We start from the raw sequence: 56,592 nt of genomic DNA, 5'->3' as shown, positions 1-56,592 counted from the left end.
GCGCCGCGCAGCCCGGCGGCGTCCGGAAGACCCGGGACCTCCCGCCAGCCGCCGCGCGGGGGCAGGACACCCGCCCAGGGCGGGCCCGTGACGGGGGCGGGCACCATGGCCTTGCCCGCCGACTCCTCGATGCCGTCGAGGAGCTGCCCCGCGGAGACGGTGACGTCCAGCGGCACGTCGTCCAGGAGCGCGGCCGTCCGGATGGCCAGCACCTCGAAGGACGCCGGCCGTCCGAACACGGCCAGGGTGCCGCCACCCGCCTGGAGGCGGACGGCGGCGGCCCGGTCGTAGTGGATCAGCCGGGCCAGGAAGGCCGCGAGGTCGGCCGCCTCCCTGGCGTCGGCGAAGTGCAGCGGCGGCGTCATGCGGCCGCGGGCTCCCCGCGCATGCCGTCGTCGACATACTCCTCGAGGAACGAGCGCTCCTCCTCCGTGATGCGGCGAGGACGCTGGGCCTGGAGGTCGTACGGCACGACGATCGTCGAAGCGCGCACGTACACCTGGTCCGGGTCCTTGATCTCGTACGCGATCGTCAGCGACGCCGCACCGATCTTGGTGACCCACGACTCGATGGTCACCGGCTCGTGCCGGTGGACCAACGGCCGTACGTAGTCGATCTCGTGCCGGGCCACGACCGACCCGCCGGAGAACGAGGGGGAACCGTCCCCCGGCGCCAGCCGGAACATGAAGTCGATCCGCGCCTCCTCCAGATAGCGGAGGAAGACGACGTTGTTGACGTGCCCGAAGGCGTCCATGTCCGACCAGCGCAGGGGGCAGCTGTAGATGTGACGAGCCACAGTCGCTGCCTCAGCCCCGGGTCAGCTTCTTGTACGTGGCGCGGTGCGGCCGTGCCGCGTCCGGGCCGAGGCGCTCGATCTTGTTCTTCTCGTACGACTCGAAGTTGCCCTCGAACCAGAACCACTTGGAGTCGCCCTCGTACGCCAGGATGTGCGTCGCGACCCGGTCCAGGAACCAGCGGTCGTGGGAGACGACCACGGCCGCGCCCGGGAACTCCAGCAGCGCGTTCTCCAGCGACGACAGGGTCTCGACGTCCAGGTCGTTCGTCGGCTCGTCGAGGAGCAGCAGGTTGCCGCCCTGCTTGAGGGTCAGCGCCAGGTTGAGGCGGTTGCGCTCACCACCGGACAGGACACCGGCCGGCTTCTGCTGGTCCGGGCCCTTGAAGCCGAAGGCGGACACGTACGCCCGCGACGGCATCTCGACCTGACCGACGTTGATGTAGTCGAGCTCGTCGGAGACGACCGCCCACAGCGTCTTCTTCGGGTCGATGTTGGCGCGGCTCTGGTCGACGTAGGAGATCTTGACGGTCTCGCCGACGCGGATCGAGCCGGAGTCCGGCTCCTCCAGGCCCTGGATCATCTTGAACAGCGTGGTCTTGCCCGCGCCGTTCGGGCCGATGACGCCGACGATGCCGTTGCGCGGGAGGCTGAAGCTCAGGTCGTCGATGAGGACCTTGTCACCGAAGGCCTTGTTGAGGTTCTCGACCTCGACGACGACGCTGCCCAGACGCGGGCCCGGCGGGATCTGGATCTCCTCGAAGTCCAGCTTCCGCATCTTGTCCGCCTCGGCGGCCATCTCCTCGTAGCGGGCGAGACGGGCCTTGGACTTGGCCTGGCGTCCCTTGGCGTTGGAGCGGACCCACTCCAGCTCTTCCTTGAGCCGCTTCTGGCGCTTGGCGTCCTTCTGGCCCTCGACCTTCAGGCGCGCGGCCTTGTTCTCCAGGTAGGTGGAGTAGTTGCCCTCGTAGGGGTGGGCGCGGCCGCGGTCGAGCTCCAGGATCCACTCGGCGACGTTGTCGAGGAAGTACCGGTCGTGGGTGATGGCGACGACGGTGCCGGCGTACTTGGCGAGGTGCTGCTCCAGCCACTGGACGGACTCGGCGTCCAGGTGGTTGGTGGGCTCGTCGAGCAGCAGCAGGTCGGGGGCCTCCAGCAGCAGCTTGCAGAGCGCGACGCGGCGCTTCTCACCACCGGAGAGGTTGGTCACGGCCCAGTCGCCGGGCGGGCAGCCCAGGGCGTCCATGGCCTGCTCGAGCTGGGCGTCGAGGTCCCACGCGTTGGCGTGGTCCAGCTCCTCCTGGAGCTTGCCCATTTCCTCCATGAGCGCGTCGGTGTAGTTCGTGGCCATCTCCTCGGCGATGGCGTTGAACCGGTCCAGCTTGCCCTTGATCTCGGCGACGCCGTCCTGGACGTTCTCCAGGACGGTCTTCGACTCGTCCAGCGGCGGCTCCTGCAGCAGGATGCCGACGGTGTACCCGGGCGACAGGAACGCGTCACCGTTGGACGGCTGCTCCAGACCGGCCATGATCTTGAGCACGGTCGACTTACCGGCGCCGTTCGGGCCGACCACACCGATCTTCGCACCGGGCAGGAAGCTCAGCGTCACGTCATCGAGAATGACCTTGTCGCCGTGCGCCTTGCGCGTCTTGCGCATCGTGTAGATGTACTCAGCCAAGAGAAACCGTCCGGCAGTCCGAGAGTGGGCAGATACACCCCATCTTGCCTGACGTCCACCCCGCGAAGGAAACCAGTAGTCCCTCGGGACCCCGACCCCGCCGCCCCGAGCGGCACCCCGGTAGTGAACCGGTCACGTTCCGCGGCCGCTCCGCGGGCGCCTCGCGGTCGCTGTCGGCCGTTCCTCTGTCGCCTCGCGGTCGCTGTGCGGGCGCCTCGCAGGCGCCTCGTTGTCGCCGTCGTTCCGCGGGCGCCTCGCGATCGCTGTGCGGGCGTCTCGCTCGTCGCCGTCGTTCCTCTGTCGCCTCGCGGCGGTTCCACTGGCGCCTCGCGGGCGTTCCGCCGGCGCATGACGGGCCGGGTCCTGTGCCGTGTCCCCGCCGCCTCCCGGCGTGCGATCGGCCGTCGCACGGCGCCAGGGACCGGACCCGGCGACCCGGGGGCCGGGACCCGGTGGCCCGGGCGCCCGGGGCGCCCCGGGCGACAGCAGCTAGACGGGGCCATGCCGCCTCATGGTCCGCACAGTTCGGCCCGACCCGCCGGCGCGCGGGCACGTCCAACGGCGGGGCCCCACCCCGTGCCGCCCCCGTGCCGCCGGGCGGGGGGCGGTCAGTCCTCGGCGCCGGGACCCTTCTTACGGAGGAGGAAGACGGCGGCCCCGCCGATCACCAGCATCGCCAGGGCGATGCCCGCGATCATCGGCGTGGCGCCGGAGGCTCCCGTTTCGGCGAGATCCGGGCCGTCGTCCGTCGCGGCCGGGCCGGCCGAGGTGCCGCCGGCCGAGAGGGGGCTGGGCGCGACGCCGCCCTGCTGGCCGGTCATCGCGACGGCCGTGCTGCCCGTGGTCCGGCAGTCGAGGATGCCCGTGAACGTCTTCCGGAGTCCGCCGGGCCCGGTGATGGTGAAGTCGTAGGTCTGGTCCTCCGCGACCGGGACGGTCACCGTCCGGGACTCACCGGCCTGGACGGTGTGCGTGAGCCCCATGAGCTCGAAGGCGAACGCGGTGTCGCCCTTGTTCGTGGCGGTGACGTCCACGCCGCCCTTGGCGCAGTTCTTCCTGGCCGAGAGCGCCGGGATGGCGCCCGACGTGGCCCATGTGGCGGTGGCGGTGGCGGACACGGTCGACTCGCTGGAGCCGGCCAGGATCTGCGTCTGGCTCTTGGTGACTCCGGCGAAGACCCGGCCGACCGGAACGGACGTGGTGGCCTGCACGGTCAGGTCGGCGGAGCCGTCGGCGGCCTTGGCGGGCACGTCGACGTACAGCAGGCTGCCGTCCGTCGCCGTGGTGACCGGCTTGCCGCCGTGGTCGGTGATCCTGATGCCGCTGGCGGCCGCGTCGGCGGGCGGGGCCACCGTGACCCGGCCGGCGTCGGTGCGCACGGTCACCGGGCCGAGTCTGGTGCCGGCCGGACCGGACACGGCGCTGGGCTCCAGGCTGAGCGACGCCTTGGGCTCCGCGACGTTCTCGGCCTCCTTCTCCAGCCAGTCGGCGAGCTTCTCGGCTGCCGGGTCGAGCGCCTGGACCTGTGCGTTGTCCGAGTACCGCCAGATGGCGACCTGGGTGCCGGCGGCCGCGGTCTGGGCGGTCAGCGGTCCCGTGCCGGCGTCGGCCGCCAGCCCCACCAGGTCGTCGACCTGCGGGTAGGAGTGCTGGAGGATCCACCGGATCCTGCCCGCGTCCTTGTTCCCGCCGAGGGAGGTCTGGTCCCAGGAGGTCTCCAGGTACCGGGCCTTCTCCTGGGTGGGGTTGTGGAGGTCGACGCAGTACGTCTTCAGGGTCCCGCCCCCGTCGACGGTCATCTCGAACAGGCCGGCCGGGATCTCCTGCTTCTCGCCGTCGACGCGGAGCACCGCCTGGTCGAAGGTGGTCAGCCCGTTGAGCGTGGCGGCGGCACCGCCCTCGTGCTGAGGCGCCTCGTCGGCCGCGGCGGAGGACGCCCCGGCTATGAATCCTCCGGCGACCAGACCGGAAGTCACGACCGCGGCGAGGAGACGGGCGGGACGCCTCCTCCACCTCCGTACAGAAAGCCCAGCAAACACAGAATTCCCCTCCGGGCGAGACCTTTGCGCCTGTGGCGCGTGGGGGGAGTGCCTCGCCTGCCGACTCAAGTGCCCCGTGGGTACCCGGGAATCCTAGAGAGGCGGCCATGCACAGTCCCCTGTCATACCGTCAGACAACCATTCCGAATCGGAATCGTTATCCCGAACGCCGTTTCAGCGGGCCCGCGCTCGCCGAATCTCCACATCACCGCGTCACTCGGTGCCCCACTATTGACACACCGTCACGACACCAGCTCCACTTGCCGCTCCACCGCACCACCTCCTCCCCCGTGACCAGTTGCGCCGTGACCGGCTCCACCGTCACCCGTTCCACCGTCACCCGCTCCCCCGTCGGCCGCCGCGCCGTCGCCGGCCCCGCCGTCGGCCGCCTCCCGCACCCCGTCCACCCGGTCCGCCGGGCGGGGCTCCCCCTTCATCACCCTCCTGAACGCGGCCGTCCCGCGCGTCAGGTCGTGGCCCACCGCCGACGCGTCGATGTCGACGAACGTCCTGCGCTGACCGTCCCAGTCCTCCTCCCGCACCCTCAGCCGCCCGTGGACGACCAACGGATCGCCGACCGAGACCGACGCGGCCAGATTCGCGCCCAGCGCCCGCCACGCGCTCACCGTGTAGAAACTCGTGTGGCCGTCGACCCAGCCGGCCTTCTCCCGGTCCCAGCGGCGCGCGGTCGCGGCGAACCGGAATTTCGCCACACCCCCCATCGCGGTGTCGCGGTAGTCGACACTCGTCGCCACATTGCCCACCACGGTCACCATCGTGTCGTTCATGACACCCACCCCTCGCGGTCGTCCTGCTGACTGAGCCCCATGCTGGCCCGCCCGCCGAAAGCCCGCTCGGCCCTGTGGACAAGCCCCCGCCTGTGCACAACTCCACCACCCGCATGGAGGACACCCACCCGGCTGCACCACGCGCCCCCACCGCCCCTGTCGCCCCCGTCGCCCCTGTCGTCCCCACCGGGCGTCACACCCTCCGCAGCTCCACATACCCCGGCTGCCCCGTCGGGCCCGACCGCCCGACATTCGTCCGCACGACCGCTCCGCCAGGGCCCCCGCCCTCCCCGCGCCCGCGCGCCACATGGGCGTACCGCTCACGCACCTCGCGGTACCGCATCAGCTCCGCGGCGATCGGGTCGAGGACCATCGCCCGCCCGCACCCCGCCGCGGCCTCCCGCAGCCGCCGCTCGGTCTCCTGCCCGTACCGCCGGGCGGGCCCCCGGGCCGCCGCCGCGCACGCCCACTCCACCAGCGGCCCTCCGAGGATGCCGGCCAGCATGATCAGGACCGGCGGGACCAGTCCCGGTTCCAGGACGCCGACGATCTGGCCCACCAGCCACAGGGCGCCGTAGAACTGCAACAGCGTCATGGCCGCCTGGGCCAGTACCGCCGCCGGCCACCAGGCCGGCCGGGGCGGCCGCCCGCCGGCCGGCGGGGAGCCCACCGACACGGCCAGCTCGTCGAGCGCCTCCGGCAGCCCACGCGCCCCGCGCACCGCCGCCTCGCGCACCGCCTGCGCCCAGGGCACCGGCAGCCCGTGCGCCGCCTCCTCCGCGACGATCCGCACGGCCTGCTCGACGCGCTGGCGTGCCGTCAGTTCGTCCTCCTCCGCCGCCGTGGCCTTGGCCTCGGCGCCCTCCTCCGCGCCCGCCGCGCTCCCCTGCGTACGGAGCCGCTCGTACCAGCGCCACAGCCGCAGCCACGGTGTCCCGCACGCCCGTCCCGCGTTGCGCCGCCAGTCGCGTTCCGCGGCCTCCCCGGCCGCCCGCGCGCCGACGGCGACGGCGAGCCGGGCCCCGAAGTCCTCGCGGGAACGCTCACCGAGCCCGGGGCGCCCGTCCGCCACGTACACCGGACGCAACCGGGCCGCGGCCGCGTCCACGTCGGCCGACAGACGCCGCTCGGCGGCACCGCGGCCCTGCACGAACGCCCCCAGCAGTTCCCGCAGCTCTCCCACGCCCTCTCCGGTGAGCGCGGACACCGCGAGGACCGTGGCCCCCGGTTCACCGTGCTCACCGAGAGCCATGCCGTCCTCGTCGAGCAGCCGCCGCAGGTCGTCGAGCACCTGGTGGGCGGCATCGCCCGGCAGCCGGTCGACCTGGTTGAGGACCACGAACGTCACCTCGGCGTGCCCCGCGAGCGGCCTCAAGTACCGCTCGTGGAGCGCCGCGTCCGCGTACTTCTCCGGGTCGACGACCCAGATGACCGCGTCCACCAGCGCCAGCACCCGGTCGACCTGCCTGCGGTGGGCGGTGACCGCCGAGTCGTGGTCGGGCAGGTCGATCAGGACCAGGCCCTGCAACGCCTCGTCGCCGATCCCGCCCGCCAGAGGCCGGCGCCGAAGCCGCCCGGGGATGGCGAGCCGGTCCAGGAGTCCGGCCGCGCCCTCGGACCAGGTACAGGCGATGGGGTTGGCCGTGGTGGGCCGGCGGAGGCCGGTCTCCGAGACCGGTACGCCCGCCAGCGCGTTGATCAGCGTCGACTTTCCGCTCCCCGTGGGGCCGGCGATCGCGACGACGGTGTGCTTCGACGACAACCGCTGCCGTGCGGCGGCCTCGTCCAGCACCCGGCCGGCCTCGGCGAGCGTGTCACCGTCCAGCCGGGTCCTGGACAGGCCCACGAGCTCCCGCAGGGCATCCAGTCGCATCCGGAGGGTCCCGGCGTACGCCTCACCGATCGGCATGTGCGGCTCGTCCGGCAGGGGTCCGCCGTCGTCGGCGGCCTGTTCCTGCACCCGGCGGGCGATCAGCCCGTCGTCCCAGCGTTCGTCAACGGCGCTCACCGCCGTCACCTCTCCTTCTGCAGTCGGGACAGCGCGGCGATGAGCTCGGCCTGTGGTTCCGGGGTCACGTCGAGGGCCCGGAGCGGCTGGAGCCGCCTGGTCCGCTCCTCGTCCAGGACGCGGTCGATGTACGTGGTGACCAGTTCGCCGCCCCGGTCGCGCAGCCGCAGGGCGCCCTGGGCGCCCAGCAGCTCGGCGAGCCGCTCCCCGGCGCTGCGTGCCCTGCGCCCGCCGAGCAGCGCGGCCGCGAGGAGCGCCGCCGCCGTCTCGGCGTCCGGGGCGGAGGCCCGGTCCATCCGCCGGACCTCGTCCTCGGCCAGCTCCTCCAGGACGCGCCGCCAGCGCCGTACGGCCATGCCGATGCGCTCGCCGGTCTCCCGGTCGGGCCCGGCCGACGGCCCGTCCCAGGCGTCCAGTGCCCGGGCGGCCGGTTCGCGCCGCCACGATTCCCGTACGTGTTCGTAGGCGGCGGCGACCGCGCACTGCAGGAGGGCGGTGAGGGACTCGGCGAGGGAGTCGAGCAGTTCGGTGGCCGAGCAGTCACGGGGGTAGCCGCGCCAGCGGGTGCGGGCGTCACCGGCGAGTACGGCGCCGCGCCGCAGTTCACGGCGCACCCGTTCGCCCTCGTGCTCGTACGCGATCTGGACGGCTCCGGTGAGGCGCACGGCCGCGGCGTACTGCGCGGCGACGGCCCCGGCCAGCTCCGGCATCCGTGCGTTCAGCGAGTCGATCACCCCGCCGGCCGTGCGCCCGACGGTCTGCTGCCGGGCCGCGGGGTCCTGGGCGCGGTGGGCGAGCCAGGCGCGCAGCGGGGCGACGGCGGTGTCGGGGAGGAGCCCGCTGCCGCCACCGGCGGACTCGGGCAGTTCGGGGATGGTGAACCGGGGTACCTCGCCCAGCCCGGCGCGGGCGAGGAGCGCCTCGTACTGCCGCGACACCTCGTTGATCACTTGGTGCGGCACCCGGTCCAGGACGGTGACGAGCGTGGCGTCGTACTCCTTGGCGGTGCGCAGCAGGTGCCAGGGCACGGCGTCGGCGTACCGGGAGGCGGTGGTCACCATCACCCACACGTCGGCGGCGCAGATCAGTTCGGCGGCCAGCTCGCGGCTCTCCACGACGAGCGAGTCGATGTCCGGGGCGTCGAGCAGGGCCAGCCCGCGCGGGACGGTGTCGGCGGTCTCGACCCGCAGGGCCCGCTCCTCGCCGGTGTCCCCGTCCGCCTCCCCGTCGTGGGGCGTCCACACCCGGGTGAGCTGCGGCAGCACCCGCATCCCGGCGAACCAGTGGTGATCGTCGGGGTGGCAGACGAGGACGGGCGTCCGCGTGGTGGGCCTGAGCACCCCCGCCTCGCTGACCCGCCGCCCGACGAGCGAGTTGACGAGGGTCGACTTCCCGGCCCCGGTGGACCCGCCGACGACGGCGAGCAGCGGAGCTTCGGGCTCCTTGAGGCGGGGCACCAGATAGTCGTCGAGCTGCGCGAGCAACTCGGCCCGCGTCTGCCGCGCCCGTGGCGCACCCGGAAGGGGGAGTGGGAGACGCACGGCAGCGACACGGTCGCGCAGGGCGGAGAGTGCGTCGATGAGCTGAGGCCGTACGTCCAAGGTCACCACATGCGAAGAATGCCCAATTTCATGACCTTTTTGAAGCGTATGGCGCTCTCTGCGCGCCGATCGGACACAAGGGATAGACGGGATGAGTGGGGCGCAGGCATAACGAGTACACAACACCCGAGGCGTGAGACGTGAAAAGCGCTGCAGGAATCGCACCTGCCTGCGATTATCGGTTCGCTTCACCGAACCTCCACATCGTGCCACGCAGGCGAAGCGACCGGGTCAAGGCGATCGGAGCCCTATCCTTGTCCCCGGCAAGGTCACGGACCACCCAGCAGGGGCTCCAGGCCACAAGGCCACCACCGGCCCCCGTAGCTCAGTGGATAGAGCAGGCGCCTTCTAAGCGCTTGGCCGCAGGTTCGAGTCCTGCCGGGGGCGCCAACCGGCCGTCCGACCTGCCTCACGCCCGCCACCCACCACCACGCCGCCCGCCCGGCCGGCCCGTGGCGCCCGGGCGCGCTCCACTTCCCTCGCAGCCCCACCCACCCCTCCGCCGCCCCGGAGCGGCCTCCCACGTCCGGCACGGACGGCACGGACGGTGCGGGACGGTACGGGACGGCCGTCCCGCCAAGTAGACGCACGGACATCGGGCCGCCTGAACGTCAACGGGATACGGCGCGGGAGCCAGTGCCACCACATCACGAAACGGGTCGGTTCATGACGGAGCAGCAGGGCGAGACCCCGGAATCGGCGCAGCGGACACGACGGCGCCGGGAGGGAATCGCCGCGTTCCTGGTGGGTCTTGTGGCCGCGCTCGCGTTCTTCGCCTTCTTCCCCGGACTGCCGCACGTCATCGACTGGGGAGCCATTCTCGCCTCGCTGGCCGCCGGCGGGCTCGCCCGGTGGATCCGGCGGTCCTGGAGGGCGAAGACGGCGGTGAAGAGCACCTCGCGCGTGTGACCGTCGGCCGCCATGGGGCCGGCCGGCGCTCTCCGGCAAGGCCGGTGCCCGGGGGCGATGCGGCGGGGCGCCCAGGTGGCTGGGGTCAGCGGGGGTCGGCCGTGTCGTAGGTGTGCCGGGCCTGTTCGACGGCGGGCAGGTGGGTGGTGGCCCATTCGGCGAGGTGGGCGAAGAGCGGGGCGAGGCTGCGGCCGAGGGGGCTGATCTCGTACTCGACCCGGGGCGGGACCTCCGGGTGGTAGGTGCGGGTGATCAGGCCGTCGCGTTCGAGTTGGCGCAGGCGCTGGGTGAGGACCTTGGGGGTGATCCGGGAGACGCGGCGTTCCAGTTCGACGAAGCGCTGCCGGCCGTAGGTGTGGAGGGTCCAGAGGATCGGTGTGGTCCAGCGGCTGAACACGATGTCCACGACCGGGCTTATGGGGCAGGCGAGTTCCGGGTCGGTGGGGGTGTCGGTGCTCGTCATGCGCTTCCCTCCGCCACAGTCACTTTCCTCTAGGTACCTACTATACCGGCGGTGTTAGCGTCCCCGCGTCGGCAACGAGTCGGCAACCACGCACATGCACAGGGGAGTTCATGGTGTTCGTAGTGACAGGGGCGACCGGCAACGTCGGCCGGTCGGTGGTGCGGTTCCTCGCGGCAGCCGAAGACACGGTCGTCGCGACGTCCCGGGGCGTTGCGGAGGCCGACGTACCGGAAGGTGTCCGGACCAAGCGGGCGGACCTGGTCGATGCCGAGAGCCTGCGGCCGGTGTTCGAGGGAGCCGACGCGCTGTTCCTGCAGAACGGCGGGCCCAGCATGCACATGCTGCAGCCCCGGGAGATCGTCGCCGCCGCCGAAGCCGGTGGCGTACGGAGGGTCGTGCTGCTGTCCTCGCAAGGCGTCACCACACGGCCGGAGTCGGCTTCCCACGGGGACACCGCCCGGTCCATCGAGGACGCCGTCCGGCGGTCGGGCATGGAGTGGACGATCCTGCGTCCCGGCGGCTTCCACTCCAACGCGTACGCCTGGGCCGACTCGGTCCGCTCCCGACGACTGATCGCCGCCCCGTTCGCCGACACCGGCGTGCCCGCCGTCGACCCGGACGACATCGCCGAGGTCGCCACGGCGGCCCTGCGCGAGGACGGCCACGCCGGGCGTGCCTACGAACTGACCGGGCCGGCCCTGAGCACGCCCCGGCAGCGGGCCGAGGCCATCGGCCAGGCGCTCGGAGAGCCGGTCGGCTTCGTCGAGCAGACCCGCGAGGAGGCCCGCGCGGAGATGCTGCGCTTCATGCCCGAGCCCGTCGTCGAGACCACGCTCGACATCCTCGGTGCACCCACCCCCGCCGAGCAGCGCATCAGCCCCGACGTCGAGCGGGTGCTCGGTCGTGCGCCCCGCACCTTCGCCGACTGGGCCGAGCGTCATGTCGCCGCCTTCCGGTAGCCCCCGCCCGCCCGCACAGGCCCACCGGTGAAACGGTGACCTCTCCGCCGGATGGCCGCGGGGTCGCGCCCGAACCACGGGCCTCCGCACGGCAGTTGGTGTGGCCACAACCTGCCGTGCACGAGCGACCGGCGGCCGGGTGGCGTATGGTCGCCACGGGGACGATCGACCGCGTCACGGGAGTGTCAGGCGGCATGCTGGACGACGTCGGTGCCGCGGCCCAGGGGTGCGGCGTGGGGTACGGGCAGCCCGGCCGCTGGTCCGGCAGGGCCGTTCCCGGCCGGAGGCGTGCCGGATGCCGGTGCCGTGCCGCCGTGCCGTCCTTCCTTTTCCCGCGTGGCTCCCGGAGGTACAGGTGTCGTTGCTCGCCATCAGCGATCTGCATGTGCGGCATGCGGACAACCGCGGCATCGTCGAAGGTCTGCGGCCGAGGACGGACGACGACTGGCTGCTCGTAGCCGGTGACGTCGGCGAGCTGACCAAGGACATCGACTGGGCGCTGTCCCTGCTGCGCGACCGCTTCCGCACCGTGGTGTGGGCGCCGGGGAACCACGAGCTGTGGACCGTGGGCACCGATCCCGTGCAGGAGCGTGGCGTACGGCGGTACGAGCACCTGGTCGAGCTGTGCCGGGGACTCGGGGTCATCACACCGGAGGACCCGTACCCCGTCTGGGAGGGGCCGGACGGGCCGGTCGTCGTGGCGCCCCTGTTCGTGGGGTACGACTACACGTTCCGCCCCGCGGGGACGGTGACCGAGGAGGAGGCCCTGGCCGTGGCGCACCGGGCGGGCGTCGTGTGCACGGACGAGTTCCTGCTGCACCCCGACCCGTACGCCGGTCGCGGCGACTGGTGCCGGGAGCGGGTGAGGATCACCGAGGAGCGGCTGGCGGCCATCGACCCCGCTCTGCCCACCGTCCTCGTCAACCACTATCCGCTGGTGCGCGACCCCACGTACATCCTGCGCCACCCCGAGTTCGCGCTGTGGTGCGGCACGGAGGCCACCGCCGACTGGCACCGCCGCTTCCGGGCCAAGGCCGTCGTCTACGGGCACCTGCACATCCCGCGCACCACCTGGCACGACGGGGTGCCCTTCCGTGAGGTCTCCGTCGGCTACCCGCGCGAGTGGCGGCCCCGGCCGGTCCGGCCGGACCTGTCCGTGGTGCTCCCCGGACGGGACTGACGCCCGCACGTACTACCGGACCGGCTCCCCGTAGAGCACCAGGTTCTGGGCGTACGCGTGCGCGTCGGGGTCGAAGTCACCGGTGCAGGTGACCAGGGCCAGCCGGGCGGCGCCACGGGGTGTGAACAGGTCCGGTGGCAGGGCCTTCTTGGCATGGGTGCGGCGAGCGACGATCTTGTAGGTGTGGCGTGTGCCGTCCGCCGTGGTGACGTGGGCGCGGGTGCCCATGGGCACGTCGTGCAGGACCTCGAAGGGACCCGCGCCCTCGGCGGCCGAGTCGAGGTGGCCGGCCAGCAGGACGGTGCCGCGCGCGGCGCCGGGCGACGCGCCGAGAGCCCACCAGCCCAGCCGGGCGGGGGAGGCGGGCACGGCCATGACCCCTGCCGCGTCGGCGGTGACCGGGTCCACGGGTGTGGGGCGCAGGTGGCCGGGGATGCCGAGGGACACGGGCGGGGAGTACGCCGGCACCCTTCCGGCCGCCGGCGCCCTGCCCGACGCTGCCGGAGGCGCGGCGGCCGAACCGGGCAGGGTGCCCGCGTCCGGCGCCCCGGCGGGAGCCGGGAAGAAGGGGAAGAGGCACGCGACGGCCGCCGTGGCGACCGCCGCGATCCCGGTCCTGACCAGTGCGCGGTCCGGACCGGGCTCAGCACGCGGCCACGCGCCCACCGGTGTCAGCGGTTGTCGTTGCGGCGCATGCGGGAGGCGGCCCAGAAGGCTCCCCCGGCCACCAGGATGCCGCCGACCGCCACCGCGGGCACGGCGAGCGCGACGGGGACATCGGCCGCCAGGGACGACGCCACCTGGCCTCCGTTGCCGGCGTGGATGGCCTTCGGTGCCGCGGCGGCGTGGCACTCACCCCCGCGCACCATGTCCAGGTGCATGGCGACGACCGGACGGGCGGCCTTGGCCGAAGCGGTCACCTCGGCGTTCTTGCCGTGGGCGATCTGGTTGTCGATCCGCGCCAGGGTCTTCTCGTGGGCGGCGGCCTGGGCATCGAGCCAGGCCTTGTCGTAGGCCTTGGTGCCCGCCTTGGCCATGATGGCGGCGAGCATGTCCTGCTGTTCCTTCGAGGGTGCGACGGGAAGGTCGACGCCCTGCTTGTCGGCGAGGGCCCTGGTGTCCGCGTCGAGCTTGGTGTGGTCGCGGACGAGCACCTTGCCCACGTGCTTCACACAGGCGGTGGTGGCGTTCTTCTGGGCGTCCTTCCCCGCCGCGATCTCGGTCAGGTTGCCCTGGTGGGAGGCGCGGAGGAACGCCGCGTCGGTGGCGAGGCCGGGGCCGTCGGCGGACGCCGTGGCGAAGGCCGGACCGGCGGCTATGCCGGTCAGGGCGAGGCAGGTGAAGGCCGTGGCGGCCCAGCGGTGGGTGCGGGTCACGATTCGTCGTCCGTTTCTCGTCGGTCGGTGGCGTGACCCTCACGTCGCAGGGTCACCTCACCATCCGGACACGGACCGGTACCGCCCGCCACCGGCCCTACTGCAAACGGCGCACGCCCGGTCAGGCGAGCGAGGCGGCGACCAGCAGGGAGAAGGACGCCGTGATCAGCAGCGTACGAACCAGGTGCAGGCGGTTCCAGCGGGACTCGAACGCCTCTCGCACGGGTCCGGGTTCGCTGCCCTCGGACGCGGCGAGCGCGTTGTTGAGCGGGATGTTCCCGGCCATGGTGACCAGGTGATTGAGCACGGCGCAGACCAGCCCGGCGACGATCAGCCACCGCCCGCCGTCCGACCGGCCCCCGACCGGAACGGCGAGGGCCAGGGCCGGGAAGACCACCACGCCCGCGAAGACGGTGAGGAAGACCGCGCGGGGGACGTACTCGTTGACCCGCCGCATGGCCGTCACGAACTGCTCGTCCGTCAGCCTGGCCAGCGCGGGCATGATGCCGGTCAGGAAGATCAGCATGAAACCCGCGTACAGACCGGTGGAGACGATCGCGAGGGCGAGCAGCAGCGACGGCATGCGGTCATCATGGCAGCCGCTCCCGCCCCGTGTGAGTCCTTGGGGATCTTCCTCGTGAACCTGTCCCCGGAGCGGTTCCCGGACCGCTCCCCGGACCGGACAAACCGGGGAGCGGCCGGACGGACCGGACCCGGTACCGGACGGACCGGACCCGGACGGACCGGGCGCCGCTCCGTCCCTGAGCCGGCTCAGTCCCGGAGGCGGTTCGCCCGGCGGATCGACTCGGCCAGCTCCGTCACCACCGCGGACTCGGTGGTACGGGCCAGCTCGCCCGCCCGCTCGGCGAGTTCCCCCCGGGTGGGCGCGCCCGGCAGCTCACCGCCGCGCAGCGAGTCGGCGAAGTACGCGGCCACGGCGGCGACCCGGAGGCCCGGCTTGGTGCCCTTGTCCCACAGGCCGGCCCCCAGGGCACCCGACTCCAGCGAGCCGGACCGCTCGTGCGGGGCACGCGAGGCCGGGTCGAGCCACCGGACGGTCGCGGTGGCCAGGTGGCCGCTCCGGCCGAGGGCGCCGGGCCGGGTCTTCACGGCGTACAGCGCGGTCACCTGGTGACCGGGGCCGACCTCGCCGCCGTCCACCCGGTCGTCGCGGAAGTCCTCGTCGGCGACCTCCCGGTTCTCGTACCCGATGAGCCGGAACGTCTCCACCGTCTTCGGGTCGAACGCCACCTGCGCCTTGGCGTCCCGGGCGCGGAGCTCGACGTGGGCGGGCAGTTGGTCGACGAAGACCTTGCGGGCCTGCTCGGAGGTGGAGACGTACGTGGTGTGGCCGTCGCCCTTGTCGGCGAGCTGCTCCATGAGCGCGTCGCCGTAGTCGCTGCCCACGCCGACGCCGAAGAGGGTGATGCCGTACTCGCGGCGCTCGTCGTCGATGCGGTCCAGGATGGCCTCCGCCTCGGTCTCGCCGGTGTTGGCGAGCGCGTCGGACAGCAGGACGACCCGGTTGGTGGCGCCCTTGCGGTGGCCTTCGACGGCGGTGTCGTAGCCGGTGGTCACGCCTGCCTCGACATTGGTGGAGGAGGTGGTCTCCAGTCCGTCGACGACGTCGTGGACGCGGTCGCGGTTGCCTTCGACACGGGTCATGGGCAGCCGGACCTCGGCCTCGTCGCTGAAGGTGACCAGGGCGATCGAGTCGTCGTCGCGCAGCTGGTCGGTGAGGACGCCCAGGGACTCCTTGACGAGGTCGAGGCGGCCCGGTTCGCCCATCGAGCCGGAGATGTCGACGACGAACGTGAGGGCGGCGGGCGGGCGTTCGCCGTGCCGGTCGGAGGGGCGGGTGGCCAGTCCGACGCGTACGAGCGACCAGTCGTCGGCCCGGGTGCGGGCGCCGTCGACGGTCACGGTGAAGCCGTTGCCCCCGGGCTTCGGGTAGTCCTGGCGGAAGCTGTTGACGAACTCCTCGGGGCGCACGGTGTCCGCCGCGGGCAGCCGGCCCTCGGCGAGGGTGCGGCGTGCGTAGCCGTACGAGGCGGTGTCGACGTCCAGTGCGAAGGTGGACAGGTAGTCGGCGGGCGGGGCCTCGCGCGCCTTGTCGTCCCCGGTGCCGCTCCCCGTGCCGTCGGCGCCGGGGCGTTGTTCGCCGTCCCGCGCGCCGGGCGCCGGGGCGGGGGCGCCGGGCGCGGGCATGCCGGGTGCGCGCTTGCCGTCGTCGGCGGCGGAGGTGCGGTCGGTTCCGGTGCCACCGGAGCAGCCCGCGAGGAGCAGGCCGGCGGCGAGCGCCGCAGCGAGCGCGGCCCGGCGCGCCCTGCCGCCGGTCCTCCATCGATACGTCTCCACTCGAACCCCCCATGTTCGGTCCGCGTCCCGCATGTCCACGCGGAGTGTCGGCACTGGTGAATGTGACGTTCGAAAGCCTCCGGAGGAGCAGACGAAGCTGTTGCGGATGTGTCTCAATGCGGCAACGCCCAGCAGGTGGTGAGGCATGGCGCAGGGCTTGGCTTGGACTCGCCAACCGCTGAACAGGGTCTTGTCACCGTGCGCAGTCACATGCGTACATGGAGTTGCGTGCGTTCAAGGGGATGGCGGGGGTGGTCAGCCGTGACGAACGTTCCGGGCTCCGTGCTCGGCCGAGCGGCATTAAGAGAGGCGACACCGGTGCGTGCCGCACCACAGCAGGCACCGCGCCCGGCGGGACAGCCGGTGCGAGGGGTGAGACAGATCTGCGCGACACTCGCCGCGCTCACCGAGTCCGCCCGCCATGAGGTGCTGACCTTCGACGACCCGGCCGCATGCCTGGGCCTGCCGATCCCCGAGCCCTTCCTGGAGCTCGTCGGCACCTGTGTGCGCACGGCGACGGAGCGCGTGGGGACGGTGCGTCAGATCGTGCCCCGTCATGCCTTGTCCAGGGTCGCCGCAGCCGATGCGGCGGGGGTGGTGCGTCTTGCGGGCAGGGCCAGGCTGACGCAGTCCATCCCCTTCAAGATGATCGTGGTGGACCGTGCGGTCGCCGCCATCCCCCTCGACCTGGAACTGCTCTACAACGGGCTGCTGCTGATCCGCGACCCGGTCGTGGTGCAGGCCCTGGTGCGGGCCCACCACGCCTGGTGGGAGATGAGCGAGGACGTCCCGGCTCGGCCCGCGCCGCCCGGGGCGCTGCCCGCGCACCTGCGGCCGGTGCTGGAGGCCCTGCTGGCGGGGCTCACCGATGAGACGGCCGCCGCACGGCTCGGCATATCGGGGCGCACGTACAGCCGCCGCGTGGGCGAGCTGCTCACGGCCCTGGGCACGACGAGCCGTTTCCGGGCGGGAGCGGAAGCGGCTCGTCGCGGCTGGCTCTGAAGCCCCGAGGGGGTTACGACACGATGTCCTTGCGGGCGAAGCCCCGGAAGGCGAGCGCGAACAGGACCAGGGCGTACGTCACGGACACCGCCGCGCCTTTGAGCATGCCGCCCCACTCCAGGTGGGGCTGGAGCGCGTCGGCCCAGGCGAACTGCCAGTGGGCGGGCAGGAAGTCCCGCCAGGAGCCGAGCGCCGTCACCGCGTCCAGCACATTGCCGATGATCGTCAGACCGACCGCGCCGCCGACCGCGCCGAGCGGGGCGTCGGTCTTGGTGGACAGCCAGAAAGCGAGCCCGGCCGTGACCAGTTGGGAGACGAAGATGAAGGCGACGACCAGCGCGAGGCGCGGCACCGTGTCGGCAGTGGCGAGGGAGCCGCCCGTGGGCAGCTCCAGCGGCCCCCAGCCGTAGGCGACCGTCCCTGCCGCCAGAGCCACCAACGGCAGCAGCAGCATCGCGGCCGCGCTGAAGACCAGCGCCACGGCCAGCTTCGACCACAGCAGCCGGGCGCGCGGCACGGGCGCGGCCAGCAGGTAGCGGAGGGAGGACCAGCTGGCCTCGGACGCCACCGTGTCGCCGCAGAACAGCGCCACCGGCACCACCAGCAGGAAGCCGGCCGAGACGAACAGGCTGGTCGCGGCGAAGTTGGCGCCCGACGCGGTCGCCGTGTCCATGAGGGTGATCCGGTCGTTGCCGCGCCCGTCCGGGCCGCCGCCGATCGCGAAGGCGGCGATCAGCACGAAGGGCAGGGCGGCCAGGATCGCCCCCATGACGAGGGTGCGGCGCCGCTTCAACTGGCGTACGGCTTCGACCCGCAGCGGCAGGGTGTGCGCGGCCCGGTAGCCGGGTGCGGACTGGACCAGGGCGGTCGCGGGGGCGCTCATACGGATCCTCCTCCTCCGATCAGGGTGAGGAACGCGTCCTCCAGGCGGCGGTGCGGACCGACGCCGGTCAACGGGATGTCCAGCCGGACCAGTTCGGTGATCAGGGCGGTGGCGGTGACACCGTCCAGCCGTACCAGCAGGCCGCCTTCCGTGCGTACCACCGAGCCGATGCCCGGCATGGCGCCGATCTTGTCGACCAGTGGCTCCGGCACGTCACCGTCCGTGGTGACGAGCAGGGTGTCGCCCGCGCCGGTGATCTCGGCGACCGGGCCCGCCTGGACGAGCCGGCCACGGTCCATGACGACCAGGTGCGTGCAGGACTGTTCGACCTCCGACAGCAGGTGGCTGGAGACGATGACGGTCCGGCCCCCCGCCGCGTACCGGATCATCACGTCCCGCATCTCGCGGATCTGTGGCGGGTCCAGTCCGTTGGTCGGTTCGTCGAGGATGAGGAGGTCCGGCAGGCCCAGCATCGCCTGGGCGATGGCGAGCCGTTGCCGCATGCCCTGCGAATAGGTGCGTACGGCACGGGCGAGGGCGTCGCCGAGACCGGCGATCTCCAGTGCCTCTTCGATGTGGGCGTCCTCGGCGGGGCGGCCGGTGGCCCGCCAGTACAGTTCCAGGTTCTCCCGTCCGGACAGGTGCGGGAGGAAGCCGGCGCCCTCGACGAACGCGCCCACCCGGGACAGGACGGGCGCCCCCGGCCGGATCGCGTGCCCGAACACCCGGATCTCACCGTCGTCGGGGGTGATCAGACCCATCAGCATGCGCAGGGTGGTGGTCTTGCCGGCGCCGTTCGGGCCGAGGAGGCCGAGGACCTGGCCCTTCTCGACACGGAAGGACAGGTCCCGCACGGCGTACCGGTCGGCGGACTTGGCGTACTTCTTCGTCAGTCCGGTGATCTGGAGCGGTACGCCGGCGAGGCCGGGGTCCGGGGCGGGTGCGGTGGTGCGGCGGCGGACGGTCAGCAGCAGGGCGGCGGCGATCAGGGCGCCGGCGGCCGGGAGGCCCCACACCCACCAGGGCAGGCCGGTGGCCTGGGTGCGTACGGCGGGGGCGGTCGGTACGGACAGACCGCTCGTCACGTCGACGGTGTACGTGGCCGGGGTGGCCGGGGACGCGTATCCGAGGTCGGTGGCGGCGAGGACGACACGCAGCCGGTGCCCCGCCTCCACCTCGTGGTCGATGGCCGGCAGCGTGAGCTCCACGGCCTTGCCGTTCCGGGCGTCCTCGACGCGGACGGGGGCGACGAGCTGGGCGGGCAGCACCTGCCCGCGTCCGTCGGGGCCGACGTCGTACACCTTGCCGAAGAGGACCGCCTCGCCGGTGTCGGAGGTGACCGTGACGCGGACGGTCGGCGAGCCGGTGATGCGCAGCGGCGCCGTGAGGGGCCGGGACTCGAACCGGGCGTGCTGTCCGGGGAAGTCGAGCGACAGGCCCACGCCGAGCGACGAAAGCTGCGACAGTCCGCCGCCGACGCCCGGGACGGCGGAGATGGCGGGCGGGGTGGCCCCGGCGGGGTTGCGGAAGGCCTGCGGGCGGCCGGTGCCGGTGAGCGCGATGGTGCGGTCGCCGTTGCGGAGGCCGGGGTAGGCGTCGCCGGTGGCGCCGCGCAGCCGGGCCTGGCCGTCGGTGGAGTCGACCCCGCCGGTGCGGCTGACGCGGAAGGCGGGGCCGGTGTCGGTGCCGGTGTCCTCCTTGAGGTAGCGGTCGAACCAGGCGCCGATACGCGCCTCGACGCGTTCGGTCTCGCGGTCGCCGCCGTCGTGCCCGCCGGCGATCCAGTCGACGGCGACGGGTGCGCCGCCCGCGCGGACGGCCTTGGCGATGGCGTCGGCGTGCGAGAGCGGGAAGAGGGAGTCGGCCTGCCCCTGGACGATGAGCGTGGGCACCTTGATGCGGTCGCCGACGGCGGAGGGGCTGCGTGCCGCGAGCAGCGCCCGGGCGGCGGCGTCCGGCTTTCCGGTGACGGCGACCCGTTCGTACATGGCGCACAGCACGTCCTGGAAGCGGCCGCAGGCGGCGGTGGGCGCGGCCTGCGGGGCGGCGGCACGGGGCGGCCGTGTCCCTCCCCCTCCGGCCCCGGAGCCCGTGGCCTCGTCCTGGCCGGGTGCGCGGCCCGGGGGCTGGTCGCCCTCGTCGGGCGTGCGGCTCGGGGGCCGGTCCGAGGATGCCACCGTGCCGGTGGTGAAGAAGATGCCGGCCCACAGTTTCTTGAAGACGCCGTCCGGGAAGAGCGCGTCCGCCAGGTTCCAGTAGGTGATCTGCGGGGCGATCGCGTCCACCCGCTTGTCGTACCCGGCGGCCAGCAGGGAGATCGCCCCGCCGTACGAGGAGCCCGAGACGCCCACCTTCGGGTCGTTCGCCCCGTCCAGGCGGACCTCGGGGCGTTTCGCGAGCCAGTCGATGAGCCGCGACACGTCCTTGACCTCGTAGTCCGGGTCGTTGAGGCCGATGCGTCCCGTCGAGCCGCCGAAGCCGCGCGCGGACCAGGTCAGCACGGCGTACCCGTCACGGGCGAGTTTCTCGGCCTGCGCGCGCACATCGTCCTTGCTGCCGCCGAAGCCGTGCCCGAGGAGCACGGCGGGGCGGCGTACGCCGGAGGGGCCGGAGGTGAAGAACGAGGTGTCGATCCTCGCTCCCGGCATCTCCAGCACCCGGTCCTCGCGGCGCGGGCCGGGCTCGTCGTCCGAGGCCACCGCCGTCCATGTGCCGGCACCGGCGAGCAGCACGACGGCGGCGGCCGTGGCGGCCGCGGCGCGGCGCGGAATTCGGATCTCCATGCCATAGACCCTAAGCGGCCCGCCGCCCCGCCTCGGCTGCCGCACGGCGGAACTCGGAGGCCTTCCTGAGGCGTACGCACTACCGTCGCCGTACACCGGACGCGGTACACGAGGACCCGTAGGGAGACCGTGATGGACATCCGCCGTGCGACGACCGTCGACGAACTCGTCAGGGCGCAGCACCTCTACGACGGCCCGGCGCGCGTCGAGTGGGCCGAGCGGTTCCTCGCGGCGCCCGGGCATCTGATGCTCATCGCCTATGTGGACGGCGTCCCGGCCGGGATGGTGTCGGGTATCGAGATGCTGCACCCGGACAAGGGCACGGAGATGTGCCTGTACGAGTTGTCCGTCGACGAGGCGTACCGGAGGCGCGGTATCGGCCGGGCACTGACGGAGGCGCTCGCCGCGGTCGCCCGGGAGCGGGGTTGCTACGACATGTGGGTCGGGGTGGACACCGACAACGGTCCGGCATTGGCGACGTATCGCTCGGCCGGTGCCGGTGACGATGGAGAATTCGCCATGCTCACGTGGGAATTCGGCGACGAAGTGAGGAGGACCGACTAGCAACCTTGTGCGGTACATGACCAGTCGAGACGCTGTGGGGCCCCGTCCGGAAGAAAGGTCAGGTGCCCCCGAGATGAGAGCCCCATCCCGCAGGCCCCGGCGTCCCATGGCCCCGCGTCCCATGGCCCTGCGCCGCACCGGCGCGCTGATACCCGCCGTCGCCCTCGCGGCCGGTCTGCAGTTCGCCGTCTCCCCCACCGCGCAGGGCGCGCAGATCGGCGATCTCCGTCTCGCCCCCACGCAAACCGCCGTACCGAACAGCTGGATCGTCGTCCTCAAGGACGGCTCGACGCGTGCCGCCGATCTCGGCGTCACCCCGCAGCACCAGTACCGCAGCGTGCTCGACGGATTCTCGGCCACCATGTCGAAGGCGAAGGCCGGCGCGCTCGCCGCCGACCCGAGGGTCGCGTACGTCGAGCAGAACCAGGTCGTCCGCCTCAACGCCACCCAGGCGAACGCCACCTGGGGTCTCGACCGGATCGACCAGCGCAGCCTGCCGCTGTCGACGACGTACACGTACGACACCACGGCGTCGAACGTGAACGCGTACATCATCGACACCGGCATCCGCACCTCGCACAGCGAGTTCGGCGGGCGGGCGGTCGTCGGGACGGACACCGTCGGCGGCGGGCAGAACGGGCAGGACTGCCAGGGCCACGGCACGCATGTCGCCGGTACGGTCGGCGGGAAGACGTACGGTGTGGCGAAGGCCGCCAGGCTCGTCGCGGTCCGCGTCCTGGACTGCAACGGCTCGGGTACGACGGCCGGGGTCATCGCGGGCGTGGACTGGGTGACGGCGAACGCCGTCAAGCCGGCGGTCGCCAACATGAGCCTGGGCGGTGGTGTGAACACGTCCCTCGACAACGCCGTCAAGCGGTCGATCGCGTCGGGCGTCTCGTATGCCGTCGCGGCGGGCAACGGCAACATCCTCGGCCTGCCGGAGAACGCCTGCAACACCTCCCCGGCCCGCGTCCCGGAGGCCATCACCGTCGGCGCCACGGACAACGCGGACCGCCGGGCCTCGTTCTCCAACTACGGCACCTGCGTGGACCTCTTCGCGCCGGGTGTGAAGGTCACCTCGGCATGGCGCACCGGTGACACGGCGACGAACACCATCTCCGGTACGTCGATGGCGGCGCCCCACACGGCGGGCGTGGCCGCCCTGTACCTGTCGAAGAACCCCACCGCGTCCCCGGCGCAGGTGAGCGCCGCACTGGTGAACAACGCCACGAGCGGCAAGGTGCAGAACGCGCTCACGGGCTCCCCGAACAGGCTGCTCCACTCGCGGTTCTAGGACCCTTCGGGGGACGAAACCCCTGCGGGGGACGAAGGCCCTCCGGGGTACGCGGACCCTTCAGGGCACGCAGACCCTTCAGGGGACAAGGACCCTTCAGGGACGAGATGCCCGAGGAGCTCGGCACCCGCCGGGTAGGGGCGCTCCTCGGGCATCAGCCGCTCCGCACCCTCCAGGTCACCGGCCCGGACGAGCCCGTGGATCTCGCGGGCGAGCGGCGTCACGTCCCGTATGGACACCGTCCACTCGTCGGCGTACCGCGCCGACGCCTCCCCCGCGAGGCCGAGCTGGAGCGAGCGGTGCGGCAGCGGCGCGAGGTGCCAGTCACGCTCGGGGTCCCACTGGACGCGGGCCGGGGACCGGCGCAGCCGCCGCTTCCAGGTGTCCTGGTCGGGGTGGAGTCCCCTCTTGTAGTGCGAGAGGCAGGCGTGGCGCAGCGCCCATTCGAAGCCCTCGCGGGTGATCTCGACGGCCAGGACGGTCTCCTGGCCCTCCTTCGTCGCCCAGCCGCAGCGGTACATCATCCACAGGAAGCTCGGTTTGATCCACGTCATCCGGTCCCGCTTCCAGGAGACCGGGAAGCGGCCCGTGCGGGCGGCGGGGCCGCCGATGCCGGGCGCGTACGCCTGGTAGACGGTGATCGTGTCCTCGGTGTGGAGGGCGCGGATGCGGTACTTCGGTTCGTCGTCGTTCATCCCGGCAAGGATCGACGGCCGGCCCCGGTCGGGGCCAGCCGTTTTCTCCGGGACCGGGGTGTCAGTGGTTGCGGGGGAAGCCCAGGTCCACGCCCACCGGGGCCTCCGACGGGTCGGGCCAGCGGGTGGTGACGACCTTGCCGCGCGTGTAGAAGTGCACGCCGTCGTTGCCGTAGATGTGGTGGTCGCCGAAGAGGGAGTCCTTCCAGCCACCGAAGGAGTGGTAGCCGACGGGCACCGGGATCGGGACGTTCACGCCGACCATGCCCGCCTGGATCTCCAGCTGGAAGCGGCGGGCGGCACCGCCGTCGCGGGTGAAGATCGCGGTGCCGTTGCCGAACGGCGAGTCGTTGATGAGCCGCACGCCCTCCTCGTAGGTGTCCGCGCGCAGCACGCACAGCACCGGGCCGAAGATCTCGTCGCGGTAGGCGTCGGAGTCGGTGGACACCTTGTCGAGCAGCGACAGGCCGACCCAGTGGCCGTTCTCGTACCCGTCGACCGTGTGGCCGGTGCCGTCGAGGACGACCTCCGCGCCCTGGGCGGCCGCGCCGGTGACGTAGGAGGCGACCTTGTCGCGGTGGGCGGCGGTGATCAGCGGGCCCATCTCGGACGCCGGGTCGTCGCCGGGGCCGATCTTGATCTTCTCGGCGCGCTCGCGGATCTTCTCCACGAGTTCGTCGCCGATCGCGCCGACCGCGACGACCGCCGAGATCGCCATGCAGCGCTCACCCGCCGAGCCGTACGCCGCCGAGACGGCCGCGTCGGCGGCCGCGTCGAGGTCGGCGTCGGGCAGGACCAGCATGTGGTTCTTGGCGCCGCCGAGGGCCTGGACGCGCTTGCCGTTGGCCGAGGCGGTGGTGTGGATGTACTTGGCGATCGGGGTGGAGCCGACGAAGGAGACGGCTGCCACGTCCGGGTGCTCCAGCAGGGCGTCCACGGCCACCTTGTCGCCGTGGACGACGTTGAGGACGCCGTCGGGCAGACCGGCCTCGGAGGCCAGCTCGGCGAGCAGGTTGGCGGCGGACGGGTCCTTCTCGCTGGGCTTGAGGACGAAGGTGTTGCCGCAGGCGATGGCCAGCGGGAACATCCACATCGGCACCATCGCCGGGAAGTTGAACGGCGTGATGCCGGCGACCACGCCGAGCGGCTGGCGGATGGCGGCGACGTCGACCCGGTTGGAGACCTGGGTGGACAGCTCGCCCTTGAGCTGGACGGTGATCCCGCAGGCCAGCTCGACGATCTCCAGGCCGCGCGCGACCTCGCCGAGGGCGTCGGAGTGGACCTTGCCGTGCTCGGCGGTGATCAGGGCGGCGATCTCGTCGCGGTGGGCGTCGAGCAGCGCGCGGTACGCGAACAGGACGGTGGTGCGCTGGGCCAGCGAGGACGTGCCCCAGGTCGCGTAGGCGGCCTTGGCGGCGGCGACGGCGGCATCGACCTCCTCGGCGGAGGCGAGGGCGACCCGCGTGGTGACAGCGCCGGTCGCCGGGTCGGTCACCGGGCCCCAGTTGCCCGACGTGCCCTCGACGGTCTTGCCACCGATCCAGTGGTTGACGGTCTTCGTCATGACGAAAGCTCCTTCAGATGCTTCACAGGTGGCGGCGTCGGGCTGCGACTTGCCGGTCGTACTCCTCACGGGCCTTGACCGCCGACGTGCGGGTCGCGGTCTCGGCCACGGGCACATCCCACCATGCCTCGGAGGCGGGCGCGCCCGACACTGTGTCTGCCGTTTCGGTCTCGACGTAGACACATGTGGGGACGGTCGCCGCGCGCGCCTCGGCAAGGGCTTCCCGCAGGTCACGGACGGTATGGGCGCGCAGCACACGCATCCCGAGGCTGGCCGCGTTGGCTGCGAGGTCGACCGGGAGCGGGTCGCCGGTGTACGTGGTGTCGGGGGCCCGGTAGCGGTAGGCGGTGCCGTACCGCTCGGCGCCCACGGATTCGGAGAGGCCGCCGATCGAGGCGTACCCGTGGTTCTGGAGGATGACGACCTTGATGGGGACGTTCTCCTGGACAGCGGTGACGATTTCGGTGGGATTCATCAGGTACGTACCGTCGCCGACGAGGGCCCAGACCGGCCGGCCGGGGGCGGCGAGGGCGACGCCGATGGCGGCGGGGATCTCGTAGCCCATGCAGGAGTACCCGTATTCGACGTGGTACTGGTCCCGGGAGCGGGTCCGCCAGAGCTTGTGGAGGTCGCCGGGGAGTGAGCCGGCCGCGTTGATCAGGATGTCGTCGCCACCGACCAGGGTGTCGAGTGCGCCGAGGACCTGGGTCTGGGTGGGGCGCGCGTCCTCCCCGGCGGGGGTGTACGCGGTGGTCACGCGGGCCTCCCAGTCGGCCTTGAGGGCCGCGTACTCGCTCCCGTACCCCGCCGGGACGGTGTGCCCGTCGAGCGCCGCAGCCAGCTGCTCCAGGCCGGTGCGGGCGTCGGCGACCAGCGGGAGGGCCGCCATCTTGTGGGCGTCGAAGCCGGTGATGTTGAGGTTGACGAACCGGACGGCGGGGTGGGCGAAGAGCGTGGCGGAGGCGGTGGTGAAGTCGGAGTAGCGGGTGCCGACGCCGATCACCAGGTCGGCGGTGCGGGCGAGGTGGTTGGCGGTGGAGGTGCCGGTGTGGCCGACGCCGCCGACGTCGGCGGGGTGGTCGTACGGCAGGGAGCCCTTGCCGGCCTGGGTGGAGGCGACGGGAATGCCGGTCGCGGCGGCGAGCTCTTGGAGGGCGGCTTCGGCGCGGCTGTGGTGGACGCCGCCGCCCGCGACGATCAGCGGGCGTTCGGCCGCCCTGATCACCCGGACGGCGGCGTCGAGTTCGGCCGTGTCGGGCTGGGGGCGGCGGACGTGCCAGACGCGCTCGGCGAAGAACTCCTCGGGCCAGTCGAACGCCTCCGCCTGTACGTCCTGCGGCAGGGCGAGCGTGACCGCGCCGGTGGTGGCCGGGTCGGCGAGGACGCGCATGGCGGCGAGGGCGGCGGGGATCAGCGCCTCGGGGCGGGTGATCCGGTCGAAGTACCTCGACACGGGGCGGAGGGTGTCGTTGACGGACACATCACCGGTGTGGGGGACTTCCAGTTGCTGGAGGACGGGGTCGGCGGGGCGGGTCGCGAAGGTGTCCCCGGGCAGGAGCAGCACCGGGAGGTGGTTGATGGTGGCGAGGGCGGCGCCGGTGACGAGGTTGGTGGCGCCGGGGCCGATGGAGGTGGTGACGGCGTGGGCGGAGAGGCGGTTCGCCTGGCGGGCGTGACCGACGGCGGCGTGGACCATGGCCTGCTCGTTGCGGCCCTGGAGGAACAGCATGTCGTCGGCCGACTCGATGAGGGCCTGGCCGATGCCCGCCACATTGCCGTGGCCGAAGATGCCCCAGGTGGCGCTGATGAGCCGGTGGCGAGAGCCGTCGCGTTCGGTGTACTGGCGGGTGAGGAAGGCGACGAGCGCCTGGGCCGTCGTGAGCCGTCGGGTGCTCATCGGTATCCCTCCGTGCGGTGGTCGGGGTGGAAGCGGATCTTCCACTCCCGTTCGTCGCCGGGGCCCGCCATGACGTTGAGGTAGTACATGGCGTGGCCGGGCTGGGCGATGGACGGGCCGTGCCAGCCGTCCGGTACGAGGACGGCGTCGCCGCTGCGGACCTCGGCCAGGACGTCGGCACCGCCGGGACGGGAGGGCGACACGCGCTGGTAGCCCAGCCCGTCGCCGTCGATCTCGAAGTAGTAGATCTCCTCGAGCAGCGCCTCCTCGCCGGGGAGGTGCTCGTCGTGCTTGTGCGGCGGGTAGGAGGACCAGTTGCCGCCGGGCGTGATCACCTCGACGGCGATGAGCCGGTCGCAGTCGAAGGTGTCGGCGGCGGCGAAGTTGCGCACCTCGCGGGCGCAGGTGCCGCTGCCGCGCGCCTCGACCGGAACCTCCGGCGCGGGGCCGTAGCGAGCGGGGAGTCGTCGCTCGCACTTCGCTCCTGCCAGGGCGAAGCGGCCACCCGCGCCGGAGGCGATCTGGGTGTGGGCGTCACGCGGTAGGTAGGCGAAGTCGGTGACGCCGCTGAACACGCTTTCTCGGCCGAGGAGTTCGATGAACTCGCCGTCGACCTGCACGGTACAGCCGCCGGTGATCGGAAGGAGGACCCACTCGCTGTCACCGCTGGCGAAGAGGTGGGATTCGCCGGGGCCGAGGTCGAGGACGCGCAGGGCGGAATGGGCCCAGCCGGCCCTCTTCGGGTCGATGTCGACGGCGTAGGGCCCGCGGGCGGCCGCTCCGCTCGGGACGTGCAGCTGCTGGTCGGTCATGATCTCTCCGTACCCTCCTGGACCGGTCCTCAGAGCAGGCCCACGGCCGTGTCGACGGCGGCGGCGACGTCGCCGTCCGCCGGGTAGAGCAACGAGCGCCCCACGACCAGGCCCTGTACGGTCGGCAGGCTCAGCGCCCCCCGCCACTTCTCGTACGCCGTGTCCTGGTCGGGCCCCACGTCGCCGCCGAGGAGGACGGCGGGCAGGGTCGTGGTCTCCATGACCCGCGCCATGTCGTCGGGGTCGTCGGTGACGGGGACCTTGAGCCAGGTGTACGCGGAAGTGCCGGCGAGGCCGGAGGCGATGGCGAGCGAGGTGGTGACCGCCTCGGGGGTCAGGTCGTTGCGGACCCGGCCGTCCTCCGGGTCGCGGCGGGAGAGGAACGGTTCGACGAAGACGGGGAGCCTCCGCGCGGCCATGGCGTCGATGGTGCGCGCGGCGGCGGTGAGGGTGGTGAGGGAGCCGGGGTCGGTGTGGTCGATGCGCAGCAGGAGCTTGCCGGCGTCGAAGCCGAGGCGGGCCAGGTCCTCGGGCCGGTGGCCCGTGAACCGGTCGTCGAGCTCGAAGGCGGACCCGGCGAGCCCGCCGCGGTTCATCGAGCCCATGACGACCTTGCCCTCGAGGGCTCCGAGGAGGAGCAGGTCGTCGAGGATGTCGGCGGTTGCGAGGACGCCGTCGACGCCGGGGCGGGAGAGGGCGAGACACAGCCGTTCGAGCAGGTCGAGACGGTTGGCCATGGCGAGCGGCCGGTCACCCACGGCCAGGGCGCCCCGGGCGGGGTGGTCGGCGGCGATGATCATGAGCCGGCCGGAGTCGCCGATCAGGGGTCGGCGCCCGCGGCGGGCGGCGGCCTCGGCGACGGCCTCGGGATGCCGGGTGCGCACCGCGACGAGGTGCGCGAGGTCGACGGTCACGGCGTGCCGCCTTCCGCACCGGTGTCACCGGCGGGCGTGGCGGCCGGCTCGGAGCGTGCGCCACCGGGAGCGACGTCCGGGCGGTCGGCGCCGGGGGTGTCGGGGCGGGCGGCGCCGGGGCGGGGGGTGGCCGGGGTGTCGGCGTTCGGGCGGGCGGCGTCGGGGCCGGGACGGGCGACGGCGCCGGTGGCGTCGGGGGCCGCCGGGGACTCAGCGTCCGGGCAGGCGGGCGCGGCCGCGGGGGCGGCCGGGGTGTCGGCGTCCCGGCGAGCGGCGGCGTCGGCGTTCGGGCGGGCGGCGTAGCGGAGGGGTGCGGTGGCGGCGGGGCGGGCGGCGCCGGGGCGGGTGTCGCTGCGCGGGAGCGGGGGCGTGCCGTCCAGGGTGGCCGACACCTCCTCGGGGAACGGCATCGCCGAGGAGCAGGCGAGGCGGGAGGCGACGATGGCTCCGGCGGCGTTGGCGTACCGCACGGTCCGCTCCAGGTCCCACCCGGCGAGCAGGCCGTGGCACAGCGCCCCGCCGAACGCGTCACCGGCCCCCAGCCCGTTGACCACGTCGACCGGGACGGGCGGTACGTCGGCGGTGTCACCGTCGGCGGTCATCGCGAGGACGCCCTTGGGACCCTGCTTGACGACGGCGAGGCGGACGCCCGCGTCGAGGAGGGCGCGCGCGGCGCGGTGCGGCTCGCGCTCACCGGTGGCGATCTCGCACTCGTCGAGGTTGCCGACGGCGACGGTGGCGTACCGGAGTGCCTCGCGGTAGTGGGACCGGGCCCCGTCGGCATCGGACCAGAACATGGGCCGCCAGTCGAGGTCGAAGACGGTGGTGCCGCGCTTGGCCCGGTGGGCGAGGGCGGCCAGCGTGGCGGTGCGGCTGGGTTCGGCGGACAGGCCGGTGCCGGTCATCCAGAACACCCGGGCGGCGGCGATGGCGGCCAGGTCCAGCTCGTGCTCGTGGATCTCCAGGTCGGGCGCCTTGGGCTGGCGGTAGAAGTAGAGGGGGAAGTCGTCGGGCGGGAAGACCTCGCAGAAGGTGAGCGGGGTCGGGTACGCCTCGACCGGCGTCACCCACCGGTCGTCCACACCGAACGCCCGCAGCTCCTGGTGCAGATACTCCCCGAACGGGTCCGCGCCCGTGCGGGTGATCACCGCGGCGCGGCGCCCGAGGCGGGCCGCGGCGACCGCCACGTTGGAGGGCGAGCCGCCGAGGAACTTGCCGAACGTCTCGACCCGGGCGAGCGGGACGCCGGTCTGGAGGGGGTAGAGGTCCACCCCGATGCGCCCCATGGTGATGAGGTCGTACGGATCGGTCGCCATCCATGTCCCCTTCGCGTCGGCACCGTGGTCAGGTCTAGCCGTCCCGGGAAAGCCTGTCAACATTTTGTCCTTACATTCGGACCAACTCTTGACGCCCTCCTCCGGCCGCCACCAAGCTGACCCCCATGACGCCGCTGTCACCACCGCCGCTGTCCCGTATCCGGATCGGTTCCGCCCCCGACTCATGGGGCGTGTGGTTCCCCGACGATCCCCGGCAAGTGCCCTGGCAGCGCTTCCTCGACGAGGTCGCCGAGGCCGGGTACGAGTGGATCGAACTCGGGCCGTACGGCTACCTCCCCACCGACCCGGCCCGGCTCACCGAGGAGACCGCCCGCCGCGGGCTGAAGGTCTCGGCGGGCACGGTCTTCACCGGGCTGCACCACGGGGAGGCCGTCTGGGAGAAGACCTGGGCGCACGTCGCGGACAACGCCGCGCTCGCCCGCGCCATGGGCGCCGACCACCTCGTCGTCATCCCGTCCTTCTGGCGGGACGACAAGACCGGCGAGGTGCTGGAGGACCGGAACCTGACGGCCGGCCAGTGGCGGGACCTCGCCCGCCTGACCGAACGCCTCGCCCTGGAGGTACGGGACCGCTTCGGGCTGCGCATCGTCGTCCATCCGCACGCCGACACCCACATCGACAGCGAGGAGAACGTCAGCCGTTTCCTCGACGCCACCGACCCGGACCTGGTGGCACTCTGTCTGGACACGGGGCACTACGCGTACTGCGGCGGCGACAGCGTCAAGCTGATCGAGACGTACGGCGAACGGATCGGCTACCTTCACCTCAAGCAGGTCGACCCCGAGATCCTCGCCGAAGTGGTCGCGGAGGGCACCCCGTTCGGCCCCGCCGTGGCACGCGGCGTGATGTGCGAACCCCCGGCCGGCGTCCCCGCCCTGGAACCCGTCCTGGCCGCCGCCCAGGCGCTGGACGTCGACCTGTTCGCCATCGTCGAGCAGGACATGTACCCCTGCCCGCCCGACAAACCCTTCCCCATCGCCGAACGCACCCGCCGCTTCCTGCGCTCATGCGGGGCGTGAGCGCCGGTCGTACCGCCAAAGCGCCCCCTCTGTAACAGTGATCCCTGCCGTGTCACGCATATCCGCGTTACACGGACCTTCGGTCACAGCCGTTCAACAAGCCCTTCCCGTCCGTCACTCTGTGTCGTTCAACGGGCACAGGCTCAGTGATCGCCAGCGTGGACGTCGCGGCTCCCCCGACGGTCCTACCGGACCGCCGCCGCGGCGTGCGCAGGGAGGTGCCAAGGATGACGGACAGAAAGCTCTGGTCCTACAAGGAGATTGCCGCGCACATCCGGGTGCAACCGGACACGGTCCGCTCGTACCGCAAGCACGGTCTGCTGCCGCAGCCCGACCATGTGGAGGGCGGCAAGCCCTACTGGTATCCGGACACCATTCGCGTCTGGGTGGCGAACCGCCCCGGCAACCGGGGCCGCGTGAACTGACCTTCCGCGACGCTCCGGCCCGGCACTCGGCCCCGTACACCGTCAGGTACGGGGCCTGCCGCGTAAATGCCTTGCCCGGGCTCCGCGCCGCCCCGGAAGATCGCCGGATGAGCGACTTCTCCGTCAAGCCCACCCTCACCGGCGCCCGTGTGGTGCTGCGGCCGGTCACCGAGCAGGACGCCGCCGTGGTCGCGGAGATGCTGAACGACCCTGAGGTCCTGACCTTCACCGGCGCCCCTGCCGACGAGCCACCACTCTCGCTCGACTTCCTGCGCTCCTGGTACGGCTCGCGCGGCGCGCAGACCGACCGGCTGGACCTCGCCCTGGTCGACCGGGCCTCCGGGGAGATGGTGGGCGAACTCGTCTTCAACGAATGGGACGAGCCGAACCGAAGCTGCAACTTCCGCACCCTCATCGGCCCCCGGGGGCGCAACCGGGGCCTGGGCACGGAGGCGATCCGGTTGTTCCTCGCGCACGGCTTCGAGCAGCTGGGCCTGAACCGGATCTCCCTGGGCGTCTACGCCTTCAACCCACGGGCGATCCGGGTCTACGAGAAGGTCGGCTTCGTCCGGGAGGGCGTGGAGCGGGAGGCCCTGTGGCACCGGGGCCAGTGGATCGATTCATTCTCCATGTCCGTCCTGGCCCGCGAGTGGGCCACCCACCGGGGGCACCCGGAGACGAACTCCTCCTGAACGGCCGACCGGCGGGAAGCGATCCGGCCTGCCGCTCACGCCGAGACCACCTTCTGTGCGACATCCCGTGAGTTCTCCTGAGCCCCGCAGGGTTACGGTAAATGCGCTATGTACTGCGGCAGTTGGACATACGTCTCCGCGACCGCACAACCGTCAGTACGCGACGCCGACCAGGCCTGGCACCAGCATGTTTGCCCGGGTCATGCCCCCAGGTCCTCCGTCAGGGGCAGGCACTCGGCGAGCAGGTCGACGACGTCGCGCCAGGCTCGCTGCGCATGCTGTCGGTGGTAGCCGACGCCGGGGACCACGGGGTGGTCGACCGGCGGGTGGTGGAAGGCGTGCAAGGCTCCGCCGTAGACCACGAGGCGCCAGTCGACGCCCGCGGCCTGCATCTCAGCGGTGAACGCGTTCCGTTGCGCGGGCGGCATGATCGGGTCTTCCGACCCGACCCCGGCCCACACCGGGCAGCGAATGCGCGCCGCCTCGCCCGGTCGGCCCGTGGTAGTTGCGTTGACTGTCGCGATCGCGCGCAGGTCGACGCCGCCGCGCCCGAGTTCCAGCCCGACGGCGCCCCCGGTTCCGTATCCGACGGCGGCGATCCGGTCGGGGTCGGTCCGGGGCTCGGTGCACAACACGTCGAGTGCCGCCTGGCCGATCTCCCGCATCCGGTCGGGATCAGCGAGCAGTGGCATGCAACGGGCCAGCATCTCCTCGGGGTCGTCCAAATAGCGCCCGCCATGAAGGTCGAAGGCCAGCGCTACATATCCCAGCTCGGCGAGAGCATCGGCCCGGCGACGCTCGACGTCGCTGAGCCCCATGCCCTCTGGTCCGAGCAGCACCGCGGGCCGGCGGCCGACACCGGCCGGGAGCGCGAGGTGCCCGATCATCGTCAAACCGTCGGCCGGGTACTCGACCGTACGCGTCGTCATCCTCGTCATGAGACTGGACCGTAGCGATCGTCGAGCCCGGTCCGGCCGGTGTTCTGCCGCCGGCAGAACAGCACGGGTGCCCCTCTGGAATACGGGACGGGCCCGGCGGCTCAGCGCTTCAAGATCATCACGTTGCCCCTTTGGCGCGTATCTCGGTCACACCCGAGTCCGGCGCATCCGGCCTGGCGGGCAGGGCGCCGTAGGTGTGCTGCCGGTGTTCGCGCCGGGCTTCGGCCGGCTCCTTCTCGTGGCCGTTCATGTCTGTCTCCGCTCCCCTCGCTCCCGGCCGGTGCCGGGTCCGGAGGATCGGAGACCATCGCTACAATCCACGTTCTCGTGAATTCAGGATCGCGTGTACTGTCGGGGGGTGATTGTTGCCTCCGACATCGAGGTGCTGGCCCGGTTCGGCCGCGCGCTCGCCGACCCGCTCCGCTGCCGCATCCTGCTCGCCCTGCGTCACGCCCCCGCCTACCCGGCCGACCTCGCCGACGCGCTCGGCGTCTCGCGGACCCGGTTGTCGAACCACCTGGCCTGCCTGCGGGACTGCGGTCTGGTCGTCACCGTGCCCGACGGCCGCCGCACCCGCTACGAGCTCGCCGACGAACGACTCGGCCACGCACTGGACGACCTGCGCACCGCCGTGGCGGCCGTCGAGACCGACCACACCTGCCCGGATGCCGAGACGAAGGGGTGCTGCTGACCATGACCGCCGAGATATCCCTGCCCCTCGGCCCCTCTCCGGCCCGCCGCGAAGCGCTCGCCAAGCGGATACGCCTGCTGGTCGGCGCGACGATCACCTACAACGTCATCGAGGCGATCGTCGCCATCACCGCCGGCACGATCGCCTCCTCCACCGCCCTGATCGGCTTCGGCCTCGACTCGATCATCGAGGTCTCCTCCGCTGCCGCAGTCGCCTGGCAGTTCTCCGCCTCCGAGCAGGCCGTCCGCGAAGCACGCGAACAGCGCACCCTGCGGATCATCGCCGTCTCCTTCTTCGCACTCGCCGCGTACGTCACCGTCGACGCCGTCCGGGCATTCACCGGCACCGGGGAAGCCGAGCGATCGGTCCCTGGCATCGTCATCGCCGCCCTGTCGCTCGCGGTGATGCCGTTCCTGTCCGCCGCCCAGCGCCGCGCGGGCCGCGAACTCGGGTCGGCCTCGGCGGTGGCGGACTCCAAGCAGACCCTGCTGTGCACGTACCTGTCGGCCGTGCTCCTGCTCGGCCTGGTCCTCAACGCCACTCTCGGCTGGTCCTGGGCCGACCCCGTCGCCGCCCTGGTCATCGCCGTCATCGCGGTCAAGGAGGGCCGGGACGCCTGGCAGGGCAAGAGCTGCTGCGCTCCCACCGCCGCGGTGGTGCCGTCCGCCGGTGCCGAGACGGACGCGTGCGGCTGTCGCCCGGGCTGCGACTGCTGCCACTGACCGCCCCGCCCACCCCTCGAGCGACCCCGGCGTGGCGCGACGCCGGGGCGCTCGGCCGTCTCGCTCCTCGGCGTCGGCCATGGGGTTCCGATCCGCCTGAGGTCGGCCCTGCCGCGGGCGATCTCGTCCAGTGGTGTCACCCCCGACACGCGGGGGCGACACCACTGGAGTTCATACCCCCTAGGGGTATAAAGTGAGTGTGTCAGGGCGCCACGGCGTTCCCGTGCGCCCCTGCCGCACCACGACTCCGAACGAAGAGGAGAACACCATGACCTCCGAGACGAGGACCGAGCTCCCCCAGGCCACCGGTTCCTGCTGCTCGCCCGCCGGCTCCTGCCATGACAGCGCGGCCGAGGTCCGGACCGGCGGCACCACCACGGTCTACGAGGTCCGCGGCATGACCTGCGGCCACTGCGAGGGGGCCGTGGCCGAGGAGATCTCCGGCATCGCCGGCGTCACCTCCGTCAAGGTGGTCGCCGCCACGGGCCTGGTCACCGTCGTCTCCGAGGCGGTCCTCGACGAGGCCGAGGTGCGCGCGGCGGTCGACGAGGCGGGCTACGAGCTCGCCGGCCAGGCCTGACCCACGCCACCCGCGCCCCCGGCGCCGCCCCCGCCCCCCGGACGAACCGGGTGGGCCGGAGCGGCCGGGGGCTTTTGCCGCCTTTGACGGTGACTGTCAGTCCCCGGGCCCGTAGCTCCACGTGATTTCACCTTCACGTGACTCACAGGACCTTCACAAAGAGACCTAGATCACAGATATTTGGGGGTAACCATTTGGACGGCTCGCGAGTCTAAATGGGCGATGCCAAGAACGTCTTGGGGGACGTTCATGGGATGTCTTGGGGGACGTCCCAGGCAAGCGTTGGCCGGGGCACGTGCACCGGGGAGCTTTGAGCGGCCCTCCCGTACGTACCCCGGCAGATCGCATCGCGAGCTTCTGCTGCAACCCGGCAGACGCCCGGACCCGGATCCCGTGGGGGGAATCCGTTCCGGGATATGGGAAGCGCCCCGCTTGCCGACCCGTGGGGGGATCGGCGGCGGGGCGCTTCTTGCTGTGCGGGTACCTCCGGCGGCGCCTCGGGGCGCCGCGCCCGGACGGGCGGGTGCCCCGAGGAGACGGCCTCGCGTCAGCGGCTCTCGACGGGGACGAAGTCGCGCAGGACCTCGCCCGTGTAGATCTGGCGCGGGCGGCCGATGCGGGACCCCGGCTCCTTGATCATCTCGTGCCACTGGGCGATCCAGCCCGGCAGGCGGCCCAGGGCGAAGAGGACCGTGAACATCTCGGTCGGGAAGCCCATGGCCCGGTAGATCAGACCCGTGTAGAAGTCCACGTTCGGGTAGAGGTTGCGCGAGACGAAGTAGTCGTCGGCGAGCGCGTGCTCTTCCAGCTTCAGCGCGATGTCCAGCAGCTCGTCGGACTTGCCGAGCGCCGAGAGGACATCGTGCGCCGCCGCCTTGATGATCTTCGCCCGGGGGTCGAAGTTCTTGTAGACGCGGTGGCCGAAGCCCATCAGGCGGACGCCGTCCTCCTTGTTCTTCACCTTGCGGATGAAGGAGTCGACGTCGCCGCCGGCGGCCTGGATGCCCTGGAGCATCTCCAGCACCGACTGGTTGGCGCCACCGTGCAGCGGGCCCCACAGGGCCGAGATGCCGGCGGAGATCGAGGCGAACATGTTCGCCTGCGAGGAGCCCACCAGGCGCACGGTCGAGGTGGAGCAGTTCTGCTCGTGGTCCGCGTGCAGGATCAGCAGCTTGTCCAGCGCGGAGACCACGACCGGGTCCAGCTCGTACTCCTGGGCCGGCACCGAGAAGGTCATCCGCAGGAAGTTCTCGACGTACGACAGGTCGTTGCGCGGGTAGACGAACGGGTGACCGATCGACTTCTTGTACGCGTACGCCGCGATCGTGGGCAGCTTGGCCAGCAGCCGGATCGTGGACAGGTGACGCTGCTTCTCGTCGAACGGGTTGTGGCTGTCCTGGTAGAACGTCGACAGCGCGCTGACGACCGAGGACAGCATCGCCATCGGGTGGGCGTCACGCGGGAAGCCGTCGAAGAACCGCTTGACGTCCTCGTGCAGCAGGGTGTGCTGCGTGATCTCGTTCCGGAAGGCCGCCAGCTCGTCGACCTTGGGCAGCTCACCGTTGATCAGCAGGTACGCCACCTCGAGGAAGGTGGAGCGCTCGGCCAGCTGCTCGATGGGGTAGCCGCGGTACCGCAGGATGCCCTGCTCGCCGTCCAGGTAGGTGATCGCGGATTTGTAGGCGGCGGTGTTGCCGTATCCACTGTCCAGGGTCACCAGACCGGTCTGGGCTCGGAGCTTCCCGATGTCGAAGCCCTTGTCACCGACGGTGCTCTCGACCACCGGGTAGGTGTATTCACCGTCCGCGTACCGCAGTACTACAGAGTTGTCGCTCACGTCATCCCTCACCGACGTAGTGCCTCTTCTTCGAGGTGCCCTGACTGTCTCTACCATCCCCCACTTGGCCCAGCAGAGTGCACTCGGGGTCGACCATTCGGCCAATTGGCGGCACTCAGTGCCGTCAACCTGCTCATCCTGCCCCCTTCGCCCCGGTTACGAAAGTCCGGATGATCCTTAGGTGATGTTTCCCACCCGCACCTCACCTTTCAGCCGATGGCGCAGTGAGGTAAAGCGCCGACCAGCGGAAACGGTACGGACCGCCTGCCCGATCGCTTTGCGTGAGCCGACGAGGACGACGAGCTTCTTCGCCCGCGTGACGGCCGTGTAGAGCAGGTTCCGCTGGAGCATCATCCACGCCCCCGTGGTGACCGGGATCACCACCGCCGGATACTCGCTCCCCTGGGAGCGGTGGATGGTGACGGCGTACGCGTGTGCCAGCTCGTCCAGCTCGTCGAAGTCGTAGGGCACCTCCTCGTCCTCGTCGGTCAGGACCGTCAGCCGCTGCTCGTCCACATGGAGCGAGGTGACCACACCGACCGTGCCGTTGAAGACCCCGTTCGCCCCCTTCTCGTAATTGTTGCGAATTTGCGTGACCTTGTCGCCGACGCGGAAGACCCTTCCGCCGAATCTCTTCTCCGGGACGTCCGGCCGCGACGGGGTCACGGCCTGCTGGAGGAGGCCGTTCAGGGTGCCCGCGCCGGCCGGGCCCCGGTGCATCGGCGCCAGCACCTGCACGTCCCGGCGGGGGTCGAGGCCGAACTTCGCCGGGACGCGGCGGGCGGCGACGTCCACGGTGAGCCGTCCCGCCTCCTCGGTGTCCTCCGTGACGAACAGGAAGAAGTCCGGCAGCCCCGAAGTGATCGGGTGCTGACCGGAGTTGATCCGGTGCGCATTGGTGACGACACCGGACTGCTGGGCCTGCCGGAAGATCCGCGTGAGCCGCACCGACGGGACCGGGCTCTCCGGCGCCAGCAGGTCCCCGAGCACCTCCCCCGCGCCCACGCTCGGCAGCTGGTCGACATCCCCCACCAGCAGCAGGTGCGCACCGGGCGCCACCGCCTTGACCAGCTTGTTCGCCAGCAGGAGATCCAGCATCGACGCCTCGTCGACGACGACCAGATCGGCGTCGAGCGGCCGGTCCCGGTCGTAGGCCGCGTCCCCGCCCGGCTTCAGCTCCAGCAGCCGGTGGACCGTGGACGCCTCCGCGCCGGTGAGCTCCGCCAGCCGCTTGGCCGCGCGGCCGGTGGGCGCGGCGAGGATCACCTTGGCCTTCTTGGCGCGGGCCAGCTCCACGACCGACCGGACCGTGAACGACTTGCCGCAGCCGGGGCCGCCCGTGAGGACGGCCACCTTCTCGGTGAGGGCGAGCCGCACCGCCTGCTCCTGCTCGGGCGCCAGCTCCGCCCCCGTACGATCCGCGAGCCACGCCAGCGCCTTGTCCCACGCCACGTCCCGGAACGCCGGCATCCGGTCCTCCTCCGTGCGCAGGAGCCGCTGGACCTGGGCGGCCAGGGAGATCTCCGCCCGGTGGAACGGAATCAGATAGACGGCCGTCAGCGGCTGCCCCTCCGGCCCCGGCACCTGCTCGCGCACGACGCCCTCCTCGTCGGCCGCCAGTGCCGCCAGGCACTCGATCACCAGGCCCGTGTCGACCTGGAGGAGCTTCACCGCGTCGGAGATCAACTGCTCCTCGGGGAGGAAGCAGTGCCCCTGGTCGGCCGACTGCGAAAGGGCGTACCGCAGTCCGGCCTTGACCCGCTCGGGGCTGTCGTGCGGGATCCCCACGGCCTGCGCGATCCTGTCGGCGGTGAGGAACCCGATGCCCCACACGTCCGCGGCCAGCCGGTAGGGCTGGTTCTTCACCACGGAGATGGAGGCGTCCTCGTACTTCTTGTAGATCCGCACCGCGATGGAGGTGGAGACGCCGACGCCCTGGAGGAAGACCATCACCTCCTTGATGGCCTTCTGCTCCTCCCACGCGGCGCCGATCATCTTCGTCCGCTTCGGCCCGAGGCCCGGCACCTCGATGAGCCGCTTCGGCTCCCGCTCGATGACGTCGAGCGTGTCCACGCCGAAGTGCTCCACGATCCGGTCGGCGATGCGTGGCCCGATGCCCTTGATCAGGCCGGAGCCCAGATACCTGCGGATGCCCTGGACGGTGGCCGGCAGGACGGTCGTGTAGTTCTCCACGGTGAACTGCTTGCCGTACTGCGGGTGCGACCCCCAGCGCCCCTCCATCCGCAGCGACTCCCCCGGCTGCGCGCCGAGCAGCGAGCCGACCACCGTGAGGAGCTCGCCGCCGCCCCGCCCGGTGTCGACCCGGGCGACCGTGTAGCCGTTCTCCTCATTGGCGTACGTGATCCGCTCGAGGACCCCTTCGACCACTGCTGGACTGGACATGCTCCGACGCTACCCGGCACCTCCGACAGCACCGCCCGCCTGTGGAAAACTCCTGCCCCGCCCGGCTTTTGCGGGCCCGACGGCCGGATCGCGGAGACCGGCTGCTCGCCGGCGTCGCGCGCGTGCGCGTCGGCACGTGGGGTGACGGCGGGGCGCGTCCGCAGATGGTCCTGATCGCCGGGCCGGACGGTGGCGTCGCGAGCGGCGAGTCCCCGAGCAGCACGGGGCGCCAGGCACTACAAGGGGCCCGGTCCGCTGACCGGGCCCCTGCGTGCTCCCCCCGGACGGGCTTCCTGGATCCCCCCAGATCCTCCCCCCGGAAGCCTGACGACAACTACGACACTCGTCACCCCGGAAGGGTTGCACGATCGCGGGCAGTTGTTTTTCCGGAATTCGGATTCCACAAGCCGTCGTCAGAGGACGTGCCGGACGAACCGCCGGACCGTCTCCTCCAGGACCTCCCCGCCGTCCCGGGCCCACAGGCCGTCGTTGAAGAGCTCCACCTCCATCGGGCCGGTGTAGCCGGACGCGTCGACCAGCCGGCGCCAGGCGCGCAGGTCGACGGTGCCGTCGCCGAGCTGCCCCCGGCCGTTGAGCACCCCGGCGGGCAGGGGTGTGGTCCAGTCGGCGAGCTGGAAGGAGTGGATGCGCCCCTGGGCGCCGGCCCGGGCGACCGCCGCCGGGGCCCGGTCGTCCCACCACACGTGGTACGTGTCGACGACGACGCCGACCTGGGAGGCGGGGAAGGGCTCGGCGAGGACCAGTGCCTGGTCCAGGGTGGAGATCGCGCAGCGGTCGGCCGCGTACATGGGGTGGAGGGGCTCGATGGCGAGCCGGATGCCCCGCTCGGCCGCGTACGGGGTGAGTTCGGCGAGCGCGTCGGCGATCAGCGAGCGCGCGGCGACCAGGTCCTTCTCCCCGGGCGGGAGGCCGCCGGAGACCAGGACCAGGGTGTCGGTACCGAGGGTCGCCGCCTCGTCGAGGGCCGCGCGGTTGTCGTCCAGGTTCGCGGCGGTGGTGAAGAAGCCGCCCCGGCACAGGGTGGTGACGGTCAGCCCCGCGTCGCGCACCAGCTTGGCGGTGGCCTGGAGGCCGTGCTCGGCGACCGGTTCGCGCCACAGGCCGATGCCCGGGACGCCGAGGCGGGCGCACGCGTCCACCAGCTCGGGCAGGGGCAGTTGTCGGACCGTCATCTGGTTGACGCTGAAGCGGTCCAGGTCGCTCATTGTTCGACTCCGTACACCGTGAGCAGGGACTTCATACGGGACTCGGCGAGTTTCGGGTCGGGGAACAGGCCCAGCCCGTCGGCCAGTTCGTAGGCCTTCGCCAGGTGCGGGAGCGAGCGCGCCGACTGCAGGCCGCCGACCATCGTGAAGTGGTCCTGGTGGCCGGCCAGCCAGGCCAGGAACACGACACCCGTCTTGTAGAAGCGGGTCGGCGCCCGGAAGAGGTGGCGGGAGAGTGTGACGGTCGGGTCGAGGAGCGCGCGGAAACCTTTCCTGTCGCCAGTGTCCAGCATCCGTACCGCCTCGGCCGCCAGTGGGCCGAGCGGGTCGAAGATGCCGAGCAGGGCGTGGCTGAAGCCGTGGTCGTCGCCCTCGATGAGTTCGGGGTAGTGGAAGTCGTCACCCGTGTAGCAGCGCACGCCTTCGGGGAGGCGGCGGCGCAGCTCGACCTCGCGCCGGGCGTCCAGCAGGGACACCTTGACGCCGTCGACCTTGTCCGGGTGCCCGGCGATGACCTCGAGGAGGGTGTCGGTGGCGGCGTCGAGGTCGGCGGAGCCCCAGTAACCCTCCAGAGCGGGGTCGAACATGGGGCCCAGCCAGTGGAGGATGACGGGTGCGCTCGCCTGGCGCAGGAGGTGGGTGTAGAGGGTCGTGTAGTCGTCGGGGGACCGCGCGGCTGCGGCCAGGGCCCGGGACGCCATGAGGACGGGCTGGGCGCCGGCGTCCTCGACGAGGGCCAGTTGTTCCTCGTACGCCGCACGGACGGTGGCCGGGTCGGCCGGGGCGGTGAGCTGGTCGGTGCCGACGCCGGCCGCGATCCGGCCGCCGACCGCCTTCGCCTCGGCGGCCGAGCGGCGGATCAGTTCGGCCGCCCCCGCCCAGTCCAGGCCCATGCCGCGCTGGGCGGTGTCCATGGCCTCGGCGACGCCCAGCCCGTGGGCCCACAGGTGGCGGCGGAAGGCGAGGGTGGCGTCCCAGTCGACGGCCGCCGGGGAGTCGGGGGTGACGTCCGCGTACGGGTCGGCGACGACGTGGGCGGCGGAGAAGACCGTCCGGGACACCGGAGGGGCACCCACGGTGGTGAAGGACGCGGGCTCGGTACGGGGTTCGTACGGGCCGTGCGGCAGCCTGATCGTCACAGCGACAGCTCCGGTACGTCGTAACGGCGTCCTTCCGTCGAGGACTTGAGGGCCAGATCGGCGAGCTGTACGCCGCGCGCGCCCGCCAGGAGGTCCCAGTGGTACGGCTCGCCGAGCGCGACGTGGCGCAGGAAGAGTTCCCACTGGGCCTTGAAACCGTTGTCGAACAGGGTGTTGTCCGGGACTTCCTGCCACTGCTCGCGGAACGCCTCCGTGACGGGGATGTCCGGGTTCCAGACCGGCTTGGGCGTGGCGGAGCGGTGCTGGACGCGGCAGCCGCGCAGTCCGGCGACGGCCGAGCCGTGGGTGCCGTCGACCTGGAACTCGACCAGCTCGTCGCGGTGGACGCGTACCGCCCAGGAGGAGTTGATCTGGGCGACGGCGCCGCTTGCCAGCTCAAAGATGCCGTAGGCGGCGTCGGCGGCGGTGGCGGGGTACGGCTTGCCGTCCTCGTCCCAGCGCTGCGGGATGTGGGTGGTGACGTGGGCGGTCACGGACGTCACACGGCCGAACAGTTCGTGCAGTACGTACTCCCAGTGCGGGAACATGTCGGCGACGATGCCGCCGCCGTCCTCGGCGCGGTAGTTCCAGGAGGGGCGCTGGGCCCGCTGCCAGTCGCCCTCGAAGACCCAGTAGCCGAACTCCCCGCGTACGGAGAGGATCTCGCCGAAGAAGCCGCCGTCGACCAGGCGCTTCAGCTTGAGCAGGCCCGGCAGGAAGATCTTGTCCTGGACGACGCCGTGCTTGATCCCGGCGGCGCGGGCGAGGCGGGCGAGTCCGAGGGCGCCGGAGGTGTCGGTCGCGGTGGGCTTCTCGGTGTAGACGTGCTTGCCGGCGGCGATCGCCCGGGTGAGGGCGTCGACGCGGGCGGAGGTGACCTGGGCGTCGAAGTAGATTTCCGTGGTCTCGTCGGCGAGGACCGCGTCGAGGTCGGTGGACCATTCGGTCAGCCCGTGCCGGCCGGCGAGGTCCCGCAGGGCGTGCTCCCGGCGGCCGACGAGGACCGGCTCGGGCCACAGGACCTGGCCGTCGCCCAGGTCGAGGCCGCCCTGCTCGCGGATCGCGAGGATCGAGCGGACCAGGTGTTGCCGGTAACCCATCCGCCCCGTGACGCCGTTCATGGCGATCCGCACGGTTCTGCGTGTCACGAAGGTCCTCCCTCTGTGGTGGGCGGTTCGCCCGTGATGAGGGGAGTCATGCCCGGACAACGTCGCAGCAAGCGCTTTCTACCGGTGATGACGCTAGCCTGCCGACAGCGGCTCGTACAAGGGCCCTGTCCGACTCTCCTCGGAGGCACGCGATGACCGTCACCCTGGCCGATGTGGCGGCACGCGCCCGGGTGTCCCCGGCCACCGTCTCCCGCGTCCTGAACGGCAACTACCCGGTCGCCGCCTCCACCCGTGAGCGGGTGCTGCGCGCCGTCGACGAGCTGGACTACGTACTGAACGGCCCCGCCAGCGCGCTCGCCGCCGCCACCTCCGACCTGGTCGGCATCCTCGTCAACGACATCGCCGACCCGTTCTTCGGGATCATGGCCGGGGCCGCCCAGCACGCGATCGGCGAACGCGCCTCGGGCCGGGCGGGCGGCGAGAAGCTCGCCGTGGTCTGCAACACCGGCGGCTCCCCCGAGCGCGAACTGACCTACCTCACCCTCCTCCAGCGCCAGCGCGCGGCCGCCGTCGTGCTGACCGGAGGCGCGGTGGAGGACGCGGACCACATCGCGGCGACGGCCGCCAAGCTCGCCAAGCTCGCGGACGCCGGGACCCGGGTGGTGCTGTGCGGGCGGCCGCCGGTGCCGGCGGCGGGCGACGCGATCGCGGCCGCGCTGACGTTCGACAACCGGGGCGGTGGGCGGCGGCTGACGGAGCATCTGCTGACCCTCGGCCACCGGCGGATCGGGTACGTCGCCGGACCGGCCGAACGCACCACCACCCGCCACCGCCTGGAGGGCCACCTCGCGGCGATGGAGGCGGCGGGGCTGGGCGGCGGCCGGGAACTGGACCGGCTCACGCTCCACGGGCCCTACGACCGGCGCTCCGGGTACGACGCGGCGCTGGAGCTGCTGCGGCGCGAACCGCACCTGACCGCGATCGTCGCCGCCAACGACACGGTCGCGCTGGGCGCCTGCGCCGCGCTGCGCGACCAGGGGCTGCGCATCCCGGACGACGTCTCGGTGGCGGGCTTCGACGACCTGCCGTTCTCGGTGGACGCGGTGCCCGCGCTCACCACCGTACGGCTGCCGCTGTACGAGGCCGGGGTCCGGGCCGGGCGGCTGGCGACCGGCACCGAGACCCCGCCGCCCGGCGGTGTCGCGACGATCGGCGGGGAGCTGATGGTCCGGGCGTCGACGGGCCGGCCGGCCTCATGACCGGGGGCGGGCCCCGGGGCGGCGCCGGCGGCGGACCGGCCGGCCGCGTCACGCTGCGCGCCCCCGAGCCCGGGGACCTGGGGTGGATCGTGGCGCGGCACGGCGCGCTGTACGCGGCGGAGTACGGCTGGGACACCACGTTCGAGGGCCTGGTGGCCCGGATCGTCGCCGACTTCGCCGAGGACCACGACCCGCACCTGGAGCGGGTGTGGATCGCCGAGCTGGACGGCCGCCCGGCCGGCTGCGTGATGTGCGTCCGCGACGAGGCCCCCGCGACCGCCCGGCTCCGCCTCCTCCTGGTCGAGCCGGAGGCGCGCGGCCACGGTATCGGCGACCTGCTGGTGCGCACGGTGACCGAATTCGCGCGGGAGGCGGGCTACCGGGAGCTGGTGCTGTGGACCAATGACGTCCTGACCGCCGCCCGGCGGATCTACCGGCGCGCCGGGTTCACCCTGGTGGCCGAGAAGCCGCACCGCTCGTACGGGGCGGACCTGGTGGGTCAGGACTGGCGGCTGCCGTTGCGCGGGCAATGACGCCGCGCCCGCGGGGTACGTTCCACGCGAGTCCGACCGGACCCCGCGTCGCACGAAGGAGCTGCAGACCGTGAAGTACGCCTTCTCCACCCTCGGTGTCCCCGGGATGCCGGTCCCCGACGTCGTCCGCCTCGCCGTGGAGAGCGGCTACCAGGGCGTGGAGCTGCGCGCCCACCCCGAGGAGCCGGTGCACCCCGGGCTGGTGGGGCACGAACGGCGGGCCGTGGTGGAGGAGTTCGCGCGGGAGGGTGTCGAGATCCTGACGGTCGCGGGGTACGCGCGGGTCGCGGAGGCCGGTGACGACGAGCCCGTGTACGAGGAGCTGCACCGGCTCCTGTACCTGGCGGCCGACCTGGGGGCACGTCACGTCCGGGTGTTCCCGGGCGGCGGTGACCAGGACCCGGCGGAGGCGGACGCGACGGCGGCCCGGCGGCTGGGCGTGGCGGCGGAGATCGCGGCGGACCTGGACGTACGGATCCTGGTCGAGACGCACGACTCGCACCGCACGGGCGCGGACGTGGCGCGGATCGTGGGGACGGTGGGGCACAAGCACGTGGGCGCGCTGTGGGACGTGATGCACCCCTGGACGGCCGGCGAGGCCCCGGTGGCGACGCACGCGGTGCTGGCGCCGTACCTCGGGTACGTCCAGGTCAAGGACATCGCCTCGGTGGAGGACACCACACCGCTGCCCCTGGGCGCCGGGGTACTGCCGCTCGCGGAGTGCCTGGCGCTGGTGGGCGAGGGGGACGGTGAGCCCTGGGTGTGCTGGGAGTACGAGAAGCGGTGGCACCCCACCGCGGCGGATCTCCCGCCACTGCTGGCCGCGGGGCGGGAGCATCTCGCCGGGCTCGCCTGAACGGACCGCCCAACGCTCCCGCCGGCCCCGCGCCCGGACGAGCGGCACCCCGGCGATCGGCCGAGGGCCGGGCGGCCGGTACGGACGGCACGGGCGGTACGGGCGGTACGGGCGGTGCAGGCGGTACGGCCGGTGCCGGCAGTACGGCCGGTGCCGGCAGTACGGCCGGTGCGGGCGGCGGGGATGACGAGGGCGGTACGGGCGGCGCTCACGGCACGAGCGGCACCTCGGCGATCGGCCGAGGACCGCGCGGACGGCACGGGCGGTACGGGCGGCGCGGGCCGATCGGGCGGCGCGGGCGGTACGGGCGGCGCGGGCCGATCGGGCGGCGCGGGCGGTACGGGCGGCCCCGCGCCGGGTGACAGGGCGAACCCGGTGGCTGCCGCGAGGGTCAGGGGCGTGTCCCCGGCGGGCCGGGCGACGGCCGCCCGGGCGGGCACGGTTGCCCTCCCCCGGCGCGGCACGCGCCCGGGGCTCCGGGCCCCGGGCCGCGGAGTCGTCGCGGCGGTCGCCGGCACGGCCCCCGGCTGTGCACTGTTCGGGCGGGCTCCGGGCGACACGGCGTCACATGGGCACGAGGAGGGGGCGTACGGATGTGAACCTGGCGTGAGTCCCCGAGACCGGCCGGGGATTGCCCGGCCTCGCCCGAAGGAGTTCCTCATGGTGTCCAGACGCAGCTTCGTGCAGGCCGGCGGCCTGACCGCCGCCGCATGGGCACTGGGCGGCCCGCACCTCGCCAGGGCGGTGACGAGGGAGCCCCCTCCCGTCGGGGACCACATCCCGGCCACGGAGCTGGGGAGCGCCGCGGCCTGTACGGTGCCTCCCGGTCACGACCCGGAGGTGATCAGGACCGTGTACCGGGTGGGCGTCGAGCTGGGCGTCAACGACAAGGTCATGCTGGCCGGCTTCGAGGCCGGGTGGGTCGAGTCGCACATGAACAACCTGCCCTGCGGGCACCTCGACTCGGTCGGTGTCTTCCAGCAGCGCCCGAGCCAGGGCTGGGGCACCCGTGAACAGTGCATGGACGTGACGTACGCGTCCAACTCCTTCTTCACCAAGGCCGTCGAGACCGACCGCGCGCACCCCGGGTGGACCGCCGGTCAGGTCGCGCAGGGGGTGCAGCGGTCGGCCTTCCCGGAGCGGTACGACCAGGCGGAGGCCAAGGCCCGCGCGCTCCTCGAGGAGGCACGGTCGGCCGCCGGCGGCCCGACGACCGCGGCACCGGACACGGTGGCCCCGGGGACCGCGGCACCGGACACGACGCCCTCCGGGACCGCCGCACCCGACACGGTGACCCCCGGGACCGCGGCGCGGGAGGCGTGGGCCGATGCCCTGCGGAAGACGCTGCCGGCGGCCGGCCGCTCCGGCCGTGCCGGGAACTGACGCCGTGCCAGGGCCAGGGGCGTCCCGCCTCCCGGCCGCCGTTCCCGGCGCGGTGTGCTCAGGTCCTTGACCTGGCAGTTACTTTCCGGCTATCCGTGACTCCTTGGAAGTTTCCTTCATCCGCTTCCTTCATCCGCATGGCCGGAAGGAGCACCGCATGCACCACCGAGCCACCGCCAACGCACCCTCCAGACGCACTCTCCTCACCGTCACCGCCGCCGCGGCGGCCGCCGCGGCCACCGGGGTCACGACGCCGGCCCGGGCGGCCGACGACGACCGGCGCCTCAAGCGGCTCATCTCCCGTATGAGCCTGGAGGAGAAGGTCGGGCAGCTCTTCGTCATGCGGGTGTACGGGCACTCCGCCACCGCCCCCGACCAGGCGGACATCGACGCCAACCTCAAGGAGATCGGCGTTCGCACGGCCGCCGAGCTGATCGCGACGTACCACGTCGGCGGCATCATCTACTTCTCCTGGGCCCACAACACCCGCGACCCGCACCAGATCGCCGACCTGTCCAACGGCATCCAGCGCGCCGCGCTCGACCGGGCCACCCCCGTGCCGCTCCTGATCTCCATCGACCAGGAGCACGGCATCGTCGCCCGGATAGGGGAACCGGCCACGCTGATGCCCGGCGCCATGGCGCTCGGCGCGGGCGGCTCACGCTCCGACGCCCGGCGCGCCGCCCATGTGGCGGGCACCGAGCTGGCCGCGATGGGCATCCGCCAGAACTACGCGCCCGTCGCCGACGTCAACGTCAACCCGGCCAACCCCGTCATCGGCGTACGCTCCTTCGGCGCCGACCCCCGTGCCGTCGCCGGTATGGTCGCCGCCCAGGTCGGCGGCTACCAGCGGGCGGGCATCGCCGCCACGTCCAAGCACTTCCCCGGGCACGGCGACACCTCCGTCGACAGCCACTACGGTCTGCCGACCATCACTCACACCCGTGAGCAGTGGCGCACGCTCGACGCGCCGCCGTTCCGGGCCGCCATCGCCGCCGGGATCGACTCGATCATGACGGCGCACATCGTGGTCCCGGCCCTCGACCCGGCCGAGGACCCCGCCACCCTCTCCCGCCCCATCCTCACCGGCATCCTCCGTGAGCGACTGGGGTACGACGGTGTCGTCGTGACCGACTCCTTGGGCATGGAGGGCGTACGCACCAAGTACGGCGACGACCGCGTGCCCGTCCTCGCCCTCAAGGCCGGCTGCGACCAGTTGCTCAACCCGCCGAAGCTGTCCGTGGCGTGGAACGCCGTCCTCAAGGCCGTACAGAGCGGCGAGATCAGCGAGGCGCGTATCGATGAATCGATTCTCCGCATCCTCCGGCTGAAGGCGAAGCTGGGCCTGTTCCACGAGCCCTACGTCACCCACGACGCCGTCGACCGCACCGTCGGCACCCGGCCGCACCTCACCGTCGCCGACCGGATCGCCGAACGGACCACCACCCTGCTGCTCAACGACGGCGGCCTGCTCCCGCTCGGCGCCACCGAGCGGCCGAACCTCCTCGTCGTCGGCGCCGACGTCGCCTCCCCTTCCGGGACGACCGGTCCGCCGACCGCCACCCTGGCCGGGGCCCTCGCCGAACTCGGCTTCACCACGACGGTGTTGCCGACCGGCACCGCCCCGACCGCCGCGAAGATCGACGAGGCGGTTGCGGCGGCGGCCGGCAAGGACGCCGTGATCGTCGCGACGTACAACGTCACGGCGACCAGCAGCCAGCGCACCCTGGTGTCCCGGCTCGCCGGCACCGGCGTCCCGGTCGTCACGGTCGCCATCCGCAACCCCTACGACATCGCCCGTCTGAGCGGTCAGCGCGCCACGCTCGCCACCTACTCCTGGACAGACGTCGAACTGCGCGCCGCCGCCCGGGTCATCGCCGGGCGGGTGCGGCCGGAGGGGCGACTGCCCGTCCCCGTGCAGCGCGCGGACGATCCGGCCCAGGTGCTGTATCCAGTGGGCTACGGCCTGTCGTACAAATAGCGCAATCCCCCCGTCGCGCCTGGCGTGTGCTCGCCATGGCGGGTCACGCTGGGCGCGAGGATCGGGGGGTCTCGCATGCGTCGGCAACGAACCGCGGGGGTGGTGTGCGCCCTGCTCGTGGCGACGGCGCTCAGCGGCTGCGCGGAACCCGCGCGCGAACCGGCGGGCTTCGAGAGCACGGCACCGGGCTACGGCGAGGTCTTCCTCGGCCCCGGTGACTGCAGCACGCCGAGCCGGGACTTCCATGAGGTGTCCTGTGGCAGCGAGCGGGCCGTCGCGCGGGTGCTGAGCCGGTCGGCGGGGCCCCCGGCCGACGGGCCGGTCTGCCCCGAGGCCACCGACTTCGTGCTGTACGTGTCGGAGAACCGCCCGGCGGCCGACGAGGACGGCGACGGGACGGTGGCGCGGGGCTACGCCTGCATGCGCAACCTCCAGCCGCCGCACCCGGGCGACCCCGGGGGCGGCGGAGGGCCGTACACGGTCGTCGGGGACTGCCTCACCGGCTCCCGCGGGGGCCAGGTGAGGGAGACGGCCTGCGACGGCTCCGGCCAGGCGCGGCCGGAGTACCGGGTGGTGGGGGCCGTACAACGGCGGGCGCAGTGCCCGGCACCGACGGATCTGTACGTGGAGCTGGGGCGGACCGGGCCGGTGGGCTGCGCGCGCCGTGTGTGAGCGGTGCGCGCAGCCCCCTTACGCCGGGTACGGCCTCGTACGTCCTACGGGCGCAGCGTCATCTCGCGGCGCAGCTCCCGCTTGTCCAGGCGCGGGTCGTACGACGTCAGCGGTGCCGCGCGCTGCGGGTCGGCCGGGGCGACGCCCGCCCAGGCCAGGATGCGGGCGGTGGCCTTGGTGCGCTCGGCCTCGGTGAGACCCGCCACGTTCGCGCCGTGGTTGGCGCCCGGCGCGGTCATCACGTAGGAGTCCCGGGCGCCCTTGTCGACGCGGAACTTCTCGGCGCCCCACGGGTCGTTCCCGCCGTACACGAAGAGCATGCCGCGTCCTTGCGTGCGCACCCAGGTGTCGACGTCACGCATCACCCACGGCTTGAACCGCACCGGGATGTCGCGGGGGACGAAGTTCCGGGCGGGCTGGTAGCCGTACCGGGTCAGGCCCGTCAGGTGGGCCATCTTCATGCTGGGCGAGCCGAGTTCGGTGGCGGCCTGGTAGTAGTACGGGGTGTACGGCTCCAGGCCCTGGTCGCTGTAGAACGACCAGCCGGAGTACGTGTCGATGGTGTCGTACACGGCCTGGTCGGTGGCGGTGGCCGCGTCCGGGATCGAGGCGCAGTCGGCCTCGGTGTGGTACTGCCAGAAGCCCCAGACGAAGTCGAGGACGACCGCCTCGTACGCCTTGTCCAGGCTGCCCACGGTGGTGAAGGTCGCGCCCTCGGCCTCGGCCTTGGCGCGGAACTTCTCCTGGAGCGGGGCGCGGCGGACGAGCGCCTCGCGCTGGAGGGCGTTGAGGCGGTCGCGGCATTCCTGGGTGGAGACGGTCGCGAAGAACCGGTCGTACGCCGAGTCCTCCTTCTCCACCACGTCGTTGGGGGCGACGTACGCGACGACGCCGTCCATGTCGCGGGGGTAGAAGCGCTCGTAGTACGTGGCGGTCATGCCGCCCTTGGAGGCTCCGGTGGCGAGCCACTTGCGGTCGTAGATCTTCTTCAGGGCGGTGAAGATCCGGTGCTGGTCGGAGGCCGCCTGCCAGATGTCCAGCTTCGACCAGTCGGCGGGCTGGGGGCGGGACGGGGTGAAGAAGCGGTACTCCATGGAGACCTGGTTGCCGTCCACGATGCGCGTCGGCTCGGCCCGCCCGGGGCGGGTGCTGACGGCGTATCCGCTGGTGTGGAAGACGGTGGGCCGGGCGGTGTCCTTGTGCAGCAGGGTCAGGCGCTGCTGGAACGTGCCCTTGGAGCGGTCACGGTGGTCGACCGGCTGGGTGTAGGTGAGGACGAAGTAGCGGTAGCCGGGGTAGGGCTTCTCCTCGACCAGGGCCATCCCGGGGATCGCCAGGACGCGGTCCTTGATGTCGGTGGTCGTGCCGGTGGTCGTGCCGCTGTCGGCGGTACCGGCGGCGGTGGCCGTTCCGGCCGCGCTCACGGTGCCTATGAGCACCGTGAGGGACAGCAGCCATCTGAGCGCCTTGCGCATTCACCCTCCACGTGGGTTTGCGGTGGTCGCCGCGAACCTAGTGGGATCAACGGGGTTGCCGCCAGCCCCTGTTGGGACGGGTCAGCAGAGGATCCAGCCCGTGGAGGCGCCCCGGCCCGCCACGGTTCCGGACGCCCGGACGCAGCGGTTGAGGGCGTGTACGGTGACGGGCCCGGCCTGCCGGGTGAACACGCCCGCGTCGACGGCGGCGCGTCCGCCGCGCGGCTGGATGGACACCGACATGGCGCGGCGGGCGCCGGGCCGCTTCGCGACGGTGAGGGCGCACGCGTACTGGCGGCTCTTGTACACCCGCAGCTCGCCGGTGCTGAACGTCATGGTCTTGACGAGGCGCCCGGAACAGGCGGTGGCCGCGTCGGCACGTGGGGCGCCGGGTCCGGCGAGAACGAGGAGACCCGCGGCGACCAGCACCGCGAGCAGGTTCACGAGCAGTCGTCTTGTCCTGGCCACAGCCACCCCACCGAACACGCTTGCTCCTCTTCGCCTCATGAGCGTACGTGCGTACGACGCACCGGAGCGGCGAACGGTTGCCGCCGCGCACCGGTTCGGCGTGAACGGGGGCAGGAGGCCGGTCGGCACCCGGGCGGGCTCCACTCGGACCGCCCGGGTGCGGTACTCGGACGGGTCAGGCCGTCGCGGCCGGGGTTTCGGCCGGGGCCTCGCCGATGAAGGTGCGCCAGAGATCCGCGTAACGGCCGCCCCGGGCGAGGAGGTCGTCGTGGGTGCCGTCCTCGGCGACACGGCCGTGGTCCATGACGACCACGCGGTCCGCGCGGGCCGCCGTGGTGAGGCGGTGGGCGACCACCAGGGTGGTACGGCGGCCGGCGAGGCGGTCGGTGGCGGCGTTGACCTGTGCCTCCGTGGCGAGGTCCAGCGCGGCCGTCGCCTCGTCGAGCAGCAGCACGTCCGGGTCGACCAGCTCGGCCCGGGCCAGGGCGATCAGCTGGCGCTGGCCCGCCGACAGGTTGCGGCCCCGCTCGGCGACCTCGTGCAGGTAGCCGCCGTCCAGCGTGGCGATCATGTCGTGGGCGCCGACCGCCCGCGCCGCCGCCTCCACCTCCGCGTCGGTCGCGTCGGTCCGCCCGTACGCGATGGCGTCGCGGACCGTGCCCGCGAAGAGGTAGGCCTCCTGGGGCACGACGCCGAGCCGGTGGCGGTACGCGGTGAGGTCGAGGTCCCGCAGGTCGGCGCCGTCCACGGTGACCCGGCCGGAGGTCGGGTCGTAGAACCGGGCGACCAGCTTCACCAGCGTGGACTTGCCGGCGCCCGTCTCGCCGACGAACGCGACGGTCTGCCCGGCCGGGATGCGCAGGTCCACTCCGGTGAGGGCGGCTTCGTCGGCCCCGTACGCGAACGACACCTTCTCGAAGGCGATCTCGCCCCGCAGCGAGGAGACCGGCATCGGCTTCACCGGCGCGGCCGTGGACGTCTTCTCGCGCAGCAGCTCCTGCATCCGCCCCAGCGAGACGGCCGCCTGCTGGTAGCCGTCGAAGACCTGCGAGAGCTGCTGCACCGGCGCGAAGAACAGGTCGATGTAGAGCAGGTACGCGACGAGGGCGCCGGTCGTCAGCGTCCCGGCCTCCACCCGCCCCGCGCCCACGATCAGCACCGCCGCCGCGGCCACCGACGACAGGAACTGGACGAAGGGGAAGTAGACCGAGATCAGCCACTGGCCGCGCACCCGCGCCGCCCGGTACTCCGCGCTGCGCGCGGCGAACGCCTCCGCGCCCGACCGCTCGCGCCGGAACGCCTGCACGATCCGCAGCCCGGACACCGACTCCTGGAGGTCGGCGTTGACGACGCTGATCCGCTCCCGTGCCAGCTCGTACGCCTTCACGCTGGACCGGCGGAAGAACACCGTGCCCACCACCAGCACGGGCAGCGTCGCGAAGACCACCAGCGCGAGCTGTACGTCGATCACGACCAGCGCGACCATGATCCCGAAGAAGGTCACCAGCGACACGAACGCGGTCACGAGCCCGGTCTGGAGGAACGTCGACAGGGCGTCCACGTCCGTGGTCATCCGGGTCATGATCCGCCCGGTCAGCTCCCGCTCGTAGTAGTCGAGCCCGAGGCGCTGGAGCTGCGCGAAGATCTTCAGGCGCAGCGCGTACAGCACCCGCTCACCGGTCCGGCCGGTCATCCGGATCTCACCGGTCTGGGCCACCCACTGCACCACCACCGTCGCCAGCGCCAGCGCGGAGGCCGCCCACACCGCGCCCAGCGCCGCCTGCTCGACGCCCTCGTCGATGCCGTGCCGGATCAGGATCGGCAGCAGCAGGCCCATGCCCGCGTCGACGGCGACCAGCCCGAGGCTGACCAGCAGCACCGCGCCGAAGCCGCGCAGCAGCCGGCGCAGCCCGTACGACTCCTCGGGCGCGACCGCCCGCGCCTCGTCGACCGCCGGGGTGTCGGTCGCCGGGGGCAGCGCCTCGACCTGGGCGAGCAGCTCGGGCGTGGCGCCGGGTGCCGCGGACTCCTCGGCAGGCTGTTCCCGCTCCCACAGGGCGGGCGTGATGCCCCGCTCCGCGTCGAACTCGGCGTCCAGCTCCTGCCGCACCAAGCGGTCCTCGGGCAGCTCCGGGGGCACGGCGTGGCCGGGCGAGACGCCGCCCAGCTCGTCGGGGTCGGTGAGCAGCCGCCGGTAGAGCGCGGAACGCCGCTCCAGCTCCTCGTGGGTGCCGATGTCGGACAGCCGTCCGTCGTCGAGGACGGCGATCCGGTCGGCGAGGTTCAGGGTGGAGCGGCGGTGGGCGATGAGCAGGGTGGTGCGCCCGGCCATGACGGACCGCAGCGCCTCGTGGATCTCGTGCTCGACGCGCGCGTCGACCGCGGAGGTGGCGTCGTCGAGGACCAGCAGCCGCGGGTCGGTGAGGATGGCGCGGGCGAGCGCGATGCGCTGGCGCTGTCCACCGGACAGGGTCAGCCCGTGCTCGCCGACGGTGGTGTCGTAGCCGTCCGGCAGGTCGGCGATGAAGCCGTCCGCCTGGGCGGCCCGGGCGGCGGCCCGTATCTCCTCGTCGGTGGCGTCGGGCCTGCCGTACGCGATGTTGGAACGCACCGTGTCGGAGAAGAGGAAGCTGTCCTCCGGTACGAGGCCGATGGCGGCGCGCAGCGAGTCCACGGTCAGCTCGCGCACATCGTGCCCGCCGACCAGGACGGCGCCGTGCGTCACGTCGTAGAAGCGCGGCAGGAGCAGCGAGACGGTGGACTTGCCGCTGCCGGAGGAGCCGACGACGGCGACGGTCTCGCCGGGGCGGATCTCCAGCGAGAAGCCGTCGAGGACGGGCCTCCCGTCCTCGTACGCGAAGGACACGTCGTCGAACTCGACGCTCGCCGGGGCGTCGGCCGGCAGCTCCTTGGTGCCGTCCTCGATCGACGGTTCGGTGTCGATCAGCTCCAGGACGCGCTCGACGCCCGCGCGGGCCTGCTGACCGACGGTGAGGACCATGGCGAGCATCCGGACCGGGCCGACGAGCTGTGCGAGGTAGGTGGAGAACGCGACGAACGTACCGAGGGTGATCTGGCCCCGGGTGGCCAGCCAGCCGCCGAGCGCCAGCATGGCGACCTGCCCGAGCGCGGGCACGGCCTGGAGGGCCGGGGTGTAGCGGCTGTTCAGCTTGATGGTGCGCATCCGGCCGGCGAACAGCTTGCGGCTCGCCTCGCGGATCTTGCCGGTCTCCTGGTCCTCCTGCCCGAAGCCCTTGACCACGCGTACGCCGGTCACGGCGCCGTCGACGACCCCCGCGACGTGCGCGGCCTGGGCCTGGGCGTACCAGGTGGCGGGGTGCAGCCGGGTGCGGCTGCGCCTGGCGATGAACCACAGGGCGGGGGCGACGGCGAGCGCGACGAGGGTGAGCGGCAGCGACAGCCACGCCATGATCACGAGGGAGATCAGGAAGAGCAGGAAGTTCCCGATGGTCATCGGGAGCATGAAGAGCAGGCCCTGGATGAGCTGGAGATCACTGGTGGCGCGCCCGACGACCTGCCCGGTGGACAGCTCGTCCTGCCGCCGCCCGTCGAGCCGGGTGATCGTCCCGTACATCTCGGTCCGCAGGTCGTGCTGCACGTCGAGGGCGAGGCGGCCGCCGTAGTAGCGGCGGATGTACGTCAGGACGTAGACGGCGACCGCGGCGGCGATCAGCAGCCCGGTCCAGACGGCGAGGGAGCGCGTCCCGGCCCCGATGACGTCGTCGATGACGACCTTGGTGATCAGCGGGACGAGCGCCATGACGGCCATGCCCCCGAGGGACGAGCCGAGCGCGAGCACCACATTGCGCCGGTACCGCCAGGCGTACCCGGACAGCCGTCGTGCCCATCCCTGCTCTGCCGCCGCCACGTGGTGCCTCCCGTTGGACCCGTCGACCTGTTCGACCTGATCTACCGGAAGGCACCAACGCGGGCGCGGACGGATTTCATCCCTCCGTCACGGTCCCGCTCAGCGCGGGGCGCTCACCACGTCCTGGGCGGCACGGCCGGGCACGGCCGGCACGGCTTCCTGCGGGACGGCCGGCGGGACGAAGGCGTCGCTCCGGGCGGCCGTGGGGTTGAGGTCGGCGTGAACCACCCGGGCGACGGCCTGGATGGTGTTGATGCCGTCCTGCATGGCCGCGTTGTCGTGCGTGAGCACGGTGAGCTGGTAGTTGTGCGTGGCGCCGGTGAAGGCTCCGATGGAGTGCACGCGCCAGCCATGAGTGGCGCGCGGCAGCCAGCCGTTCTTCACGTGGATCTTGGCGGTGCTCGGGGCCCCGGCGGGGGTGCCCCAGCGCTGGGAGGTGACGACCTTGTTCATCAGGTCGAGGACGTAGGCGCGCGAGGCGTCGGTGAGGACGGTGTTCCTCGCGGTGAGCAGCGCCAGCAGCCGCTGCTGGTCACGGGCGGTGATCTGGGTGAGGCCCCAGTAGCCGCCGGAGCCGGGGACGGTCCTGGTCATGCCGGCCGCGGTGAGGAAGCCCTTGACCTTGGTGACGCCCAGCTGCCTCCACAGCGCGCTGGTGGCGTCGTTGTCCGACTTGGTGATCATGGCGGTGGCGCGGGACTTCTCCGTCGCCGTCAGGGCGCGGTTGGTCTTCTGGGCGTCCCAGAGGAGGGTGGCGAGCACGGTCGTCTTGACCACGCTCGCGGAGTCGAACTGCATGTCCGGGCGCAGAACGCAGCTGGTCTTGGTGATCCGGTCGTTGACGAGGATCGCGGTGGTGGACTTACGGCCCGCGAGGGCGGCGTTGATGTCCTTGACCAGCTTGGCGGCGAGGCCCGCCTTCTGGGAGGTGCAGGCCACGACCGGTGTCGCGGCGGCGGCGGGTGTGACGGTGGCGGCGGTCGGCAGGAGCACCCCGAGGGCGACCGCGGCGCACACGGCCCCGCGCCCGCGGCGGGATATGGAAAGTCTGTTCACTCCATCGATGACTCGGCAGCGCGGGAAAGGTTGTACGCGCGATCATCCTCGCGGGCGCGGGTCGGCGGCCCACGACCGGGTGATCACGGCGAAGGCCTCGGCCGCTTGCCGGCGCCCGTCCGGCTCGGTACGGATCGGCCGGCTGAGTTCGATGTGGAGGAAGGGCACCCGGGCCTCGGCGGCGGCGCGGCCCTGCACATTGGTGCGGCCCTCCAGCGGACAGTCGCGGGCCCAGGCCCGGCAGACGTCGTAGCCGCGGTCCCGCAGGACGTCCGCCAGCTCCCGGCCCTCGCCGCGCGCGTCGTCGCCCCGGCCGGTGGAGACGACGGCATCGAGACCGGG

At 72.5% G+C, this 56,592-nt stretch carries 48 protein-coding genes, 1 tRNA gene and 2 pseudogenes (2 of these 51 running past the window's edge); 19 read left to right on the top strand and 32 right to left on the bottom strand.

The window, feature by feature from the left end; all coding sequences use genetic code 11:
* The 7 genes from ACZ6C1_RS12165 to ACZ6C1_RS12135 all read right to left on the bottom strand — a co-directional run.
* Positions 1 to 365: the 5' portion of a DUF8010 domain-containing protein gene (locus tag ACZ6C1_RS12165; protein WP_469240172.1), read on the bottom strand. It extends 295 nt beyond the left edge of the window; only the first 365 of its 660 coding nucleotides appear in the window; the start codon lies at positions 363 to 365; its stop codon lies beyond the left edge, outside the window.
* Positions 362 to 796 carry an acyl-CoA thioesterase gene (locus ACZ6C1_RS12160; protein WP_469240171.1) on the bottom strand — a complete coding sequence of 145 codons (435 nt, stop codon included), beginning with the start codon at positions 794 to 796 and terminating at the stop codon, positions 362 to 364. The genes ACZ6C1_RS12165 and ACZ6C1_RS12160 overlap by 4 nt, the downstream gene beginning before the upstream one ends.
* 10 nt (positions 797 to 806) lie before the next feature.
* Positions 807 to 2,471 (bottom strand): energy-dependent translational throttle protein EttA, encoded by a 1,665-nt coding sequence (gene ettA, locus ACZ6C1_RS12155; protein WP_469240170.1) that lies wholly within the window; start codon positions 2,469 to 2,471, stop codon positions 807 to 809.
* 608 nt (positions 2,472 to 3,079) lie between these two features.
* Complete coding sequence (locus ACZ6C1_RS12150; protein WP_469240169.1) at positions 3,080 to 4,510, bottom strand: Cys-Gln thioester bond-forming surface protein; 1,431 nt, start codon at positions 4,508 to 4,510, stop codon at positions 3,080 to 3,082.
* 242 nt (positions 4,511 to 4,752) lie between these two features.
* On the bottom strand, positions 4,753 to 5,298 hold the full coding sequence (locus ACZ6C1_RS12145; protein ID WP_469240168.1) for a single-stranded DNA-binding protein: 546 nt from the start codon (positions 5,296 to 5,298) through the stop codon (positions 4,753 to 4,755).
* A 193-nt stretch (positions 5,299 to 5,491) separates the two neighbouring features.
* Positions 5,492 to 7,315, bottom strand: a complete 1,824-nt coding sequence (locus tag ACZ6C1_RS12140) for a YfjP family GTPase (RefSeq protein ID WP_469240167.1) — start codon at positions 7,313 to 7,315, stop codon at positions 5,492 to 5,494.
* Positions 7,312 to 8,907 carry a dynamin family protein gene (locus tag ACZ6C1_RS12135; protein WP_469240372.1) on the bottom strand — a complete coding sequence of 532 codons (1,596 nt, stop codon included), beginning with the start codon at positions 8,905 to 8,907 and terminating at the stop codon, positions 7,312 to 7,314. Before ACZ6C1_RS12135 ends, ACZ6C1_RS12140 begins: the two co-directional genes overlap by 4 nt.
* Before the next feature lie 314 nt (positions 8,908 to 9,221).
* Here ACZ6C1_RS12135 and ACZ6C1_RS12130 point away from each other — a divergent pair.
* Positions 9,222 to 9,297: transfer RNA gene (locus tag ACZ6C1_RS12130), tRNA-Arg, on the top strand.
* A gap of 276 nt (positions 9,298 to 9,573) precedes the next feature.
* A complete protein-coding gene (locus ACZ6C1_RS12125) occupies positions 9,574 to 9,816 on the top strand; it encodes a hypothetical protein (protein WP_469240166.1) in 243 nt (80 codons plus the stop codon).
* 85 nt (positions 9,817 to 9,901) lie between these two features.
* Here ACZ6C1_RS12125 and ACZ6C1_RS12120 read toward each other — a convergent pair whose 3' ends face one another.
* Entirely contained in the window at positions 9,902 to 10,279 is a 378-nt protein-coding gene (locus tag ACZ6C1_RS12120; RefSeq protein WP_469240165.1) for a winged helix-turn-helix transcriptional regulator, read from the bottom strand.
* A gap of 113 nt (positions 10,280 to 10,392) precedes the next feature.
* Between ACZ6C1_RS12120 and ACZ6C1_RS12115 the strand changes: the two genes are divergently transcribed.
* On the top strand, positions 10,393 to 11,238 hold the full coding sequence (locus ACZ6C1_RS12115; protein ID WP_469240370.1) for an NAD(P)H-binding protein: 846 nt from the start codon (positions 10,393 to 10,395) through the stop codon (positions 11,236 to 11,238).
* Between the two features lie 355 nt (positions 11,239 to 11,593).
* Positions 11,594 to 12,418, top strand: a complete 825-nt coding sequence (locus tag ACZ6C1_RS12110; RefSeq protein ID WP_469240164.1) for a metallophosphoesterase family protein — start codon at positions 11,594 to 11,596, stop codon at positions 12,416 to 12,418.
* 12 nt (positions 12,419 to 12,430) lie between these two features.
* Here the strand turns inward: ACZ6C1_RS12110 and ACZ6C1_RS12105 are convergent, their stop codons facing one another.
* The 4 genes from ACZ6C1_RS12105 to ACZ6C1_RS12090 all read right to left on the bottom strand — a co-directional run bounded on the left by ACZ6C1_RS12105 (position 12,431) and on the right by ACZ6C1_RS12090 (position 16,185).
* On the bottom strand, positions 12,431 to 13,084 hold the full coding sequence (locus ACZ6C1_RS12105; protein WP_469240163.1) for a class F sortase: 654 nt from the start codon (positions 13,082 to 13,084) through the stop codon (positions 12,431 to 12,433).
* A gap of 5 nt (positions 13,085 to 13,089) precedes the next feature.
* Positions 13,090 to 13,794, bottom strand: coding sequence for a DUF4142 domain-containing protein (locus ACZ6C1_RS12100; protein WP_469240162.1), 705 nt, complete (start codon positions 13,792 to 13,794; stop codon positions 13,090 to 13,092).
* 121 nt (positions 13,795 to 13,915) lie between these two features.
* Complete coding sequence (locus ACZ6C1_RS12095) at positions 13,916 to 14,377, bottom strand: anthrone oxygenase family protein (protein WP_469240161.1); 462 nt, start codon at positions 14,375 to 14,377, stop codon at positions 13,916 to 13,918.
* 188 nt (positions 14,378 to 14,565) lie between these two features.
* Positions 14,566 to 16,185, bottom strand: coding sequence for a vWA domain-containing protein (locus tag ACZ6C1_RS12090; RefSeq protein ID WP_469240368.1), 1,620 nt, complete (start codon positions 16,183 to 16,185; stop codon positions 14,566 to 14,568).
* A gap of 339 nt (positions 16,186 to 16,524) precedes the next feature.
* Between ACZ6C1_RS12090 and ACZ6C1_RS12085 the strand changes: the two genes are divergently transcribed.
* Complete coding sequence (locus ACZ6C1_RS12085; protein ID WP_469240160.1) at positions 16,525 to 17,154, top strand: helix-turn-helix transcriptional regulator; 630 nt, start codon at positions 16,525 to 16,527, stop codon at positions 17,152 to 17,154.
* Between the two features lie 13 nt (positions 17,155 to 17,167).
* On the opposite strand, the gene ACZ6C1_RS12080 is transcribed toward ACZ6C1_RS12085, so the two are convergent.
* Positions 17,168 to 18,037, bottom strand: a complete 870-nt coding sequence (locus tag ACZ6C1_RS12080) for an ABC transporter permease (protein ID WP_469240159.1) — start codon at positions 18,035 to 18,037, stop codon at positions 17,168 to 17,170.
* Entirely contained in the window at positions 18,034 to 20,820 is a 2,787-nt protein-coding gene (locus ACZ6C1_RS12075; RefSeq protein ID WP_469240158.1) for an alpha/beta fold hydrolase, read from the bottom strand. Before ACZ6C1_RS12075 ends, ACZ6C1_RS12080 begins: the two co-directional genes overlap by 4 nt.
* 132 nt (positions 20,821 to 20,952) lie before the next feature.
* Here ACZ6C1_RS12075 and ACZ6C1_RS12070 point away from each other — a divergent pair, with 132 nt between their 5' ends.
* Positions 20,953 to 21,384 carry a GNAT family N-acetyltransferase gene (locus ACZ6C1_RS12070; RefSeq protein ID WP_469240157.1) on the top strand — a complete coding sequence of 144 codons (432 nt, stop codon included), beginning with the start codon at positions 20,953 to 20,955 and terminating at the stop codon, positions 21,382 to 21,384.
* A 106-nt stretch (positions 21,385 to 21,490) separates the two neighbouring features.
* Positions 21,491 to 22,678: a S8 family peptidase gene (locus tag ACZ6C1_RS12065; protein ID WP_469240366.1), complete on the top strand. Its 1,188-nt coding sequence runs from the start codon at positions 21,491 to 21,493 to the stop codon at positions 22,676 to 22,678.
* On the opposite strand, the gene ACZ6C1_RS12060 is transcribed toward ACZ6C1_RS12065, so the two are convergent.
* From ACZ6C1_RS12060 to iolC, 6 genes and pseudogenes are all read right to left on the bottom strand, one after another.
* Positions 22,675 to 23,373 (bottom strand): DUF4291 domain-containing protein, encoded by a 699-nt coding sequence (locus ACZ6C1_RS12060; RefSeq protein ID WP_469240156.1) that lies wholly within the window; start codon positions 23,371 to 23,373, stop codon positions 22,675 to 22,677. The genes ACZ6C1_RS12065 and ACZ6C1_RS12060 overlap by 4 nt on opposite strands.
* A gap of 61 nt (positions 23,374 to 23,434) precedes the next feature.
* On the bottom strand, positions 23,435 to 24,937 hold the full coding sequence (gene mmsA / locus ACZ6C1_RS12055) for a CoA-acylating methylmalonate-semialdehyde dehydrogenase (protein ID WP_469240155.1): 1,503 nt from the start codon (positions 24,935 to 24,937) through the stop codon (positions 23,435 to 23,437).
* Between the two features lie 22 nt (positions 24,938 to 24,959).
* Positions 24,960 to 26,834 carry a 3D-(3,5/4)-trihydroxycyclohexane-1,2-dione acylhydrolase (decyclizing) gene (gene iolD / locus ACZ6C1_RS12050; RefSeq protein ID WP_469240154.1) on the bottom strand — a complete coding sequence of 625 codons (1,875 nt, stop codon included), beginning with the start codon at positions 26,832 to 26,834 and terminating at the stop codon, positions 24,960 to 24,962.
* Positions 26,831 to 27,646, bottom strand: coding sequence for a 5-deoxy-glucuronate isomerase (gene iolB / locus ACZ6C1_RS12045; protein ID WP_469240153.1), 816 nt, complete (start codon positions 27,644 to 27,646; stop codon positions 26,831 to 26,833). Before iolB ends, iolD begins: the two co-directional genes overlap by 4 nt.
* A 29-nt stretch (positions 27,647 to 27,675) precedes the next feature.
* Entirely contained in the window at positions 27,676 to 28,560 is an 885-nt protein-coding gene (locus ACZ6C1_RS12040; RefSeq protein ID WP_469240152.1) for a Cgl0159 family (beta/alpha)8-fold protein, read from the bottom strand.
* A 377-nt stretch (positions 28,561 to 28,937) separates the two neighbouring features.
* A pseudogene (gene iolC / locus ACZ6C1_RS12035) lies at positions 28,938 to 29,876 on the bottom strand (5-dehydro-2-deoxygluconokinase); the annotation flags it as partial.
* Positions 29,877 to 30,001: 125 nt separating this feature from the next.
* Here iolC and ACZ6C1_RS12030 point away from each other — a divergent pair.
* The 3 genes from ACZ6C1_RS12030 to ACZ6C1_RS12020 all read left to right on the top strand — a co-directional run bounded on the left by ACZ6C1_RS12030 (position 30,002) and on the right by ACZ6C1_RS12020 (position 32,033).
* Positions 30,002 to 30,916, top strand: coding sequence for a sugar phosphate isomerase/epimerase family protein (locus tag ACZ6C1_RS12030; RefSeq protein ID WP_469240151.1), 915 nt, complete (start codon positions 30,002 to 30,004; stop codon positions 30,914 to 30,916).
* A gap of 227 nt (positions 30,917 to 31,143) precedes the next feature.
* The gene (locus ACZ6C1_RS12025; RefSeq protein ID WP_469240150.1) at positions 31,144 to 31,341 is read left to right on the top strand and encodes a helix-turn-helix transcriptional regulator; all 198 of its coding nucleotides are present in this window, start codon (positions 31,144 to 31,146) and stop codon (positions 31,339 to 31,341) included.
* Positions 31,342 to 31,448: 107 nt separating this feature from the next.
* Positions 31,449 to 32,033 carry a GNAT family N-acetyltransferase gene (locus ACZ6C1_RS12020; RefSeq protein WP_469240149.1) on the top strand — a complete coding sequence of 195 codons (585 nt, stop codon included), beginning with the start codon at positions 31,449 to 31,451 and terminating at the stop codon, positions 32,031 to 32,033.
* Between the two features lie 200 nt (positions 32,034 to 32,233).
* Here the strand turns inward: ACZ6C1_RS12020 and ACZ6C1_RS12015 are convergent, their stop codons facing one another.
* Positions 32,234 to 32,971, bottom strand: a complete 738-nt coding sequence (locus ACZ6C1_RS12015; protein ID WP_469240148.1) for a dienelactone hydrolase family protein — start codon at positions 32,969 to 32,971, stop codon at positions 32,234 to 32,236.
* 118 nt (positions 32,972 to 33,089) lie between these two features.
* Positions 33,090 to 33,221, bottom strand: a complete 132-nt coding sequence (locus tag ACZ6C1_RS12010; RefSeq protein ID WP_469240147.1) for a hypothetical protein — start codon at positions 33,219 to 33,221, stop codon at positions 33,090 to 33,092.
* Positions 33,222 to 33,329: 108 nt separating this feature from the next.
* Between ACZ6C1_RS12010 and ACZ6C1_RS12005 the strand changes: the two genes are divergently transcribed.
* The 3 genes from ACZ6C1_RS12005 (at position 33,330) to ACZ6C1_RS11995 (ending at position 34,964) form a co-directional block, all read left to right on the top strand.
* Entirely contained in the window at positions 33,330 to 33,662 is a 333-nt protein-coding gene (locus ACZ6C1_RS12005) for an ArsR/SmtB family transcription factor (protein WP_469240146.1), read from the top strand.
* 2 nt (positions 33,663 to 33,664) lie between these two features.
* On the top strand, positions 33,665 to 34,384 hold the full coding sequence (locus ACZ6C1_RS12000; protein WP_469240145.1) for a cation efflux transmembrane domain-containing protein: 720 nt from the start codon (positions 33,665 to 33,667) through the stop codon (positions 34,382 to 34,384).
* 268 nt (positions 34,385 to 34,652) lie between these two features.
* Positions 34,653 to 34,964, top strand: coding sequence for a heavy-metal-associated domain-containing protein (locus tag ACZ6C1_RS11995; RefSeq protein WP_469240144.1), 312 nt, complete (start codon positions 34,653 to 34,655; stop codon positions 34,962 to 34,964).
* Positions 34,965 to 35,511: 547 nt separating this feature from the next.
* Here the strand turns inward: ACZ6C1_RS11995 and ACZ6C1_RS11990 are convergent.
* From ACZ6C1_RS11990 to ACZ6C1_RS11970, 5 genes are all read right to left on the bottom strand, one after another.
* On the bottom strand, positions 35,512 to 36,801 hold the full coding sequence (locus ACZ6C1_RS11990; RefSeq protein WP_469240143.1) for a citrate synthase: 1,290 nt from the start codon (positions 36,799 to 36,801) through the stop codon (positions 35,512 to 35,514).
* A gap of 177 nt (positions 36,802 to 36,978) precedes the next feature.
* The gene (gene recD2, locus ACZ6C1_RS11985) at positions 36,979 to 39,204 is read right to left on the bottom strand and encodes an SF1B family DNA helicase RecD2 (protein WP_469240142.1); all 2,226 of its coding nucleotides are present in this window, start codon (positions 39,202 to 39,204) and stop codon (positions 36,979 to 36,981) included.
* A gap of 413 nt (positions 39,205 to 39,617) precedes the next feature.
* Entirely contained in the window at positions 39,618 to 40,430 is an 813-nt protein-coding gene (locus ACZ6C1_RS11980; RefSeq protein WP_469240141.1) for a sugar phosphate isomerase/epimerase family protein, read from the bottom strand.
* The gene (locus ACZ6C1_RS11975; RefSeq protein ID WP_469240140.1) at positions 40,427 to 41,569 is read right to left on the bottom strand and encodes a dihydrodipicolinate synthase family protein; all 1,143 of its coding nucleotides are present in this window, start codon (positions 41,567 to 41,569) and stop codon (positions 40,427 to 40,429) included. Before ACZ6C1_RS11975 ends, ACZ6C1_RS11980 begins: the two co-directional genes overlap by 4 nt.
* A complete protein-coding gene (locus ACZ6C1_RS11970) occupies positions 41,566 to 42,717 on the bottom strand; it encodes a Gfo/Idh/MocA family protein (RefSeq protein ID WP_469240139.1) in 1,152 nt (383 codons plus the stop codon). The genes ACZ6C1_RS11975 and ACZ6C1_RS11970 overlap by 4 nt, the downstream gene beginning before the upstream one ends.
* A gap of 152 nt (positions 42,718 to 42,869) precedes the next feature.
* Here ACZ6C1_RS11970 and ACZ6C1_RS11965 point away from each other — a divergent pair, with 152 nt between their 5' ends.
* The 6 genes and pseudogenes from ACZ6C1_RS11965 to ACZ6C1_RS11940 all read left to right on the top strand — a co-directional run bounded on the left by ACZ6C1_RS11965 (position 42,870) and on the right by ACZ6C1_RS11940 (position 49,362).
* On the top strand, positions 42,870 to 43,937 hold the full coding sequence (locus tag ACZ6C1_RS11965) for a LacI family DNA-binding transcriptional regulator (RefSeq protein ID WP_469240138.1): 1,068 nt from the start codon (positions 42,870 to 42,872) through the stop codon (positions 43,935 to 43,937).
* A gap of 47 nt (positions 43,938 to 43,984) precedes the next feature.
* A pseudogene (locus ACZ6C1_RS11960) lies at positions 43,985 to 44,470 on the top strand (GNAT family N-acetyltransferase); the annotation flags it as partial.
* 70 nt (positions 44,471 to 44,540) lie between these two features.
* Positions 44,541 to 45,326: a sugar phosphate isomerase/epimerase family protein gene (locus ACZ6C1_RS11955; protein WP_469240137.1), complete on the top strand. Its 786-nt coding sequence runs from the start codon at positions 44,541 to 44,543 to the stop codon at positions 45,324 to 45,326.
* 660 nt (positions 45,327 to 45,986) lie between these two features.
* Entirely contained in the window at positions 45,987 to 46,709 is a 723-nt protein-coding gene (locus ACZ6C1_RS11950; RefSeq protein ID WP_469240136.1) for a hypothetical protein, read from the top strand.
* A 157-nt stretch (positions 46,710 to 46,866) separates the two neighbouring features.
* On the top strand, positions 46,867 to 48,690 hold the full coding sequence (locus ACZ6C1_RS11945; protein ID WP_469240135.1) for a glycoside hydrolase family 3 protein: 1,824 nt from the start codon (positions 46,867 to 46,869) through the stop codon (positions 48,688 to 48,690).
* Between the two features lie 75 nt (positions 48,691 to 48,765).
* Complete coding sequence (locus ACZ6C1_RS11940; RefSeq protein WP_469240134.1) at positions 48,766 to 49,362, top strand: hypothetical protein; 597 nt, start codon at positions 48,766 to 48,768, stop codon at positions 49,360 to 49,362.
* 44 nt (positions 49,363 to 49,406) lie between these two features.
* On the opposite strand, the gene ACZ6C1_RS11935 is transcribed toward ACZ6C1_RS11940, so the two are convergent.
* The 5 genes from ACZ6C1_RS11935 to ACZ6C1_RS11915 all read right to left on the bottom strand — a co-directional run.
* Positions 49,407 to 50,837 carry an aminopeptidase gene (locus tag ACZ6C1_RS11935; protein ID WP_469240133.1) on the bottom strand — a complete coding sequence of 477 codons (1,431 nt, stop codon included), beginning with the start codon at positions 50,835 to 50,837 and terminating at the stop codon, positions 49,407 to 49,409.
* Between the two features lie 81 nt (positions 50,838 to 50,918).
* Positions 50,919 to 51,344, bottom strand: coding sequence for a hypothetical protein (locus tag ACZ6C1_RS11930; protein ID WP_469240132.1), 426 nt, complete (start codon positions 51,342 to 51,344; stop codon positions 50,919 to 50,921).
* Between the two features lie 136 nt (positions 51,345 to 51,480).
* The gene (locus ACZ6C1_RS11925) at positions 51,481 to 55,194 is read right to left on the bottom strand and encodes an ABC transporter ATP-binding protein (protein ID WP_469240131.1); all 3,714 of its coding nucleotides are present in this window, start codon (positions 55,192 to 55,194) and stop codon (positions 51,481 to 51,483) included.
* A gap of 99 nt (positions 55,195 to 55,293) precedes the next feature.
* A complete protein-coding gene (locus ACZ6C1_RS11920) occupies positions 55,294 to 56,187 on the bottom strand; it encodes a serine hydrolase (RefSeq protein ID WP_469240360.1) in 894 nt (297 codons plus the stop codon).
* Between the two features lie 105 nt (positions 56,188 to 56,292).
* Positions 56,293 to 56,592, bottom strand: the 3' end of a protein-coding gene (locus ACZ6C1_RS11915) for a hypothetical protein (RefSeq protein ID WP_469240130.1). 627 nt of this gene lie beyond the right edge of the window; the window shows 300 of its 927 coding nt (coding positions 628–927); the start codon falls outside the window, past its right edge — the gene reads right to left on this strand; the stop codon is at positions 56,293 to 56,295.

It is taken from the genome of Streptomyces sp. NPDC041796, assembly GCF_055590785.1.
Note: the sequence above shows the minus strand (reverse complement) of the source record. Positions and strands in the feature narration are given on the sequence as shown.

What these genes read in the sequence shown, in the direction of transcription:
- ACZ6C1_RS12145 (WP_469240168.1), bottom strand. Translation starts at nt 5,298, where the DNA reads ATGAACGACACGATGGTGACCGTGGTGGGCAATGTGGCGACGAGTGTC.
- ACZ6C1_RS12125 (WP_469240166.1), top strand. Translation starts at nt 9,574, where the DNA reads ATGACGGAGCAGCAGGGCGAGACCCCGGAATCGGCGCAGCGGACACGA.
- ACZ6C1_RS12120 (WP_469240165.1), bottom strand. Translation starts at nt 10,279, where the DNA reads ATGACGAGCACCGACACCCCCACCGACCCGGAACTCGCCTGCCCCATA.
- ACZ6C1_RS12095 (WP_469240161.1), bottom strand. Translation starts at nt 14,377, where the DNA reads ATGCCGTCGCTGCTGCTCGCCCTCGCGATCGTCTCCACCGGTCTGTAC.
- ACZ6C1_RS12090 (WP_469240368.1), bottom strand. Translation starts at nt 16,185, where the DNA reads ATGCGGGACGCGGACCGAACATGGGGGGTTCGAGTGGAGACGTATCGA.
- ACZ6C1_RS12080 (WP_469240159.1), bottom strand. Translation starts at nt 18,037, where the DNA reads ATGAGCGCCCCCGCGACCGCCCTGGTCCAGTCCGCACCCGGCTACCGG.
- ACZ6C1_RS12075 (WP_469240158.1), bottom strand. Translation starts at nt 20,820, where the DNA reads ATGGAGATCCGAATTCCGCGCCGCGCCGCGGCCGCCACGGCCGCCGCC.
- ACZ6C1_RS12070 (WP_469240157.1), top strand. Translation starts at nt 20,953, where the DNA reads ATGGACATCCGCCGTGCGACGACCGTCGACGAACTCGTCAGGGCGCAG.
- ACZ6C1_RS12065 (WP_469240366.1), top strand. Translation starts at nt 21,491, where the DNA reads ATGGCCCCGCGTCCCATGGCCCTGCGCCGCACCGGCGCGCTGATACCC.
- ACZ6C1_RS12060 (WP_469240156.1), bottom strand. Translation starts at nt 23,373, where the DNA reads ATGAACGACGACGAACCGAAGTACCGCATCCGCGCCCTCCACACCGAG.
- mmsA (WP_469240155.1), bottom strand. Translation starts at nt 24,937, where the DNA reads ATGACGAAGACCGTCAACCACTGGATCGGTGGCAAGACCGTCGAGGGC.
- iolD (WP_469240154.1), bottom strand. Translation starts at nt 26,834, where the DNA reads ATGAGCACCCGACGGCTCACGACGGCCCAGGCGCTCGTCGCCTTCCTC.
- iolB (WP_469240153.1), bottom strand. Translation starts at nt 27,646, where the DNA reads ATGACCGACCAGCAGCTGCACGTCCCGAGCGGAGCGGCCGCCCGCGGG.
- ACZ6C1_RS12030 (WP_469240151.1), top strand. Translation starts at nt 30,002, where the DNA reads ATGACGCCGCTGTCACCACCGCCGCTGTCCCGTATCCGGATCGGTTCC.
- ACZ6C1_RS12025 (WP_469240150.1), top strand. Translation starts at nt 31,144, where the DNA reads ATGACGGACAGAAAGCTCTGGTCCTACAAGGAGATTGCCGCGCACATC.
- ACZ6C1_RS12020 (WP_469240149.1), top strand. Translation starts at nt 31,449, where the DNA reads ATGAGCGACTTCTCCGTCAAGCCCACCCTCACCGGCGCCCGTGTGGTG.
- ACZ6C1_RS12015 (WP_469240148.1), bottom strand. Translation starts at nt 32,971, where the DNA reads ATGACGAGGATGACGACGCGTACGGTCGAGTACCCGGCCGACGGTTTG.
- ACZ6C1_RS12010 (WP_469240147.1), bottom strand. Translation starts at nt 33,221, where the DNA reads ATGAACGGCCACGAGAAGGAGCCGGCCGAAGCCCGGCGCGAACACCGG.
- ACZ6C1_RS12000 (WP_469240145.1), top strand. Translation starts at nt 33,665, where the DNA reads ATGACCGCCGAGATATCCCTGCCCCTCGGCCCCTCTCCGGCCCGCCGC.
- ACZ6C1_RS11995 (WP_469240144.1), top strand. Translation starts at nt 34,653, where the DNA reads ATGACCTCCGAGACGAGGACCGAGCTCCCCCAGGCCACCGGTTCCTGC.
- recD2 (WP_469240142.1), bottom strand. Translation starts at nt 39,204, where the DNA reads ATGTCCAGTCCAGCAGTGGTCGAAGGGGTCCTCGAGCGGATCACGTAC.
- ACZ6C1_RS11980 (WP_469240141.1), bottom strand. Translation starts at nt 40,430, where the DNA reads ATGAGCGACCTGGACCGCTTCAGCGTCAACCAGATGACGGTCCGACAA.
- ACZ6C1_RS11965 (WP_469240138.1), top strand. Translation starts at nt 42,870, where the DNA reads ATGACCGTCACCCTGGCCGATGTGGCGGCACGCGCCCGGGTGTCCCCG.
- ACZ6C1_RS11950 (WP_469240136.1), top strand. Translation starts at nt 45,987, where the DNA reads ATGGTGTCCAGACGCAGCTTCGTGCAGGCCGGCGGCCTGACCGCCGCC.
- ACZ6C1_RS11945 (WP_469240135.1), top strand. Translation starts at nt 46,867, where the DNA reads ATGCACCACCGAGCCACCGCCAACGCACCCTCCAGACGCACTCTCCTC.
- ACZ6C1_RS11940 (WP_469240134.1), top strand. Translation starts at nt 48,766, where the DNA reads ATGCGTCGGCAACGAACCGCGGGGGTGGTGTGCGCCCTGCTCGTGGCG.
- ACZ6C1_RS11935 (WP_469240133.1), bottom strand. Translation starts at nt 50,837, where the DNA reads ATGCGCAAGGCGCTCAGATGGCTGCTGTCCCTCACGGTGCTCATAGGC.
- ACZ6C1_RS11930 (WP_469240132.1), bottom strand. Translation starts at nt 51,344, where the DNA reads ATGAGGCGAAGAGGAGCAAGCGTGTTCGGTGGGGTGGCTGTGGCCAGG.